The 57671-nt window shown below is 72.2% G+C and carries 31 protein-coding genes (2 of these 31 running past the window's edge); 21 read left to right on the forward strand and 10 right to left on the reverse strand.

The annotated features are described in order from the left end of the window. Together ACIRB7_RS22050 and ACIRB7_RS22055 are read right to left on the reverse strand one after the other, a co-directional pair. Positions 1-724, reverse strand: the start of a protein-coding gene (locus tag ACIRB7_RS22050; protein WP_403601206.1) for an amidase. 728 nt of this gene lie to the left of the window's left edge; 724 of the gene's 1452 nt are visible here — the first part of the coding sequence; the start codon lies at positions 722-724; its stop codon lies off the left edge, out of view. A gap of 153 nt (positions 725-877) precedes the next feature. Next, the gene (locus tag ACIRB7_RS22055) at positions 878-1942 is read right to left on the reverse strand and encodes an Lrp/AsnC family transcriptional regulator (RefSeq protein ID WP_403601209.1); all 1065 of its coding nucleotides are present in this window, start codon (positions 1940-1942) and stop codon (positions 878-880) included. Between the two features lie 119 nt (positions 1943-2061). Here ACIRB7_RS22055 and ACIRB7_RS22060 point away from each other — a divergent pair, with 119 nt between their 5' ends. From ACIRB7_RS22060 to ACIRB7_RS22085, 6 genes are all read left to right on the forward strand, one after another. Further along, on the forward strand, positions 2062-3630 hold the full coding sequence (locus ACIRB7_RS22060; protein WP_403601211.1) for an ABC transporter substrate-binding protein: 1569 nt from the start codon (positions 2062-2064) through the stop codon (positions 3628-3630). Further along, positions 3630-4625, forward strand: coding sequence for an ABC transporter permease (locus ACIRB7_RS22065; protein WP_403601214.1), 996 nt, complete (start codon positions 3630-3632; stop codon positions 4623-4625). The genes ACIRB7_RS22060 and ACIRB7_RS22065 overlap by 1 nt, the downstream gene beginning before the upstream one ends. Beyond that, a complete protein-coding gene (locus ACIRB7_RS22070; RefSeq protein ID WP_403601217.1) occupies positions 4625-6463 on the forward strand; it encodes a dipeptide/oligopeptide/nickel ABC transporter permease/ATP-binding protein in 1839 nt (612 codons plus the stop codon). Before ACIRB7_RS22065 ends, ACIRB7_RS22070 begins: the two co-directional genes overlap by 1 nt. After that, positions 6460-7251: an ATP-binding cassette domain-containing protein gene (locus ACIRB7_RS22075; RefSeq protein ID WP_403601220.1), complete on the forward strand. Its 792-nt coding sequence runs from the start codon at positions 6460-6462 to the stop codon at positions 7249-7251. Before ACIRB7_RS22070 ends, ACIRB7_RS22075 begins: the two co-directional genes overlap by 4 nt. Continuing rightward, complete coding sequence (locus ACIRB7_RS22080; RefSeq protein WP_403601223.1) at positions 7248-8492, forward strand: amidohydrolase; 1245 nt, start codon at positions 7248-7250, stop codon at positions 8490-8492. Before ACIRB7_RS22075 ends, ACIRB7_RS22080 begins: the two co-directional genes overlap by 4 nt. A 93-nt stretch (positions 8493-8585) precedes the next feature. After that, the gene (locus tag ACIRB7_RS22085; RefSeq protein WP_403601226.1) at positions 8586-8882 is read left to right on the forward strand and encodes a hypothetical protein; all 297 of its coding nucleotides are present in this window, start codon (positions 8586-8588) and stop codon (positions 8880-8882) included. 338 nt (positions 8883-9220) lie between these two features. On the opposite strand, the gene ACIRB7_RS22090 is transcribed toward ACIRB7_RS22085, so the two are convergent. From ACIRB7_RS22090 to ACIRB7_RS22105, 4 genes are all read right to left on the reverse strand, one after another. Beyond that, complete coding sequence (locus ACIRB7_RS22090) at positions 9221-9922, reverse strand: SDR family oxidoreductase (RefSeq protein ID WP_403601229.1); 702 nt, start codon at positions 9920-9922, stop codon at positions 9221-9223. 112 nt (positions 9923-10034) lie between these two features. After that, on the reverse strand, positions 10035-10850 hold the full coding sequence (locus ACIRB7_RS22095; RefSeq protein ID WP_403601231.1) for an oxidoreductase: 816 nt from the start codon (positions 10848-10850) through the stop codon (positions 10035-10037). 115 nt (positions 10851-10965) lie between these two features. Beyond that, positions 10966-11535 carry a TetR/AcrR family transcriptional regulator gene (locus tag ACIRB7_RS22100; protein ID WP_403601234.1) on the reverse strand — a complete coding sequence of 190 codons (570 nt, stop codon included), beginning with the start codon at positions 11533-11535 and terminating at the stop codon, positions 10966-10968. Between the two features lie 125 nt (positions 11536-11660). After that, positions 11661-11900, reverse strand: a complete 240-nt coding sequence (locus tag ACIRB7_RS22105) for a hypothetical protein (RefSeq protein WP_403601237.1) — start codon at positions 11898-11900, stop codon at positions 11661-11663. 28 nt (positions 11901-11928) lie between these two features. Here ACIRB7_RS22105 and ACIRB7_RS22110 point away from each other — a divergent pair, with 28 nt between their 5' ends. The 9 genes from ACIRB7_RS22110 to ACIRB7_RS22150 all read left to right on the forward strand — a co-directional run bounded on the left by ACIRB7_RS22110 (position 11929) and on the right by ACIRB7_RS22150 (position 24440). After that, the gene (locus tag ACIRB7_RS22110) at positions 11929-12690 is read left to right on the forward strand and encodes a DUF6193 family natural product biosynthesis protein (RefSeq protein ID WP_403601239.1); all 762 of its coding nucleotides are present in this window, start codon (positions 11929-11931) and stop codon (positions 12688-12690) included. Positions 12691-13046: 356 nt separating this feature from the next. After that, positions 13047-13676 carry an HAD family acid phosphatase gene (locus tag ACIRB7_RS22115; RefSeq protein WP_403601242.1) on the forward strand — a complete coding sequence of 210 codons (630 nt, stop codon included), beginning with the start codon at positions 13047-13049 and terminating at the stop codon, positions 13674-13676. Between the two features lie 235 nt (positions 13677-13911). After that, positions 13912-14667, forward strand: coding sequence for a hypothetical protein (locus ACIRB7_RS22120; protein ID WP_403601244.1), 756 nt, complete (start codon positions 13912-13914; stop codon positions 14665-14667). A gap of 119 nt (positions 14668-14786) precedes the next feature. After that, entirely contained in the window at positions 14787-15776 is a 990-nt protein-coding gene (locus ACIRB7_RS22125; protein ID WP_403601826.1) for an ATP-binding cassette domain-containing protein, read from the forward strand. 142 nt (positions 15777-15918) lie between these two features. Beyond that, positions 15919-16995: a cysteine synthase family protein gene (locus ACIRB7_RS22130; RefSeq protein WP_403601246.1), complete on the forward strand. Its 1077-nt coding sequence runs from the start codon at positions 15919-15921 to the stop codon at positions 16993-16995. After that, positions 16992-18557, forward strand: a complete 1566-nt coding sequence (argH, locus tag ACIRB7_RS22135; protein WP_403601248.1) for an argininosuccinate lyase — start codon at positions 16992-16994, stop codon at positions 18555-18557. Before ACIRB7_RS22130 ends, argH begins: the two co-directional genes overlap by 4 nt. Then, positions 18554-19951, forward strand: coding sequence for an ATP-grasp domain-containing protein (locus ACIRB7_RS22140; RefSeq protein ID WP_403601251.1), 1398 nt, complete (start codon positions 18554-18556; stop codon positions 19949-19951). The genes argH and ACIRB7_RS22140 overlap by 4 nt, the downstream gene beginning before the upstream one ends. Continuing rightward, entirely contained in the window at positions 19948-23307 is a 3360-nt protein-coding gene (locus tag ACIRB7_RS22145) for an amino acid adenylation domain-containing protein (RefSeq protein WP_403601254.1), read from the forward strand. The genes ACIRB7_RS22140 and ACIRB7_RS22145 overlap by 4 nt, the downstream gene beginning before the upstream one ends. Before the next feature lie 11 nt (positions 23308-23318). Further along, positions 23319-24440 (forward strand): kinase, encoded by a 1122-nt coding sequence (locus ACIRB7_RS22150; protein ID WP_403601257.1) that lies wholly within the window; start codon positions 23319-23321, stop codon positions 24438-24440. A 111-nt stretch (positions 24441-24551) separates the two neighbouring features. Here the strand turns inward: ACIRB7_RS22150 and ACIRB7_RS22155 are convergent, their stop codons facing one another. The 4 genes from ACIRB7_RS22155 to ACIRB7_RS22170 all read right to left on the reverse strand — a co-directional run bounded on the left by ACIRB7_RS22155 (position 24552) and on the right by ACIRB7_RS22170 (position 28238). Then, entirely contained in the window at positions 24552-25502 is a 951-nt protein-coding gene (locus ACIRB7_RS22155) for a TauD/TfdA family dioxygenase (protein ID WP_403601260.1), read from the reverse strand. Between the two features lie 65 nt (positions 25503-25567). Next, positions 25568-26395 carry an ABC transporter permease gene (locus ACIRB7_RS22160; RefSeq protein ID WP_403601263.1) on the reverse strand — a complete coding sequence of 276 codons (828 nt, stop codon included), beginning with the start codon at positions 26393-26395 and terminating at the stop codon, positions 25568-25570. After that, the gene (locus ACIRB7_RS22165) at positions 26392-27804 is read right to left on the reverse strand and encodes a methylaspartate mutase (RefSeq protein WP_403601266.1); all 1413 of its coding nucleotides are present in this window, start codon (positions 27802-27804) and stop codon (positions 26392-26394) included. Before ACIRB7_RS22165 ends, ACIRB7_RS22160 begins: the two co-directional genes overlap by 4 nt. Further along, positions 27801-28238, reverse strand: coding sequence for a cobalamin B12-binding domain-containing protein (locus ACIRB7_RS22170; protein ID WP_403601269.1), 438 nt, complete (start codon positions 28236-28238; stop codon positions 27801-27803). The genes ACIRB7_RS22165 and ACIRB7_RS22170 overlap by 4 nt, the downstream gene beginning before the upstream one ends. A 479-nt stretch (positions 28239-28717) precedes the next feature. Here ACIRB7_RS22170 and ACIRB7_RS22175 point away from each other — a divergent pair, with 479 nt between their 5' ends. From ACIRB7_RS22175 to ACIRB7_RS22200, 6 genes are all read left to right on the forward strand, one after another. After that, positions 28718-30499 (forward strand): fatty acyl-AMP ligase, encoded by a 1782-nt coding sequence (locus tag ACIRB7_RS22175; protein ID WP_403601272.1) that lies wholly within the window; start codon positions 28718-28720, stop codon positions 30497-30499. Then, positions 30496-32244, forward strand: a complete 1749-nt coding sequence (locus ACIRB7_RS22180) for an acyl-CoA dehydrogenase family protein (protein WP_403601275.1) — start codon at positions 30496-30498, stop codon at positions 32242-32244. The genes ACIRB7_RS22175 and ACIRB7_RS22180 overlap by 4 nt, the downstream gene beginning before the upstream one ends. Beyond that, entirely contained in the window at positions 32241-33158 is a 918-nt protein-coding gene (locus ACIRB7_RS22185) for an acyl-CoA dehydrogenase family protein (protein ID WP_403601278.1), read from the forward strand. The genes ACIRB7_RS22180 and ACIRB7_RS22185 overlap by 4 nt, the downstream gene beginning before the upstream one ends. A gap of 31 nt (positions 33159-33189) precedes the next feature. Further along, positions 33190-33465 (forward strand): acyl carrier protein, encoded by a 276-nt coding sequence (locus ACIRB7_RS22190; protein ID WP_403601281.1) that lies wholly within the window; start codon positions 33190-33192, stop codon positions 33463-33465. A 114-nt stretch (positions 33466-33579) separates the two neighbouring features. After that, positions 33580-43536, forward strand: a complete 9957-nt coding sequence (locus ACIRB7_RS22195; protein ID WP_403601284.1) for an amino acid adenylation domain-containing protein — start codon at positions 33580-33582, stop codon at positions 43534-43536. Continuing rightward, positions 43533-57671, forward strand: partial view of a non-ribosomal peptide synthase/polyketide synthase gene (locus ACIRB7_RS22200; protein ID WP_403601286.1) — the 5' portion only. It continues 6510 nt past the right edge of the window; only the first 14139 of its 20649 coding nucleotides appear in the window; it begins with the start codon at positions 43533-43535; the stop codon falls past the right edge of the window. The genes ACIRB7_RS22195 and ACIRB7_RS22200 overlap by 4 nt, the downstream gene beginning before the upstream one ends.

Genomic DNA, 57671 nt, shown 5'->3' on the forward strand with positions numbered 1-57671 from the left:
GGCCGGCCAGGACGTTCTGGAAGGCGATGACGTCGTCGACCGTGCGGGCCATGGGCCCGTCGCCGCGGTAGTGGTCGGCCGTGAGTACGCCGAGCCCGGGATTGCGGCCGTAGGGGGCCTTGAAGCCGACGGTTCCGGTGAACGCGGCCGGAATGCGGGTGGAGCCGCCGATGTCGGAGGCCGAGGCGAGCAGGGTCGTGCCGGCGGCGAGGGACGCGCCCGCGCCGCCGGAGGAGCCGCCGGGGGTGAAGTCGGGGTTCCACGGGTTGCGGGTGACGCCCCACATACGGGAGTGGGTGTAGGTGGCGAGGGAGAACTCGGGGGTGGTGGTACGGGCGTGGATGATGCCGCCCGCGTCGAGGACGCGGTCGACGACGGGGGCGTTCTCGGTGGCGACCTGGCCCTTCCTGGTGAGGGAGCCCTCGGTCAGGGTGCGGCCCAGGATGGCGTGCTTCTCCTTGGCCGCGACCGGGATGCCCTCCAGGGGGCGGGGGGTGAGACCGTTCTTGCCGAGATAGCGGTCCTCGGCGTGCCGGGCCTGCTCCAGGGCCTCGTCGAAGAGGCGCTCGGTGAAGGCGTTGATCCGCGGTTCGATCTTCTCGGCGCGTTCGGCGACGGCTCGCATCAGCTCGACGGGGGAGACCTCGCGGTGGGCGAAGAGCCGGAGGGCCTCGGTGGCGCTGAGGTGGACGAGGTCGTCGCCGGCGGGCGGCTTGCTGGGCATGAGTGTGTCCCTCTCGGGTCTTGGGCTGAGGCCGGTCGGCCGTCCGGCGGTGGTGCCTCAGCCTCGGGTACCCGTCCCACTCGCCCTGCGGATTGCACGGATCCGCCAGAGCCAGCAGCCGCGTGCGGGAAACCGCAGCCCGCTGAGAGGGGATCAGACGATCGGGTGCCACAGGTCGATCGGGACGCAGCCGGTGCTGCGGCCGTCGTCTCCGAGCAGGCGGCCCATGCGTTTGACCCAGAGCAGGGTGACCGTGCGGTTCAGCACCCGCAGCGAGGGGATCCGTGCGGCTGCCTGGGCCTCGTAGCGGGCGAGGTCGTCCAGGGAGTGCAGCCACGCGACGCTCAGCAGGTTGGCCTCGGAGGACACCGACGCCGCCATGCGGGTGTTCCGCAGCCGGGTCAACTCCTCTCCGGCCGTCGTGAGCTGCGCGGGCGGCACGGACATCCAGAGCGTCGCCGAACTGCGCCATCCCGCGTGCAGGTGGGCGGTGTCGCAGCGCAGCACCGCTTTGCCGCCGTGGAGCAGCGAGTGCAGCAGCCGCCGTACCGTCGACTCGGGGCGGTCCAACTCGGCGGCGATCGAGGCGACGGAGCGGCGGCCGTCCCCGGCGAGGGCGAGCAGCAGGGCGCGGTCCTCGGGGCTCAGGGTCGCGGTGGCGGTGTGGGAGGCGCTGTCCTCGGTCTCCGCCAGATCGCGCCGCTGGTCGCGGGAGAGCGAGTCCATGCGCCACTCGCTTCCGTCCTGGTGCAGGTGCTGCACCAGGTGGGTGCGGGTGGCGGTCACCGCCTCGTCGCGGCCGAGAGCGAGGACGTAAGCGGTCATCAACGACTTCGTCGCCGTGGCCACCGTCAGCAGCAGGTCGCACGATCCCGCCACGAGTTCCACGCTCGTCGCCTGCGGGTGTCGGGCGAGCCGCCCGGCCAGGGCCTCCCGGGCCTGGGGCACGCACGACACCTCGATCAAGGCGAGAGCGCCGTACGTCACTTGGGAGGGAGCCGCGTGGCAGGTGATCCACGCCTCGCCGGAATCGCGCAGCCGGGCCCAGCGTCGTGAGAGCGTCGCCGCGTCCACGCCGAGGGGGCGGGCCAGCTGCGCCCATGGGGCGCGGGGTGCCAGTTGCAGGGCGTTGACGAGCGCGAGATCGAGTTCATCGAGTGTTCCCCGCGACGGGGTGGTGCCCCCGGCCGGGTCGACGGACGCTGCGGATTCATGCATGCGATCACCTTTCCCGTGCGGATTCTTGCAATTTCGAGGTGGGGAGGGAAGTGGCCTGTTTTGTATCCCGCATCACACCGCAGCACCGCCCTCCCACCCTCAGCCCTGGGGAGTCCTCCATGCACCGTTCGCGGTTCCTCGCCTGCTCCATCACGGTCGCCGCCACGTCCCTCCTGGCCTCCGCCTGCACCACCGGCTCCGCCGACGGGCCGTCGTCGAGCGGCGACACGAGCGGGGGCACCGTCAAGGTCGGCGTCACCTCCGACGTCAGCTCGTTCGACCCGGCGAAGGGCGCGGGCGCGACGGACTACGTGATGACGTCGCTGCTGTACCAGCCGCTGATCGGGCAGGACGACGGAGGCACCTTCGTCGCGGGTCTGGCCGAGACCTGGACGTCCACGCCGACGAAGACGACCCTGACCTTGAAGAAGAGACTGACCTGCTCCGACGGCTCCCCGCTGACCGCCACGCAGGTAGTCGCCTCCCTGCAGCGCTACCGGGCGACCTCGGCCGGAGCCCTGCTCACCTTCGGCGCCGCGAACGCCGGCGAGAAGACCACGATCACGGGCGACGACGCGGCCGGGAGCGTCACCATCACCACCGCCACCCCGTGGGGTGAGGTCTTGAGCGGCCTGTCCAGCACCGGCGCCGGGATCGTCTGCAAGGCCGGTCTCGACGCGGGGGCCGCCGCGCTCGCCCAGGGCGCCGTCAAGGGCGCGGCCTCCGGCCCGTACGAGATGGCGACGGCCCGGCGTGGAGCCTCGTACGAACTGCGGCTGCGCAAGGGCTTCGACGCGTACCCGCGCTACGCCTCGATGCCCGCCGGAAAGCCGGCCGACACGCTGCGGATCCAGATCGCGAAGAACGAGTCGACCCTCGCCAACCAGCTGCAGACCGGCGCCCTCGACCTGGCCCCCATCACCGGCACGGACGCCGCACGGTTCACCGGCAAGACCGGGTACGCGATCAGGTCGACGCCGTTCATCCGCAACTACATCGCCTTCAACCAGCGCCCCGGGCACCCTGGCGCCGACCCCGAGATCCGCAAGGCGGTCGCACAGGCCGTCAGTGCCTCCGCTTTCAACAAGGTCTTCGGCGGCGCCGGACAGACCATGACCTCGTACGTGGACGAGAAGGCCGCCTGCGTCTCCACCGACACCACCCTGCTGACCACGACCGACCCGGCCGCGGCGAAGAAGACCCTCGCAGGGGTGTCCCTCAAGCTGGAGGGGACCAACGGCGTCGCAGGCGGCGCCGGCAACTCCTACGTCGCGGAGGCCCTGCGCGCCGCCGGCGCCGAGGTGAAGCTCACCAACGCCGACAACGCCACCTGGGCCACCGACGTCACCGCGAACCAGGGCGACTGGGATGTCACCGTCTTCCCCCTGATCAGCGGCACCCTCGCGCGCGGCGGCAGCTACTTCCTGGGACCCGAGCCGGCCCAGGGCGGCCAGAACTACGGCGCGGTGAGGAACACGGCGTACGCCGAGAACTACGTCGCGGCCACGTCCACCACCGATCAGGGCGCCAAGTGCGCCGCCTGGCAGAAGGCCCAGGAGGCGCTGCTCAAGGCGAACCACGTGATCCCGCTCGCCACGGTCAACGTGCACTACGTCGCCCGCAAGGGAATCTCCTTCGCGATGCCGGGCGGACTCCTGACCGTCTCCACGCTCAGGGTCGCCCGCTGATGGCGGCGACAATGACCGGCAAACCGGCAGCGGGGGCCGGGCGCGCGACGGCGCTCGGCCCCTGGGGCACCTTCCTCGTCCGGCGTCTTGTCGGGCTCGTCGCCGTCGCGGTCACGCTCGTCGTCGGCACGTTCCTGATGGTGCAGCTCATCCCCGGCGACCCGGCGCGCGTGGTCGCGGGCGCCGACGCGACGCCCGCCGACGTGGAGCTGGCCCGCCACGAACTGGGCCTGGACCGGCCCCTGCCGGCGCAGTTCGGAACGTACGCGAGCGGCCTGCTCCGTGGCGACCTGGGCACGGCCTTCCAGACGAAGGAGCCCGTCGCCGAGATCATCGGCAGCCGCCTGCCCTTCACCGCCGAGATCGCGTTCCTCTCCGTCCTGGTGGTGCTGGTGCTCGCCGTGCCGATCGGCCTCGCCGTCGCCGCACGGGGCAGCCGGCGCACCGATGGCGCGTTCACCTTCGTCACCGGCCTGGTCGGCGCCACACCCGAGTACATCATCGGAACCCTCCTCGTCCTCGGCTTCGCGATCAGACTGGGCTGGCTCCCGGCGGCGGGCGCCGAGACGGTGACGTCGATGGTGCTTCCCATCGCCGCGCTGGTCCTGCCCGGGACCTGCGTCATGGCCCGCATCGTGCGCAGCGAGGCCGCACACGTCCTCGCCCAGGACTACATGCGCACCGCGCGCGGACGCCGCCTGCCCTCGCTGCGCCTGTACGCCCGCCATGCCCTGCCCAATCTGCTGACCGCCACGCTCACCCTCGGCGGGCTGATCCTCGCCGGGCTGCTCGGCGGCACGGTCGTCGTGGAGACGGTCTTCGCCTGGCCCGGCATCGGCCAGCGGGTCGTCGAGGCGCTCCTCGTGCGCGACTACCCCGTGATCCAGGGCTGCGTCCTGGTCCTGGGGCTCCTCGCGGCTCTGCTCAACCTGCTCGTCGACGTCGTCCTCGCGCTGCTCGACCCGCGCACCCTGGCCGGAAAGGGAGGCCGCTGATGCGACGCATACGGTGGAACACGCCTCTGGTGGTGGCCCTCAGCGGCCTCGGACTGATCGCTCTCCTCGGCGTCGCCGCCCCCTTCCTCTGGGAGCAGGAGGCGACCGCGCTGAGCGGAGCCGCCCGCGCGCCCGCGAGCGCCGAGCACTGGCTCGGCACCGACGCCCTCGGCCGCGACGTACTGGCCCGCACCCTGGTCGCCACCCGCCTCACCCTGGAGATGTCCCTCGCCGCGACCGCGATCGCCTCGGTGGCGGGCATCCTGCTCGGCACCGTCGTGTGGGTATCGGGCCGTCGCGTACGGGAGCTGGGGCTGCGCCTGATCGACGTGATGATCTGCTATCCGGCGCTCCTGCTGGCGATGGTGATCGCCACTGTCCTCGGCACGGGGCCCACCGCCTCGATCCTCGCGATCGGCCTGGGCGGCGCACCCGCGTTCGCCCGTCTGACCGCGAACATGGCGGCCTCGGTCGCCCAGCGCGACTTCGTGACGCAGGCCCGCCTGATGGGCGTACCGCCCTCTCGCCTGCTCGCCCGCCACCTGCTGCCCAACATCTCCGGGCCGCTGCTCATCCTGCTCTCGGTGGCCTTCGCGAACGTGCTCGTCGCGCTGTCCGGCCTGTCCTTCCTGGGGGTCGGCGTGCAGTCGCCGGACTACGACTGGGGGTCGCTGCTCAACTCCGGCCTGGAGTCGCTCTACACCAATCCGGCCGAGGCGGTCGGCCCGGTGGCGGCCATCACGCTCACCGGCGTCCTCGCGGGCTTCGTCGGCGACGGCCTCGCCACGGCACTCGACCCGCGCGGCGGTGGTGCGAAAGCCAGGACGAGGCGCACTGCCGCGGTGTCCCCGAGCTCGCTCCGGGCACCCGCGGACGCCCTGCTGAAGGTGGACGGCCTCGTCGTCGCCCTGCCCGACGGCACCCGTCTCGTCGACGGCGTGTCCTTTCACGTCGCGCCCGGCGAGATCGTCGGCCTCGTCGGAGAGTCCGGTTCCGGAAAGTCGTTGACCGCGATGAGCATGGCCCGGCTCCTGCCGGAGGGGCTGTCCGCGCACGCGGCGGAACTGACCCTGGACGACCTCGACCTGGCAGGCCCCGAAGCCGACCCGAGGCGCCTGGCCACCGAGATCGGCATCGTCTACCAGGACCCGTCGGCCTCCTTCAACCCGGCCCTGAAGATGGGCGGTCAGCTGACCGAGACACTCCGCGTGCACCGGCGTGCCGGCAGGGCGGAGGCGTACAAGCGCGCCGTCGACGCCCTTGAACAGGTGCGGATCGAGAACCCGGACCGGGTCGTGAAGCAGTACCCGCACGAGTTGTCCGGCGGCATGCGGCAGCGCGCGATGATTGCCGCCGCCCTCCTGCCCGGTCCACGGCTGATCGTCGCCGACGAACCGACCACCGCCCTCGACGTGACCGTCCAGGCCGACGTCCTCGACCTCCTGAAGGACATCAACCGCACGCACGGCACGAGCATGCTCTTCATCTCCCACGACATCGGCGTGATCGGCACGGTCTGCCACCGCGTCGTGGTGATGTACGCCGGCCGTGTCGTCGAGGAGCTGCCCGCGGCCGACCTGCGGGCCGGCCGTGCCCGGCACCCCTACACCAAGGCCCTGCTGGCTGCGAGTCCGCGCCTCCAGGACACGAGCGCCGAGGAACGCGCACTGCTCGCCACGATCCCGGGCCGACCGCCGGCGCCCGCCGACCGACCGGCCGGCTGCGCGTTCGCCGACCGCTGCCCGGTGGTGCTCGACGGCCTCTGCGCGACCGAACGACCGGACCTCACGGACGCCGTCGCCTGCCATGCCGTACACCAGGAGGTGCAGCCCGTATGACCATGTCCCCCCACAAGCTGGCCGTCGAGGATCTGACCGTCACCTTCGGGCACGGCAGGCGCGCCCGCGACGTACTGCACGGCGTGTCCACCGGCGTCCGGGCCGGGCAGACGCTCGGCCTGGTCGGCGAGTCCGGATCGGGCAAGTCGACGATCGCCAAGGCGATCGTCGGCATCCACCCCGTCCGCGCAGGCCGCATCACCCTCGACGGAGAAGACCTCACCGGCCTCAAGGGGAGGGAGCTCGTCGCCGTGCGCCGCCGGGTACAGCTCGTCTCCCAGGACCCGTACGCCTCGCTCAACCCGCGCATGACCGTCGGTGAGGCCATCGCCGAGGCCGTCGACCCCGTGCGGGCCGACGCCAGGAAACACGCGGCGACGGTCGAACGGTGGCTGGAGACCGTCGCGCTGGACGGCTCGGCAGCCGGCAAGTACCCGCACGAGTTCTCCGGCGGCCAGCGCCAGCGCATCGCCGTGGCCCGGGCCCTGGCCGTGGAACCCGAAGTGGTGATCGCCGACGAGATCACCTCGGCCCTGGACGCCTCCGTGCAGGCCGAGGTTCTCAACCTCCTTGAGGAGCTGCGGCGTTCACTGTCCCTGACGATGGTCTTCATCTCCCACGATCTGGCCGTCGTCCGCCACGTCAGCGACGAGGTCGCCGTCCTGCGCCAGGGCGAACTGGTGGAGCAGGGGCCGGTGCGCGACGTGTACGGCGCACCCCGGCACCCCTACACCCGACGCCTGCTGGCGAGCGTGCCGACATTCGACGACAAGGAGACAGCAGCATGAACGAGTCGAACGCCGCCGCCGTCCGCCTCACTCGGGAGATCACCTCCGGCCTGAAGCCCGCCGCACTGGAGGACTTCTACCGGGACCTGCACCGCCACCCCGAACTCGCCTTCCAGGAACACCGCACCGCCGGGAAGCTCGCCGCCCGTCTGCGCGCGGCCGACTACGACGTGACGGAAGGCGTCGGCCGTACTGGTGTGGTCGGCGTCCTCGCGAACGGCGACGGCCCCGTCGTCTGGCTGCGTGGTGACATGGACGCACTTCCGGTCCAGGAGGCCACTGGACTGGAGTACGCCTCCACCGTCGACGGAGTCATGCACGCCTGCGGCCACGACCTGCATGTCACCTGGCTCGTCGGTGCCGCCGAGGCGCTGGCCGCCGCCCGTGACACCTGGTCCGGCACGCTGGTCGTCATCGGGCAGCCCGCCGAGGAGTCCGGCGGCGGCGCGTCGGCCATGGTCGCCGCCGGGCTGCACACCCGCTTCCCCCGCCCCGACTCCCTGCTCGGCCAGCACGTCACGCCCGGCCTCGCCGGGTTCTACCCGCACACCCCGGGCCTCACCATGTCGGCCTCCGACGACATCGACGTCGTCGTGCACGGCGTAGGCGGCCACGGCTCACGCCCCGAGTCGACGATCGACCCGATCGTCACGGCCGCCTACATCGTCACCCGCCTGCAGACCGTGGTGTCGCGTGAGGTCGCGGCGGCGCACTCGGTGGTGCTGACGGTGGGACAGTTCCACGCCGGTACGAAACACAACATCATCCCCGCCGAGGCCCGGCTCTCCCTCAACCTGCGCACCCAGGACCCGCAGGTGCGCCACCGGGTCATCGGAGCCGTCCGCCGCATCGTCGCGGGCGAGTGCCGCACCGCCGGCTGCCCGGTTCCGCCCGAGGTCACGCTCCGGCCCGGCTACCCGAACACCGTCAACGACGCCGCGCTCGACGGGCAGATCGCGGCCGTGCACCGCGAACTCTTCGGCGCTGAAACGGTGTTCGACTTCGGCCCGGCGATGGGCAGCGAGGACTTCTCCCTCCTGGCACCCGACGGCGTCCCGTACGACTACTGGTACGTCACCTCGACCCCGCCCGACGTGTGGGAGGCGGCCCCCGGCACGGACATCGCCGAGAAGATCGGCGACGTACCGGGCAACCACAGCCCGCTGTTCGCCCCCGACCCGTCGGTACTCGTGCCGGGTGCCCGGACACTGGTGGCGGCGGCGCTGAGCCGCCTGGCGTGAGCGGACTCACGCAGGCACCTACCCGGTCCCTCCGTGGGACCTGACCCGCGCCCGACGCGACCACACGAGCACCGAAGGAAGAAAGGGATCCGCATGACTTCGGCCGTGCCCAGCTGGCAGACCAGAGCGGTCGGCAAGCTCCTGCGGCTGCGCGGAGGCAAGAAGGTGCTCACGTCCGCGGACCACACTCGCGCCCGCGTCGCTCAGCGTGCGCTGCGCCCCGCTCCGTACGCGCCGCCGAAATCGCTGGAGGGCAGGACCGCCCTCACGGTCGACCTCCAGGGCGACTGGCCCCTGTACGACATCGTCCCGGCCACCGAAGGGGCGAGCCGACGGGTGGTGTACCTGCACGGCGGCTGCTACCTCTTCGAGATCCTCCCCGCCCACTGACGATTCGTCGCCCAGCTCGCCCGCCGCGCCCCGGCGCGGGTCACTGTGCCGATCTACCCCTGGCCCCGCGCCGCCACGCCTCCGACCTGGTTCCCGCCACCGCGAGCCTTCTGGCCCGCGTGATCGAGGAGGCCGGGCCGGACAACGTGATCCTTGTCCGGGCGCAGCATCGCCGCGGGCCAGGCGACGGGTGCGCCCGCTCTCCGGCCAGCCGTGCAGCAGCAGGACCAGGGGCCCCTGCCCCTGCTCGGCGATGTGCAGTCTGACTCCGTTCACGTCGATGAAGCGGTGGGTGAGCGAACTTTCCTCAGGGGTTCCTTTTACGTATGGGTGCGCGCTCAGTTCTTCAACTGCGCGTACAGGGCTTCCAGGTCGGCGGACAGCTGCGACTTGACCCAGCGGGTGGTGTCGTCGGCCAGCACCTCGTGGGCCCCCGCCTCGATGCCGTCGAGCGCGGCCACGGCGACGTCGCGGGGGTCGGCCTTGGGCGCGTCGAGGCCCGACGTCATGTCGGTGTCCACGTAAGCCACGTGGAGTCCGGTCACCGCGATGCCGCGCGGCCGCAACTCCAGGCGCAGAGAGTTGGTCTGCGACCACAGGGCGGCCTTGGAAGCGCTGTAGGGCGTGCCGTCGGCCAGCCAGGACAGGGCGGAGTGGACGTTGAGGATGTGGCCACCGCCATTGCGCTCGATGATCGGAGCGAAGGCCCGGGTGATCAGCAGCGGCCCGTAGAAGTTGGTCTCCAGATCCCTGCGCACGTCGTCCATCGGGGAGTCGAGGTACGAGGCGCCGACCGAGGCGCCGGCGTTGTTGATCAGGACGGTGACGTCCTGGGCCCGCTCGGCGGCGGCCCTCACGGATGCGGGGTCGGTGACCTCGAGAGCCAGGGGAACGGCACCCGGGTGCGTCACCGTGCGCGGGTCACGGGCCGTGGCATAGACCTTGCCCGCTCCGCGCCGGTAGAGCTCCTCGACCAGCATCTTGCCTATGCCCCGGCCGCCTCCGGTGACGAGGACGGTGGCGCCTTCGATTGCTGTCACGACTATCTGCAAAGAGTAGGAAACCGATCGGTTTCATCGACTGTAAACCGATCGGTTTCATGACGCAAGCCGGGTCGGGTCCGTTCGGCTCGGCGTCGGACGGGGGCAGGCGTCAGCCGGTCAGGCGGTTGAGCTTGCGGATCTGCTGGTCGAAGACCCCGGCGGGAGCCATGTGGCGCAGCATGCGCGCGCGACCGGCCACGGGGCCGGCGGTGTAGCGCAGCTTCGGCTTCGGGTCGGTCGCCGCCGCGACGATCGCCTTGGCCACGACAGCGGGGTCGTCGCCGGCCTTGATCGCGTCCGCCATCAAGCGGTCGAAGGCGTGCCGCCGCTCGTCGTAGACCGGCAGGGGCGTGTCGGGTCGGGGGCTGTTGGACTCGAATCCGGTGCTGGTGTAGGCGGGTTGGACGAGAAGCGCCCGGACGCCCTGCTCGCGGACCTCGTGGTCCAGGGACTCGGTGTACCCCTCGACGGCGTGCTTGGACGCGGCGTAGACGGCCATGTGCGGCGAGGGGAGGAAGCCGACCACGGAGGACACGTTGATGATGCGTCCACGCCCCCGGGCGCGCATGTGCGGCAGGACCGCCTTCACCATGCGCATCACGCCGAAGACGTTGACGTCGAAGACCGCCTGGGCCTGTGAGACGGAGTTCTCCTCGGCCGCGCCCATCAAACCCGTACCGGCGTTGTTGACCAGGGCATCGATCCGGCCGAACCGGTCGACCACCTGCTGGACCACGGCTGCGGCCGACGCGTCGCCCGCCACGTCGAGGTCGAGGAAGGTGACGCCGTCGAGCGGGGTGACGCGGGAGGTGTCGCGGCTTGTGCCGACCACCTCGAACCCCGCTTCGACCAGCGCGAGCGCGGCGGCCTTCCCGATGCCGGACGACGCACCCGTCACGAGGGCCACCGGCCGATGTGTGCTCATCATGCACTCCCGGACGCAATAGAAAAACCGTTCGGTTTCCTCAACGGTAAACCGATCGGTTTCACAATGCAAGGTCGGGGGCCGGCCGTCGCAGGCCGCTCGGGGAGGCGGCGCGTCAGTGCACGCCTGCCGCGTCGAGAAGGGTTGCCACCGTGGGGGCGATGAGCCCCGTGAGGTGGTCGGCTCCGATCCCCGCGCGGGCACTGGCGCCGTCGAAGACGAGGCTGAGCTGCCGGGCCAGCAGGTCGGGGTCGCCGGCGCCGCCCTGCTCGGCCTCGGTACGGAAGAAGGACGTCAGCCCTCCCTTGACCCGGTGGGCCACTTGGCTCGCCGGATGACTCTGGTCCTTGAGTTCGATCTGCACGGCCAGGTATCGGCAGCCCCGGAACTCGGGTGCGCCCGCCTGTGCTTCCACCTGCTCGAAGACGTGCAGGATCCGCTCGCGCGGCGAACGGTCGTCGTCCGCCGCGGGTAGGAGGGTTGCCACGAAGGCGGAAGCGCGCTCCTCCAGGCTCGCCGCCAGCAGTTCGTCCTTGCTCTCGAACAGCTGATACATGGAGCGCTTCGACACTCCCGCCGCCTTGCACAGCGCCTCGATGCCGATGCCGACACCGTCTCGATAGGTGAGCGTGGCCGCCGCCTCCAGCAGCCGATCTCGGGGGCTTGGCTTCACTTCGGTGCTCATATGGTGAGGTTAACCCGATTCCGACCAAAAGAAAACCGATCGGTTTACGCGCCCGCTGTCATCGGCACACCGTCGGCATCGGGTGAATCAGCCGGTGTCCCCGCGACGCCTCGGTGCATCCGGGCTCAGTGGGTGATCACGGGCTCACCCTCCGACGACGCCAGAGCCCGGTTCGGAATCAGGAGCGCCGAAAGCACCGCGCCGACCACGACAATCCCGGCGCCCCACGCCAGGGTGGCTGTGTAGCCCTCGACCCCGGCCTGCGCCACGGTCAGCGCGCCTGGCTTGTGCGAGGTCAGCGGTGTCCTCGCGCCGGGAGCGGGCGCGGCTACCCGACCCTCGCCCACCTCCTCGCCGAATAGCATGATCAGTCGGACGAGAGGAAGATCATCTGTGAGCGCACAGTCCTCGCACGACGGGCCCAAGCTGGATGTCGCGATCTACCCGGAGCTCAGCCCCGACGCCGGCGACCCGAGCGCTGGGCTGCGGCGCTTCGCAGAAGCGGCCGGAATCACCCTGGCGCGCTTGCGCTTCGCGGAAGGGGCATCGGCGTCTCGCGGGCCAGTCACCCTCGTCGTCGAAAGAGGCCGCGGCAACGTCCATGTCGCCCTGGACCGCAACCGGCACGAGATCCGGGTCGACCTGACGATGCCCTGGCTGGGGGCGGCCCTCTCCGGGGACGCCGAGACGCTGACGGACGCGGCGCAGGCGATCGACGACTGGCAGCGTGGCGAGCCGCTCACCGTGATCGCCGGCCGGCGGCCATGGCTCACCGCCTCCCCGCGCGCAGTGGCACACGAGGAGGGGCGCGCCGTCGAGTACGCGTGGGACATGGCGAGGGCTGCGGCCGCCGGCCAAGGGAATGGCCCTCTCGTGGAGGAGGCGTACAACACTCCGGAGCTTCGCCGGCTCGTCCCGTTCCTCTCCCACGGAAGGCTCGCATTCCACCGCTCTCCCGTGCCGCCCTTCTCCCACGACCTCTTCGAGGTAGGCCCCGACGACGACGACGGCAGCTGGCGGGTCGGTAGCCAACAGGCGCCCCTCGGCACGCACACCGTTGTCACCACCGTCGCCGAAGCGATCGCCCTGGTCGTGGATGCGCTGCCCCCGGACTGCAACCCGGCCATCCAGGCCGGTGACTCCGAACTCGACTAGCGGGACGCTCGATGTCGGGGCGGGCGTAGAGGCGGCGGTCAAGGTGCGCCGGCACCCCCAGGACCTCCCGGCGCACGGCCCGAGCGTCACGCCCGCGGCCGACTGGGCGACGCCGCCCGGCGGATGGGCTGCGCGAGCTGGGCGCCGCACTGTCGGCGGCGGTCCTTTGCCTGGCAATTAGCTGTCAGGGGACGGGCATCCGGGACACATTCGGACACCGGCCCGTGCCATCTCGGCCCCGGGGGCGACGGGCCGTCACCACTTGTGGTCACGGGCGTCGCCGTACCCTCCGCCGTCGTCCTAGCGTCCTGCCGTGACCACGGCCGCCCGGCCGCGGCCCGATACACGGAGGAAGCATGACTGCGGCAACACGGAAGACGCGTCTGGGCACCGTTCTCGCGGCGATGGCGCTGACGGTGCTCGGCGCGACCGGTACGGCGGTCGCCCAGGTTCCGGCGGGGGCGGAGCAGCGTACGGTCAGCACGACCGCCGCCGCCGGCGTCGACTACGCCACCTGGGACGCCGACGTCCGCGCCATCGTCGGCGAGGCCCGCCCCCACATCGAGAACCGCATAGCCCAGGGCGGCCAGAAGCAGGCGATCGTCCTCGACATCGACAACACGTCCCTGGAGACGCACTTCCGGCCCTTCCCGCCGACGACGCCCGTCGCGCCCGTCCTCGACCTCGCGCGCTACGCCCACGACCGCGGCGTCGCCGTCTTCTTCGTCACCGCCCGGCCCGGGTTCATCGAGCTCGTCACCAAGTCGAACCTCACCCACGTCGGCTACCCGGTGACGGGCCTCTACCAGCGCTCGTTCTCCGACCTGTTCGGCAGCACCGGCGCGTACAAGGCGGCCAAGCGGGCCGACATCGAGGCCCAGGGCTACGCGATCATCGCGAACATCGGGAACAACGCCACGGACTTCGAGGGCGGTCACTCCGAGCGCGACGTCAAGCTGCCCAACTACGACGGCCAGCTCTCCTGAGACCGGTGCCGGCGCGTGATCCGCCCCCCGTCCCGCGCCGGCTCCTCCTCCTCTGCGGCTTCCCGCATTTGCTTCGTCCTGCAACTGTTTGACCCGCTCGGAAACCCCCTCCTACCGTGGTCGTCGTTGCGGATGAACTCAAACACCAGGGGGAGCTGTGCCGAGTATTTCTGTCGATGATCCGAAAGCTGTCATTCCCACGCCCGCCGGGCGCCGTGGAAAAGTCGACCGCGGAATGTCGGACGGCGATATAGAACGGATGCTCCTGGAGGCCCGCAGACTCGTCGAGACCGCCGTCGACCGGCACCGCAGCGAAGGCCGGCTGCTGACCGCACTCGGACCCGACGAGGGCACCGAGACCGCCGAGCGCGTCGTCGGCTCCACCGTCCGCTCCCTCGCCGTCGCCCTCTCCGGCCACCACGACGAGGAGACCGTACGCCTCGTCGCCGCCGTCGGCCGGGCCGCCGCCCGCGGCGTCGATGTCAAACTGCTCGCCCGGATCGGCGTCCTCGACAACCGTCTCCTCCTGGAGCGTCTCGACAAGTACGCGCCCGGCGTCGAAGTACGGCTGGTCGGCGCGCCCCTCCAGGACACCGTCCTCTCGGACGGCCTGGTCAGCGTGGTGTGGTCGCGCACCACCGCGTCCGGCCGCGAGGCCGTCCTGATGCGCTCCCCGGCCGTCCTGCGCAATCTGCGCACCCTCTTCACGGCCTCCTGGAACGGCAGCGCCCCACTCGCCGACCACCGCCGCCTGAGCGACCGCACCCGCAGCGACGTCGCCCGCCGCATCCTGCTCGCCCTCAGCTCCGGACGTACCGACGAGGTCGCCGCCCGGGAACTCGGCATGTCCGTGCGCACCTACCGCAGGAACGTCGCCGAGATCACCCGGGAGCTCGGTGCGAACTCGCGCTTCCAGGCGGGCGCCCGCGCCGTCGAGCTCGGCCTGCTGCCGCCCGTGACGGCGGAACGCCCGGCCTGCGCCGCCGGCTGAATGGCAGCTTGCTGTAACGCACCTTGCCGCGCGAAGACCGGGGAATGTAGGAATTCGGAGGCATCTCCATTCCGTATCCAACCGCTCTCTGGGAGGAATCACATCCGGTGAACAGCGTGATGATCGAAGCGATGGAAATCAGCCGGTCCTTTGGCAGCACGCAGGCACTCGGTGGAGTCAGCTTCGGCATAGGAGAAGGGGAGGTGCTCTGTCTTCTCGGGCACAACGGTGCGGGAAAGAGCACCCTGGTGAGCATTCTCGCGACCGCCCTGCCCCCCACCTCGGGCACCGCCCGCGTCGCCGGGCACGACGTGGTCCGCGAGGCCCGCGAGGTACGCCGACGCATCGGCCTCACCGGCCAGTTCGCCGCCGTCGACGAAGGCCTCAACGGCAGGGACAACCTCGTCCTCGTCGCCCGGCTGCTCGGCGCCGACCGGGCCGGGGCCCGCCGCCGCGCCGATGAACTCCTCGACGCGTTCAGCCTCACCGCCGCCGCCGGCCGGCCCGCCGGCACGTACTCCGGGGGCATGCGCCGCCGCCTCGACCTCGCCAGCAGCTTCGTCGGCAACCCCCAGGTCCTCTTCCTCGACGAACCCACCACCGGACTCGACCCGGTCAGCCGCGGCGCCCTCTGGGACCTGGTCCGCGCCCGGGTCGCCGAGGGCACCACTGTCCTCCTCACCACGCAGTACCTGGAGGAGGCCGAACAGCTCGCCGACCGGGTCATCGTGCTCGGGCAGGGCCGGACCATCGCCGACGGCACCGTGACCGAACTCAAGGCGCGGCTCGGCGGCAGCAGCGTCCGCGCCCAGCTCGCCGACCCCGCCCGCACGGACGCGGCCGTCCAGGCGCTGGGCCGGGCCGGGCTCGACTCCCGTCCCGGCGAACCCGACGGCACGGTCGTCGTGCCCGTACGCGCCTCCGCCGCCCTCGCCGAGGTCGTCCGCGCCCTCGACGAGGCGGGCGTCGGCATCACGGAGATCTCCCTCACCGAGCCGACCCTGGACGACGTCTACCTCGCCCTGGCCGACCACACGACGGCACACACGACGGCACGCAGGACGGCCCACACGACGGTCCCCGAGCCCGGCGTCCCGGTCCCCTCCTGACGCCACCACGGTCCGGGAGGCCGACGCCTCATGAACCTCTGGATCCTCTACCAGATCTCCACCCGACCCTCCGGCCCCGTCGGCCCGCCCCCGGATTCCGGACCTGGCACGCCGGCCCGCGCCGAATCCCCTGGGAGCTCCCATGACGACGGTGACCACCGCGACGTACCACTCGATCACCGAGGCGCAGATGATCCCGCGCCTCGTCCGGCTCGGCCCCAACCTCTACGGAGCCGTCTTCACCCTGATGAAGCTGCTCCCGGCCCACTACATCCTCCAGAGCGCCGACCGGCGCGGTGAACTCGGCGACGACACCGTCGTCGTCGAGACCACCTCGGGCACCTTCGGCCTCGCCCTCGCGATGCAGTGCGCCCTCATGGAACGCGAGCTGATCCTGGTCAGCGACCCGGCCATCGACCCCCACCTGTACCGCCGGCTCACCGACCTCGGCGCCCGCGTCGAGATCTGCCACGAGCCCGCGGCCGTCGGCGGCTTCCAGGAGGCGCGGCTGCGCCGCCTCGCCGAGATCCGCGCCGAACTCCCCGACACCTTCTGCCCGGAGCAGTACAGCAACCCAGACAACCCCCGCTCCTACGGGGTCGTCGCCGAGATGCTCCACCGCACCCTCGGGGACGTCGACTGCCTCGTCGGGCCCGTCGGCTCCGGCGGCTCCATGTGCGGCACCGTCCGCGGACTGCGCGAGCACACCCCCGGCACCCGCGCCATCGGCGTCGACAGCCACCGCAGCGTCCTCTTCGGCCAGCCCGACGGCCCCCGCGGCCTGCGCGGTCTCGGCAACAGCCTCTGGCCCGCCAACCTCGACCACGGGGTCTTCGACGAGATCCACTGGTGCTCGGCTGCCGAGGCGTACGCCCAGACCCGCTCGCTGCACGCCCGCCACGCCCTCTTCCAGGGACCGACCAGCGGCGCGTCCCACCTCGTCGCCCAGTGGTGGGCCGACCGGCACCCCGACCGGCTGTGCGTCGTGATGCTGCCGGACGAGGGCTACCGCTACCAGGCCACCGTGTACGACGACGCCTGGCTCGCCGACAACGGCCTGCGCCTCGAAGGCCCGCCCACGGAGCCCGTCACCGTCACCTCGCCCGCCGAGGCCGGCGAGCGCTGGGCCCGGTTCGCCTGGAACCGCCGCGCCTACGACGACGTGGCCGGCGCCGTCCCGCGCACCGGCAGGCCGCTGCCCGAGCGGGCCCTCTCGTGAGCGGCACCGGACGCCTGACCGGCACCCTCGGCCCCCGCACCCGGCGGGTCGTCTACGGCGAGTCCGGACCCGAGGACATCCGCCAGGAACTGGGCGCCACCACCACCGTCGACCTGGCGCACGTGGTGATGCTCACCGAGCGCGGCCTGCTGCCGCGCGAGGCGGCGGCCGCCCTGCTGCGCCGGATCACCGCCCTGCGGGCCGACGGCTTCACCGCCCTGTACGAGCTGCCAGCCCCGCGCGGCCTCTACCTCATGTACGAGGGCCACCTGGTCGCCGAACTCGGTGCCGAGGTCGGCGGGAAGCTGCACACCGCCCGTTCCCGCAACGACATCAAGGCCACCCTCACCGCACTCCGGCTCCGCGCCGAACTCACCGACCTCCTCGGTGAGGTGCTGCGGCTCCAGGCTGTGCTGCTCGCCCGGGCCCGCGCCCACCGCTCCGTCGTCATGCCCGTCTACACCCACTTCCAGCCCGCGATGCCCGTCAGCTACGGCTACTACCTGGCCGGCATCGCCACCGCGCTCGACCGGGACATCGACGCCCTCGGGCACGTCATGGACCACCTCGACCGGTGCCCCCTCGGCGCCGGCGCGGTGGCCGGCACCGACCTGCCCATCGACCCGGCCCGGACCGCCGAACTCCTCGGCTTCCCGCACGGTCCGCTGCACGCCACCGACGCCGTCGCCGCCCGCGACACGATGCTGCGGGCGGTGGCGGCGGCCGCGTCGGTGGCCCTCACGCTCAGCCGGCTCGCGACGGATCTCCAGCTGTGGAGCACACAGGAGTTCGCGTTCCTGGAGTTTCCCGAGCGGCTCGTCGGCGGCAGCTCCGCCATGCCGCAGAAGCGCAACGCCTTCCTCCTGGAGCACGTCAAGGCGAAGGCCGCGCTCGCGGTCGGCGCCTGGACGGCCTCGGCCGCCGCCATGAAGTCGACGCCGTTCACCAACTCCATCGAGGTCGGCACCGAGGCCGTCGGCGCGGGCTGGCCCGCGCTCGCCGCCGTACGGGACTCCGTCCTGCTCACCCAGCCCCTCGTCGGCGGGGCCCGGCCGGTCCCGGCACGCATGGAACAGCGGGCCCGGGAGGGCTTCGTCACTGCCACCGTCATCGCCAACCGGCTCGTGGCCCAGGGGGTGCCGTTCCGCACCGCCCACCACGTCGTGGGCGAGGCCGTACGGGAAGCGGTCGAGGCCGGGGCCACGGAACTCACCGCGATCACCATGCCGGAGGGCACGGAGGGCACGGAGGGCACGGGCGGCTCCGCGGAGGGCGTGGGCGGCTCCGCCGCGGGCCCGTCGGCCACCGAACTGCCCACCCTGCGCGAGGTCGTCGACTCCCACGACCGGGGCGGCGGCCCCGGCGAGTGCGACCAGACCGTCCAGGTCCTCACCGACCGGCTGGCGGCACACGGCCGGCGCCTCGCCGCCCACCGCGACCGGGCGGCCAAGGCGGAGCGCCTCCTCGACGAGGCCGTCGGCGCCCTCATGGCCACGGACGGGGCTCCGGGCGGCGCCGCCGACGTACATGCCGTATCCGAGAGAACGGAGAGTGCGCCGTGAGCGCGACCCGCAGACGGCGGGAAGGCCCCCACGAACAGCCCGCGACCGGGCCGTGGTTCGCCTTCCTGGAGAGCAACACCACCGGCACGGGGCGGGAGTTCTGCGCGGCGGCCCGCGCCCGCGGACTCCGCCCCGTGCTGCTGACCCGCGACCCCGACCGCTACCCCTACGTGGTCGAGGACGCCATCGACACCCAGGTCCTCGACAGCGCCGACCCGGTCGCCGTCCTCGACCGCTGTGCCGAACTCGCCGACAGCGACGCCGGACTCGCGGGCATCGCGTCCAGCTCCGAGTACTTCGTGGCCGCCGCCGCCCGTGTCGCCGCGAAGCTCGGACTGCCCGCCGCCGACGGCGACGCCCTCACCCGCTGCCGCGACAAGGAACGACAGCGCGAGGCCCTCGCCGCCGGCGGTGTGCCCGTGCCTGCCTTCGCCGCCGCCGCCACGACGGAGGAAGCCGTCCGGGCGGCCGAGGCGATCGGCCACCCCGTCGTCCTCAAGCCCGTCAGCGGCTCCGGATCGATCGGCGTACGGCTCTGCCGGGACGCCGCCGAGACCCGGGCCTGGGCGGAGCGGCTCCTGGACCGGGGCGCCGACGAGCGCGGCAATCCCGTCACCGCCCGCCTCCTCGTCGAAGCGGCCGTGCGGGGACCCGAGTTCTCCGTGGAGACCTTCGACGACACCGTGGTGACCGTCGTCGCCAAGCACACCGGACCCGAGCCGTACTTCGTCGAGACGGGACACGACGTACCCGCGCCGGTCCCCGCCGCCGACACGGAGGCGCTGGGCGCCGTCGCGCTGCGCGCCCTGTCCGCCCTCGGCCTCGGCTGGGGCGCCGCCCACACCGAACTGCGCCTCACCGGGGCGGGACCGGTGATCATCGAGGTCAACCCGCGGCTGGCCGGCGGCATGATCCCCGTCGCCGTCCGGGCCGCCCTCGGCACCGACCTCGTCGACGCGGTCGTCGCACGGGCCGCCGGGGCGACGCCCGACATCCGCAAGGACGAAGCCGGAGCCCAGACAGCGGCCGGAGGCACGCCCAGCGGCGGGACGGGCGGCGGCGGTACGGGTGTCGGCGGGCCGGAGGCCGACGGCCCGGGTATCGGCGGGCACGCCGCCATCCGGTTCCTGCCCGCCGCGCGCGAGGGTCTCGTCACCGCGGTCGACGGACTCGCCGACGCCCGGACCGCGCCCGGCGTGGTCGCGGCCACCGTCGCCACCGCCCCGGGGCGGACCGTCGGCATCACGCACTCGTTCCAGGACCGGCTGGCCTGCGTGGTCGCCACCGGAGCGGACGCGGCGCAGGCCGCACAGCGCGCGGCGGCGGCCGCGCGCCTCATCAGGATCGAGCTGGAGGAGCCGGCAGCGCCGGAAGAAGGAGTCGGGGGCCGATGACCGAGCACGCGAACAACCATCAGGCGTACACCAAAGTTCCCCGGTGGACCGCGCCGTCCGCCCGGGAGAAGGGCACCGACGTCCACGGCACGCGGCTCGCGGAGGACCTCACCCGGGGTCTCGAACACCGGGCCGCCGTGCTCGGCACGGACCTGGCGGCCCTGCTGACCGCCGCCCACGCCCGGGTCCTCGCGACGCTGACCGCCGAGCGTGACCTGGTCGTCGGGTACGTCGCGCAGGGCGGCACCGGCGAGGTCCTGCCGCTGCGGCTGCACGTGGCGAACTCCACCTGGGCGGAGCTCGTGGCCCACGCGGCCGCCGCCCCGGAGGCCTCGCGGAACGCGGGCGTCACGGGCCCGGAGCCTGCCCTGCCCGCCGACGGGCGCCCCGAGGTCGTCCTCGACCTCTCCGGGCTGTCCGGTCTCACCGACGGTACGGAGGACGAGGATGCCACGGAGGCCGCGAACGGCGGGGACCGCACCGGCGGCGCGGAGAGGGCCGACCGCACGGCGGGGGCGGAAGACGTCACCGCCGTCCCGGTGCTCGCCGACGGCACCGTCCTCCGGGTCGTCTGGAGCCGCGACGAGTACGGACTCGCCCTGCGGATCCTCCACGACCGGGCCGCACTCGACGAGTACCACGCCCATCGCCTCGCCGGTTACCACCTCGCGGCGCTCCGGCACCTGGCCGACGCCCCCGGCGACCGCCACGACCGGCAGAGCCTGCTCTCCGAGCGCGAGATCGAGAAGCAGCTGTACGGCCTTGCCGGGCCCCGCGCCGAACTGCCCGACCGCACCTTCACCGACCTCTTCGAGGACCGGGTGCGCGCCACCCCCGACGCGCTCGCCGCCGAACACGCCGGAGTGCGCTGGACCTACCGCGAGCTCGACGAGCGCGCCGACCGGGTGGCGCACGCCCTCGTCGAGGCGGGCGCGGTCGCCGAGGACGTCGTCGCCGTCGTCATGGACCGCACCCTCGACTGGATCGCCGCCGCACTCGGCGTGTTCAAGGCCGGCGCCGTCTACCTGCCGGTCCGCCCCGACTTCCCCGCGGAGCGGGTCGCGACCCAGTTCGAGCGCAGCGCCTGCCGTTTCGCGCTCCTCGCGCCCGGCAGCGAGACCCTCGTACGCGAGGCCTCCGACGCCGTACCGGCCGCGCCCCTCGCCCTCTCCGTACCGGACATCCTGAACCGTCCCGGGCCGCCCCCGGGCCCCGTCGCGGTCACCGTGCTCCCCGGGCAGGCGGCGTACATCTACTTCACCTCGGGCTCCACCGGCGCCCCCAAGGGCGCGCTGTGCGAGCACGCCGGCATGGTCAACCACCTCTACATGAAGATCGAGGACCTGGAGATCGCCGCCGGGGAGGTCGTCACCCAGACCGCCTCCCAGTGCTTCGACATCTCCCTGTGGCAGTTCGCCGCGCCCCTGCTCGTCGGCGGGGCCGTGCGGATCGTCGACACCGACACCCAGCTCGACGTCGACGCGTTCCTCGACGAGATCAGCGACGGCGCCGTCGCCGTCGTCCAGGTCGTCCCCTCCTACCTGGAGGTGCTCCTGACCCACCTGGAGCACCACCCCCGACCGCTCGGCGCCCTGCGCACGGTCTCCGTCACCGGCGAGGCGCTCAAGTACGAACTGGTCCAGCGCTGGTTCGCCGTCCACCCCGACATCAAACTCGTCAACGCCTACGGGGCCACCGAGGTCTCCGACGACACCATGCACGAGGTCCTCGACCGGCTGCCCGAGCGGGATTTCGTCACCGTCGGCCGCTCCCTGCGCAACGTCAACACCTACGTCCTCGACGAGAACCTGGCGCTCGTCCCGCTCGGCTCGCCCGGCGAGATCGCCTTCTCCGGCGTCTGCGTCGGACGCGGCTACATCAACGACGAGGAACGCACCCGCCAGGCCTTCGTCGCCGACCCCTTCCGGCCCCACACCCGGATGTACCGCACCGGCGACTTCGGACGCTGGCTCCCCGAAGGCCGCATCGAGTACCTGGGGCGGCGGGACGAGCAGGTCAAGATCCGGGGCTTCCGCATCGAGATCGGGGAGATCGAGAACAAGCTCCTGAGCATGCCCGGCGTCCACGAGGCCGCGGTCGTCATCGACGGCGGCGCGGGCGACCTGCGCAACCTCGTCGCCTTCTTCGCGGGCCAGGAGGACCTGCCGGCCGGCCGCGTCCGGGACTTCCTCGCCACCCTGCTCCCCGACTACATGGTGCCCACCTACTTCCACCAGATGGAGCGGCTGCCGCTCACCGAGAACGGCAAGATCGACAAGAAGTCCCTGGTCCGGCTCGCCGGGACCCTCGGGCACGGCGGCGCCCCCTACACCGCGCCCGTCACCCCGGCGGAGCAGCGGCTCGCCATGCTGTGGGCCGAGGTCCTCGGCGTACCCCTGGAACGCATCGGACGCTCCGACAACTTCTTCGACCTCGGCGGCACCAGCCTCGCCGCCGTACGGCTCCTCGTCCGCCTCGACCGGGCCCTGTCCCTGAAGGACCTCGTCGGCAGGCCCGTCCTCGCCGACCTGGCGGCGGCGCTCGACGAGCGCGGACGCGGCGGCGCCGCCCCGGCGGCCGGCGGACTGCTCCAGCCGCTGTCGGCCGCCCGCGCCCCCCACCACACCCTCGTCTGCTTCCCCTACGCCGGCGGCAACGCGGTCAACTTCCGCTCGCTCGCGGCCGAGTTGGAGCGGGACGGCTTCGCGGTCGAGGCCGTCGAACTCCCCGGCCACGACTTCAGCGGCTCCGGGGAGGAGATGCCGGACATCCCCGAGCTCGCCCGGCGGATCACGCACGAGATCATCGAACGCGTGACCACTCCCGTCCTGATCTGGGGCCACTGCGCGGGCGCCGCCGCGGCCCTGGAGACCGCCCGCCTCCTGGAGCAGGCGGGCCGCAACGTCGAGCGCGTCTTCCTCGGGGCGCTGCTGCTCCCCGAGGCCGACGAACTGCGCGCCGAGATCGCCGAGACCTCGGGGGCCGACACCGCGACGCTGCTCTCCCGGCTGCGCGCCGGCAACGCGTACGTGGAGCTCGACGCCCTCAAGCCGGAGCGCGCCGAGGTCGTCGGCCGCGCCTACCGGCACGACGTCGTCTCCGCCGACCACCACCTGGTCCGCATCCGCGAGGACGGGGAGCGGTACCGGCTCGACGCGCCGGTGGACGTCGTCGTCGCCGCCGACGACCCCACCACCGCCGGGTACGCGGCCACCCACGGCGACTGGAAGACGGTGTCCGACCGGATCACCCTGCGCGAACTCGCCCAGGGCGGCCACTACTTCGTCAGCACCCGGCCGGCCGAGACCGCCGACGTGGTGCGCGGCGCCTGCACGCCGCCCGGGCGACAGGACTAGGAGGGAGCCACGTGACGACGACAATCGACGTACTCACCCCGGCCGTCGGCCCCGCGACGGCCACCACCACCGAGCCCGGCCCCGGGGCGGCGACCACCACCGTGCCCGGCCCCGGGGCGGCGACCACCACCGTGCCCGGCCCCGGGGCGGCCGCCATCACCGAGCCCGGTCCCGGGGCGGCCGCCATCACCGAGCCCGGTCCCGGGGCGGCCGCCCTCACCGAGCCCGGTCCCGGGGCGGTCGTCAGGGAAGACAGCCCCGGGGCGGTCACCACCGGGGTCAGTACGGCCTTCGGCACCTTCGGCGAGCTGCTCCAGGGGGTCCTCCCCGAGGAGAACGGGGACTTCCTCGTCACCCTGCCCGTCGCCCGCTGGGCCATGGCCCGCTTCGAACCCGATCCGGCCACCGACGTCCTCCGGGTCTGGCCGCCGCACAAGAAGAAGGCCCTCGCCCTCACCTCGATGATCATGGAGGACGCGGGCCTGCCCGCCGGCGGCCTGCTGAAGATCCACAGCACCCTGCCCGAGGGCAAGGGACTTGCCAGTTCATCGGCCGACCTCGTGGCCACCGCCCGGGCCGTCGCCAACGCCCTGGGCGAGGTCATGCCGCCGCGCCGCATCGAGGCGTACCTCGCCAGGATCGAACCCACCGACGGGGTCCTGTACGACTCGATCGTCGCCTTCCACCACCGCACCGTGCGGCTGCGGGCCGTCCTCGGCTCGCTGCCGTCCATGGCGGTGGTCAGCGCCGACGAGGGCGGCGCCGTGGACACGGTCGCCTTCAACAGCATCCCCAAGCCGTTCACGGCCGCCGACAAGCGCGAGTACGCCCGGCTCCTCGACCGGATCACCGGCGCGATCGCCCGCCGGGACCTCGCCGAGGCAGGCCGGGTCGCGACCGCCAGCGCCCGGATGAACCAGGTCCTGCGCCACAAGTGGTCCCTGGACGGCATGACGGACATCTGCCGTGAGGTCGGCGGCCTCGGTGTCGTCGTGGGCCACAGCGGCACCACGCTCGGCATCCTGCTCGACACGGCGTCACCGGACTGCCCGGCACAGCTCGCCGAGGCCGCCCAGGCCTGCCAGGAACTGGTGGGCAACGTCACCGTGTACCGCACGCTGAGCTTCGACTGACCGCGGGCTCCGCAGGCACCGTTCACGCGGGAAGGGCCGCACCCGGAGACCGGGTGCGGCCCTTCCCGCTGTCGCGTCCTCCTGTCGTACGCGGTCGGGGGAGGTCCCGCCTCAGGGGCGGAACGGCTCGCCGAGGCCGACGACGATCTCCCGCTCGCCCCGGTACGGCTCACGGCTGTGCGCCGTACGCACGTTGTCGACCACCAGCAGATCGCCCCGCCGCCACGGCTCGCGGACCGTGTGCCGCTCGTACACCTCGTTGACGAGGTCCACCGTCGCCCGGTCCAGCGGGGTGCCGTCGCCGTGGAAGGTGTTGAACGGCAGCCCCTCCGGCCCGAACTCGGCCGTCAGGAACTCCCGTACCTCGGGGGCCATCGTCCACTCGTTGAGGAACGCGATCTGGTTGAACCAGCAGCGCTCGCCCGTCTCGGGGTGGGCGACGACGGCGGGCCGCGTCTGGGTCGTCCGCAGCCCTCCGTCCGCGTCCCAGCGTGTCTCGATGCCGTGCTCGGCGCAGTACCGCTCGACCTCGTCGCGGCCGGCGCCGCCGAACGCGTCCTGCCAGCCGATGCCGACGAACGGGTTGTAGTGCCGGGTCAGCCGCCAGCCGTCCCGCTCGAAGCGCTCCACAAGATCGGCCGGCAGGTCCGCCAGGACGGCGCGGGCGTCCGCGAGCGCGGTCACCCCGCCGGAAGCGGGCGGGGTCACACAGGCGAAGGCGAGGAGGCGCGGGGCACGGGCCGCGTAACTCAGCTCGTGGTGCATGCACATGGGCTGGTCCGCGGGCCAGTGCGAGGACGAGTACACGCCAGGAGGGCCGTACGGGTCGCGCGGGGCGAAGCCCTCGCGTTCCGCCATGCCCTCCTCGCCGAGGACGGCGGCGACGGTCGCGGCGGCCCGCTCGCGCCCGTCCAGGTCCAGGCCCCGGACCAGGACGGAGCCGTGCAGGGCCACCCGCTCCCGTATCGCGGCCCGGTGCGCCGCCACCCAGGCGACGGGGTCGGCGCCGGGCGGGGGCGCCGTGTCCAGGCGGGCGGGGGAGGCCGTGCTCACTTCGGTCATGGTGCTGTCTCCGTTTCGTGAGGGTGGGAGGAGATGACGAACAGGGGGAGGGAAACGGGTGGTGCTCAGGCGACCGGGCGGCGGAACGCCCACACGGCCGCGCTCGACCCGACGACCGCCACCAGCAGGCTCGTGCCGAGCGCCGCCCAGACCTGGGTGCCCAGGGGCAGGTCGAGGGCGAGGGCCCGCGCCGCGTCCATGGCGTACGAGAGCGGGTTGAGCCGCGCGAGCAGCTGGAGCCAGCCCGGCAGCCGGTCCACCGGCACGAACGCGCTGGACGCGAACATCAGCGGGAACGTCACCAGATAGCCGGCGCTCTGCATGGCCTCCGCGTTCCGCAGCCAGGCCGCGAGGGCCAGGAAGATCCACGTCATCGCCCAGACCACCGCGCAGGTCAGCAGCAGTGCCGCCAGCAGACCCAGCGGCCCGCCCGCCGGGTCGGCGTCGAGCAGCACCACGGCCACGACGAGCAGGATCACCAACTGGACCGCCGTACGCAGCAGATCGGCGAAGCTGCGGGCGATGAGCAGCAGCGGGGCGTGGATCGGCAGCGTGCGCAGCCGAGCCACCGCCCCGTTGTCCATGTCCCGCACCAGGCCGATGCCCGAGGCCACCGCGGGACCGATCCCGGTGGTCACCAGCAGCGCCGGCAGCAGATAGTCGATGTAGCCGACGCCCGCCGGGAGATGCCCGCGGTCGACGATGCTGCCGAAGACCTGACTGAGCAGCAGCAGCATGAACACCGGCTGGAGCATGCTGAGCACCATCGCCCGGCGATGGGTGAGATGGGCGCGCACCGAACGGCCGGTGAGGATGAGCAGCTGCGCCGGGGCGCTGCTGCCCTCCCAGAGCGCGCCCGCCGGGCGGTGCGGCAGCGGGGTCGGGACGGTCATCGGATGCCTCCTGGGTCGTAGGTCCTCTGGACACGGGTCAGCGCGGTCAGCAGATCGGCGGAGGTCAGCTTCCGGGCCGCCGCCACGGCCGAGCCGGGCAGCGGCAGCCGCCCGGTGTCCGACCAGCGCAGGCGTCCGGCGGAGTCGATGAAGCTCCGGGCCCGGCCGGCGTTGTCCGGGTGCAGACAGAACGGGATGTCGAGCAGCCCGTGGCGGAACGCGAGCAACAGCGCCTCGCCGATGTCCTCGTGGAGCCCGAGCACGGTGTGCACGAGCGCGTGAGCCTCCGCGTACACCTCGGTGTCGGTGTCGGTGCCGGTCCTGGTGGCGGTCGCGGGCGGCCCCGGCCGGCGGGCCGCCGTCCGGGCCGCGCGGGCCGCCGTCTCCAGGGCCTCCACGTTGTCGGCGATCGTCGGGATACGGTGCGCCTCCGCCGCCGTCTTCACGATGAGCCGCGCCGCGCCCGACTCCACCGCGAGTCGCGCGGCCGCCGCCAGGAGCGACAGGGCCCCGGAACGGCTCGTGGGGTACACGCCCATGTAGGCGTAGACGACCAGATGCCGGTCGACGTCCGGGAGCAGCTCGTCGGAGAGCGCCCGCAGCGCCGCCATCGCCTCCAGGTCCTGGGCAGGGCTGGTCTGCTGGGCGTAACTCAGGGAGACGCTGCGCAGTCCGTGCCGGGCGAAGAAGACGCCCTCCAGGACGCTGATCGCCACCAGCATCGACGGCGGACACAACTGCCCCAGCATGCAGCCGCCGAAGCTCTCCAGGTGCGGCAGCCGCCCCGCCCTTTCGCCGGCCGCCCCCTCGCCGACCGTGGGCTCGCCCGCCGCCGCGAGCATCGCGCAGGCGGTCCGCCAGCTGGAGACCGCCTCGTGGAGCCGCGTACGGCCGTAGGGCAGGCAGTACGAGACGGGCCCGCCCTCGGTCGCGTCGAGCCCCACCGAGAGCAGGGCCGCCACGATGTGCTCGGGCTTCGGTGAACCGTGCCGTACCTGCACGGGGAAGCGGGGGCCGTGCACCCCGTCCAGGAGGTGCCGGGACACGGCGGGGGAGTGGGTGCAGAGGGGGTAGCCGTTGAGGGGCGCTCCCTCCGCGACGGCCCGCCGGGCGGCGGGCAGGTCGTTGACCCGGGTGTAGCTGTCGAGGGTCAGGGTGCCGACGGTCACGGCCTCGGCGGCCCGGGTGCGTTCGAGCCCCTCGCGCATCAGGCCGGGATCACCGAACCCCATCCTCGGCTGCACGACGAGCTCGCCCCGCGCGTACGCCCGGGCGACGAAGGCGCCGAAGCTCGCGGGGGCGCGGTCGAGGAGAGCACCGGAGCCGTCGGCGGCGCGGTCGAGGAGAGCACCGGAGCCGTCGGGGGCGCGGTGGGGCTCGGGCGGCCCGGACGTGGGCGCCGTCGTCACGACACGGCTCGGTACGGCGACCGGGCCGCCATCGCCCGGAAGTCGGCCAGCTCCCCGTCGTCGAAGACCCGGTCGTAGCCGGCCGCGGTCAGCCGGCGCACCATGCCGACGTTGCGCAGGCCGTCGGTGACCAGTTTCCCGCCGATGACGACGGTCGTACCGGCCAGCTCGGGGACGGCCCGCAGCGCGCGGATCAGCCGCAGACCGTCGTGGAAGCCGTGCCCGTTGACGCTGCTCACCACCACGAGTCCGGGCCGCAGTTCGAGGCAGCCGCGCACCACCAGGTCGTCGGGTGGGCAGGGGCCGAGGTTCGTCACGGTGTGGCCGATCTCCTCCAGGACGAGCTGGAGGTAGACCAGATTCCAGGTGTGGGCGTCGGAGGACGTTCCGGTCAGCAGCACCGAAGGCGCCGCACCGGTGTGTGAGAAATTCATGGGGCCAGGTGTGGAATTCATGGGACATCCGGTCTCTGGAACGCCGGCGTATTCCGGCGCCAGGACCGGTACGCCGATCGCTCGGCGGATTGAAGGGAATACGGGAAACGACGGCAGGCCGCCGGGAATTCGACCGCTAAGCGGCCCGCGCGCCCGGTGCCCTGTCCGGCGCGTCAGGCTCGGACAGATCCCCTGGCGGGCCCGGGCAACCCCCCGCCAGACCCCCGCGTGCCGACTCTACTGGCCGCGGCGCAGGCCCAACGGGCAGCGGAGTGGCCGGTACTGGACCCTCCCGGGCGGTCGGGACGCCGCCCCGGGCGGTCATTCCGGTCCCGTCGCGGAGCCACCCGCCCCCGCCGTGCAGTTTGCTGTCAGGCGCCTTCCCCGGGCCTCTCCGGCATCGCTAGAAAGAATCCCGCAGTGCCGGACCGGCGCGGCAGGAATTCGAATCAGCGAACGCGAAGGGCAGGGCATCGAATATGGCGGCAATCGTCACCGCCCCCAGTGTCACGGCAGTTCTCGCCGGGCGGTCGGAGAGCGACCCGGACCGGACCGCCGCGACGTTTGTCACCGATCCGCTCAGCGAGGACGGCGCAACCCGGCTGAGCTATGCGGAGCTCGACGCCGAGGCCCGGAGCATCGCCGTGCGGCTGCGCGCCGCCGGCGTCGGACAGGGCGACCGTGTCGTCCTGCTCTACCCCGCCGGACTCGAATTCCTGACCGCCTTCCTCGGCTGCCTCTACGCCGGCGCCGTCGCCGTCCCCTCGTCCCTGCCGGGCCGGTACCGCCACGAGCGGCACCGGGTGGTGCGCATCGCCGACGACGCGGGCGCGGCGGCGATCCTCACCGACGCCTCCGCCCGCGGTGACGTCGAGAGCTGGATCAAGGAGGAGGGCCTCGACCTTCCCCTGATGGTCACCGACGACGGCGCCGGGCCCGGCCCCGACGGCTGGACGATGCCGGCCACCGACCACGACACCCTGGCCGTCCTCCAGTACACCTCGGGGTCCACGGGGGACCCCAAGGGCGTCGTCATCACCCACGGCAACCTGCTGCACAACAGCCAGAACCTCGTCGGCGTCCTCGGACTCGACGAGCACACGCCGCTCGGCGGCTGGATCCCGCACTTCCACGACATGGGCCTCATGGGCATCATCCTGCCGCCGCTCCTGAGCGGCGCCGGGACCGTCCTGATGAGCCCGTCGACCTTCCTGAAGCGGCCCCATCTGTGGCTGCACATGATCGACCGGTTCGGCATCCACACCTCCGCCGCCCCCGACTTCGCGTACGAACTGTGCACCCGCCGCATCACCGACAAGCAACTGGAGGGCCTCGACCTGTCCCGCTGGCGGTTCGGCGTCGACGGCTCCGAGCCGGTCCGCGCCTCCGTCCTCGACGCCTTCCGGGAGCGCTTCGTCGCGTACGGCCTGCGGCAGGACACCCTCAGCCCCTGCTACGGCATGGCCGAGGCCACCCTCTTCGTCTCCGGCGCCCTCGACGTCCCGCACAGTGCCCGGCGGGTCGACGCAGAGGCCCTCGAACGCAACGAGTTCCGTCCCGTCGCCGACGGCCGGCCGGGCCGCCCCGTCGCCTCCTGCGGTGTCGTCACCGGTGCCGAACTCCGCGTCGTCGACCCCCACACCCACCGCGTCCTGCCGGACGGCGGCGTCGGGGAGATCTGGCTCCGCGGGCCCGTCGTCGGCCACGGCTACTGGAACCGCGAGGCCACCAACGCCGCCGAGTTCGGGGCGATCACCGCCGACGGGGCCGCGGGCTACCTGCGTACCGGGGACCTCGGCACCCTCCACGAGGGCGAGCTCTACATCACCGGCCGCATCAAGGACGTCCTCAACCTCCGCGGCCGCAACCTCTACCCCCAGGACATCGAGCAGGAACTCCGCGCCCAGCAGCCCGAACTGGGCAGTCTCGTCGGCGCCTGCTTCGCCGTCCCCGGCCGGGACGCGGCCCAGGAGGACGTCCTCGTCGTCACCCATGAGATCCGCGGCGTCAAGGAGGAGGAGAACCTCCGCCGGATCGCCGGCGAGATGCGCCTCACCGTCGCCCGCGAGTTCGGCGCCCCCGTCGGCGCCGTCCTGCTGCTGCGCCCCGGCGGCGTGCGCCGCACCACCAGCGGCAAGATCCAGCGCTCCGCGATGCGCGAACTGTTCCGGGCCGGCGCGCTCGACCCCACGTACGCCGACTACCAGGAGAACCTCCTCCGTCCCGCACCGGCCGTCGTCACCGGGCAGGCCGCCGTATGACCACAGCGGCTCCCCCCGGGCGGCTCGGATCCGCCACCGGCTCGGTGGACGCGTTCACCCGGCGTCTTGGCGAACTCACGGGCCCCGCAATGCCGTTCGACGCCGAGGAGCTCGCCGCCCTCGACGCCGCCGACGCGTTCCCCACCGACGCCTGCCGCGCCCTGGACGAGGCCGGCCTGCCCCGCTCGTACGTCCCCGCCGAACACGGCGGCGACCTCGCCGACTTCACCGTCGTGCTGCGGCTGCTCCGCGCCGTCTCGCGCATCGACCTCACCGTCGCCGCCGCACACGGCAAGACCTACCTCGGCGCCGTGTCCACCTGGATCGCCGGGGACGACGGCGCCGCCCGGCGGCTCGGCCGCCGGATCGCCGACGGCGAGGTGGTCTCCTGCGCCCTGACCGAACGCGACCACGGCAGTGACCTGCTCTCCGGCGAGGTCACCGCCCGCCCCGCCCCCGGCGGCGGCTGGGTCCTCGACGGCGAGAAGTGGCTCATCAACAACGTCACCCGGGCCGGGCTCGTCACCGTCCTCGCCCGCACCGACGAGGAGGGCGGCCCGCGCGGCTTCACCCTCTTCCTCGTCGACAAGGCCCGCCTCGCGCCCGGCACCTTCACGCACCTCCCGAAGGTGCCCACGTACGGCATCCGCGGCGCCGACATCAGCGGCATCTCCTTCGACGGGGCCCACCTCCCCGAGGACGCCCTCATCGGCGCCGTCGGACAGGGCGTCGAGATCATCGTCAAGGCCCTCCACATCACCCGCACCTGCTGCGCCGCCATGTCGCTCGGCGCCGGGGACCACGCACTGCGCCTCGCGGCCGACTTCGCCGCGACGCACGGCGCCACCCCGCTCGCCCGGCAGCCGCACATCCGGCGCGAGCTCGGCGAGGCCACCGCGGGGCTCCTCCTCGCCGAGGCCACCGGCCTGATCGCCGTACGCTCCCTGCACGCCCTCACCGGGGAGATGAGCGTCATCTCCGCCGTCGCCAAGGCGTACGTCCCCGCCCAGGTCGACGCGCTCGTCGCCCGGCTCCTCCACCTCCTCGGGCCGCACGGACTCCTCGGCCCCGGCGACCCCCACGGCCACTTCGCCAAGGCCGAACGGGACCACCGCATCATCGGCATCTTCGACGGCAGCAGCCTCGTCAACCGCAACGCCCTGATCGAACAGTTCCCGCGCGTCGCCCGCGGCTACCGCAAGGGCCGCGCCGACATCGAGGCGCTCGCCGAGGCCGCCTCCCCGCACACCCCGCCGCGCCCCTTCCAGCCCGCACAGCTCAACCTCCTCTCCACCGGCGGATGTTCGGTCCTGGCGGGCCTTCCGGCGGCGGTCGCCGCACTGCGGGAGCAGGCCACGGGCACGACGGAGGCCGAGAGCCTCGCCCCCGTCGTCTCCCTCGCCGACCGGCTCCTCGACGCCACCGACCGGCTCCACGAGGCCATGGCGACCGTACGGTTCACCCCCCGAGCCGTACCGGGAGAGGCCTTCGACCTCGCCGAGCGGTACGAACTCTGCTTCGCCGCCGCCGGCGCCCTGCACCTCTGGCTGCACGGCACGACCACCGCCGGCGCCGCCGACACCACCTGGCTGCGCGGCTGCCTCGTCAAGGCCCTCACCGACCTCGGCGAGCCCGTCACCCCGGCCGAGACCGACGTCCTCGACGAGCTGGCCGACCTGCTCCTCGACGGCCCGCCCGGCACCTTCGTCTCGCTGCTCGACCACCTGGAGGCGAACGCCTCGTGATCACCGCCACCCTCGCCGCCACGGTGGAAGAGACGCTCGGCGACCCGTACGACGACACCAACCCGCACGGCTTCCGCGCCCTGCTCGACGCCGCAGAGGGGCGCGGCACGCCGGACAGCTCCGAGGGGCGCGGCCCCGTGGGCGGTGCCGCCACCTGGCGCGTCCCCGACGGCGACCCGGAGTCCGTCCTGCACGCGCTGCGCGCCCTCCACCGTCGCTCGCCGGCCCTCGCACCGGCACCCGCCACCGGGACGACCGCCGCCACCACCGTCGGCGCGAGCGTCGTCACCACCGCAGTCACCACCGCCGGGGCGAGCGTCGGCGCCCTCGACTCCGCCCTCCGGATCACCCTGCGCCACCTGCGGAGCCGTCACCTCTACGGAGCCCCGGCGATCGACCTGCCCGCCCTGCGCACCCTGCTGGCCGGCGCCTACGCCGACCTGCTCCTCTGCGACACCCTCACCACCCTCGCCGTACGCGGCACCGAACCCCCGCCCGGCCGCCCCGGCTCCCTCACCCACGCCGCCGCCGCGCTCGCGCCCCGGGCCCTCCAGGGCGCCATGGACCGCCTCTCGGTCGTGATGGGCTCGCGCTTCTACATCCGCGAGGGCGCCCACGCCTCCTTCCAGCGCCTCCTGTACGAGACCCAGCGCGCACTCTTCGGCGCCGGCTGCCCCGTCCCGGACCCCGCCCCCGTCCCGCTCGCCGCGCTCCTCGCGGCCCCGGCCGTCGCGGAGTTCGCCGACCCCGTCCTCCTCGCGGCTGCCCCCGGCCTCGCCCTCACGGGCAGCTCGCGGCGGGTCCCGCAGCCCGGCGGAGGCGTACAGGAACGCCTGTACGCGGAGCTCGTCGCCCGCTACGAGGCGGGATCGTCCTTCGACCACACGCGCCGGGCCCTCCCCGACCGCCCCTGACCCCCACCCCTTCTGATCCCGAGGAGCACTCATGTCCGACACCGGCATCGACACCCACACCGCCGAAAGCCTCCGCACCTGGCTCGTCGACTGCGTCGCCGCCCACCTGGAGCGGCCGGCCGACACCCTCGACACCGCCGTGAAGCTCTCCGACTACGGCCTCGACTCCCTCTACGTGCTCGCCGTCGCCGCCGAGCTGGAGGACTACCTCGACATCTCCCTCGACCCGACCGTCATGTGGGACAACCCCACGATCGACGCGCTCAGCGAGGCGCTGATCGAGGAACTGGCCGCCCAGGACGCCTGACCGGACCCGCCGGGTCCTCTTCGCACCCCCACCCCGCCCGCAGCCCGCCCCGCCCCGCCCGCACCCGCCGTCCCGTAGCCCGCAGTCCCGCAGACCCGAGAGGACCGCTCGTCCATGTCCGACGACGCCCGTACGCTCCGTCGACCCACCACCGCCGCCCAGCTGGGCATCTGGGTCGCCCAGCAACTGCAGCCGGACAGCCCCCTCTACAACTGCGGCGGCTACTACGAGATCGACGGCCCCGTGGACGTCGACGTCCTCGCCCGAGCGGTGCGCCAGGGCGTCGAGGAGACCGAGGCCCTGCGGTCGTACTTCGCCGAGGACACCGGCCGGGACGCCTCCGACACGCACGACGGCGAGCCGGGGCTCTGGCAGATGGTCACCTCGGCCGAGGACCGGCCGCTGAGCGTGGTCGACCTGCGTGAGGCGGCGGACCCGGAGGCCGAGGCGCACCGCTGGACGGCACGGGAGATGGCCCGGCCCTTCGACCTCTCCCGGGGCCCGCTCAGCGCGCAGACCCTGCTGCTCCTCTCCGACGAGCGCTCCTTCTACGTGCACCGCTACCACCACGCGGTCCTGGACGGCTTCGGGCACACCGTCTACACGGCCAGGGTCGCGGCCCTCTACCGCGCCTTCCTGGCCGACGAGCCCCCGGCTCCCTCGCCGTTCGTCTCCCTCGACCGGCTGGTCGCCGACGAGAGCGCCTACGCGGGCTCGCGGCGCCGGGAACGCGACCGCGCCCACTGGCGGGACGTCTTCCGGGACGTCCCGGAACCACTCTCGCTCGCGGACCGCGCCGCGGGCAGTACCCACAGCAGCCTGCGCCGGATCCGTGCGCTGCCGCAGGACCTGGCCGAGCGGCTCACCGCGCTCGCGGAGCGGCTCGGCGTCCCGTGGCCGGCCCTGGCCATCACGGCCGCCGCCACCTTCTACCACCGCATGACCGGCCGTACCGACGTCACGTTCGCACTGCCCCTGGCGGGCCGCACCGGCCGCACCGGCCTGACCACGCCCAGCGCCCTCGTCAACGTGCTGCCCATCCGCGTCCAGCCGGACCCGGACCGCACGGTCGCGGAGCTGACGGCCGAGGTCTCCCGCTCGCTCGCCGACGTCATCCGCCACCAGCGTTTCCGCGGCGAGGACCTCGTACGGGAACTGGGCCTGTCCGGCGGCCGCCAGGCCCGCCTCGGCCCGACCGTGAACGTGATGGCCTTCGCCGGCGAACTCGCCTTCGGCGACAGCCCGGCCCATGTGCACCCGCTCTCCACGGGTCCCGTGAACGACCTCAAGATCAACTTCTACGGCACCGCCACCTCGCGCGGCGGCATCCGCGTCGAGTTCGACGCCGACCCCGCCCTGTACGACGCCCGCGAGATCGAGGCCCACCAGGACCGCCTGGTGCGCGTCCTGGAGCGCATCGCCGCCGACCCGACCGAACGGGTGGGGGACGTGGACGTACTGGCTCCGGAGGAGCGGGAGCGGGTGTTGGTGGGGTGGAACGGTGAGGTTCGGGATGTTCGGGGTGTGTCGTTGCCGGTGTTGTTCGGGGAGCAGGTGGCGCGGACTCCGGATGCGGTGGCGGTGTCGTGTGACGGCCGGTCGCTGACGTATCGCGAGTTGGACCGTTGGTCGAATCGGGTGGCGCGTTGGCTGATCGGGCGGGGGGTGGGTGCTGAGTCGTTTGTGGGGGTGATGCTGCCGCGTTCGGTTGAGTTGGTGGTGGCGTTGCTGGGTGTGGTGAAGGCGGGGGGTGCGTATGTGCCGGTGGATGTGGAGTATCCGGCGGATCGTGTGGCGCAGATTCTTGGTGATGCGCGTCCGGTGATGGTGATCGATGATGTGTCGGTCCTTTCGGAGGCGGATGGGTTCGCTGATGGTCCGGTTTCGGATGGGGACCGGTTGGTTCCGTTGTCGTTGTCGCATCCGGTGTATGTGATTTTCACGTCGGGGTCGACGGGGCGGCCGAAGGGTGTGGTGGTTGAGCATCGTTCGGCGGGTGCGTATCTGGAGCGTGCTCGTGCGGTGTATGGCGATGCGGGAGGTTCGTCGTTGCTGCATTCGTCGGTGGCGTTCGATCTGACGGTGACAGCTCTTTACACGCCGCTGGTGTCGGGCGGCTGTGTGGTTCTCGCGGATCTGGACGAGAACGCGGGTGTGGTTGGCCGGCCGTCGTTCATGAAGGTGACGCCGTCGCATCTGGGTCTGCTGGAGGTTCTGCCGTCTGTGGTGTCTCCGTCGGGGACGTTGGTGACGGGTGGTGAGGCGCTGGTCGGCGAGGCCCTGGCTTCGTGGCGGGAGGCGCATCCCGATGCCCGGGTGGTGAACGCTTATGGTCCGACCGAGGCGACGGTGAACTGCACGGATTTCTGGATCGAGCCTGGTGCGGTGGTGGGTTCGGGTCCGGTTCCGATCGGTCGTCCGTTCTGGAACACGCGCGCCTATGTCCTCGATGCGCGTCTGCGGCCGGTGGCGCCGGGTGTTTCGGGTGAGCTGTATGTCGCGGGTGTGGTGCTGGCTCGCGGGTATTGGGAGCGTCCCGATTTGACGGGTGAGCGTTTCGTTGCTGATCCGTTTGGTCCGGCGGGTTCCCGGATGTATCGCACGGGTGATGTGGCGCGCTGGAATGCCGATGGGCAGCTGGTGTATGTCGGCCGGGTCGATGACCAGGTGAAGGTGCGGGGTTTCCGTATCGAGCTGGGTGAGATCCAGGCTGTTGTTTCCGCGCACGTGAATGTGTCCCGTGCCGCTGTGGTGGTGCGGGAGGACCGGGCGGGGGATCAGCGTCTGGTCGGCTATGTGGTGGGTTCGGCGGAGGGGCTGCGGGAGTTTGTCGCGGGTCGTCTGCCGGATTACATGGTGCCTTCCGCGTTCGTGGAGCTAGATGAACTGCCGTTGACGTCGAACGGCAAGCTCGACCGCAGGGCGCTGCCCGCGCCGGATTACGGCACCGAGTCCGCCGGCCGCGCCCCCCGTTCTCCGCGTGAGGAGATCCTGGCCGGTCTGTTCGCCGAGATCCTTGGGCTCATGGACGGTCCGGTGTCGATCGATGACGACTTCTTCCAGCTCGGTGGGCACTCCCTCCTTGCCACCAAGCTCGTCAGCCGCATCCGTACCGTCCTCGGTGTCGAGATGGGGGTCCGGCAGCTCTTCGACACCCCCACCGTCGCCGGCCTGACCACCGCCCTCGACCACGCCCACGGCGCGACCAGGGCCGCCCTGACCCCCGTCGACCCCCGGCCTGTCCGCGTACCCCTCTCGTACGCCCAGCAGCGGCTCCGCTTCCTTCAGCTCCTCGACGGCGACAGCACCGCCTACAACGCCCCGGGGGCCCTGCGGCTCAGCGGTCCGCTCGACCGGGAGGCCCTGCGGCTCGCGCTCTCCGACGTGGTCGCCCGGCACGAGAGCCTGCGGACCGTCTTCGCCGAGGACGACGAGGGCTTCGCGCAGCACGTCGTCCCGGCGCGCGAGGCCCCTGTCCGCTTCGAGGTGCGGGACGTCGACGAGGGCCGTCTCAAGGGCGAACTCCTCACCGCCGCCCGGCACCTCTTCGACCTCGCCTCGGAACTCCCGCTCCGTGCCACGCTGTTCGCCCTCTCCGAGGACGAGCACGTCCTGCTGATCCTCCTGCACCACATCGCGGGCGACGGCTGGTCCATGCGCCCCCTGGCCCGTGACCTCGCCGCCGCCTACACCGCGCGGGTCACCACGGGCGAGGCCCCGAACTGGGAGCCGCTGCCCGTCCAGTACGCGGACTACAGCCTCTGGCAGCGCGAGATCCTCGGCTCCGAGGACGACCCGGACAGCGAGATCTCCCGGCAGCTCGCCTACTGGAAGAGCGCCCTCACCGGGCTCCCCGACGAGCTGGCCCTGCCCGTCGACCGGCCTCGGACCGCCGAACTGTCCAGCCAGGGCGGACAGGTGACGTTCCGGATCCCCGCCTCGCTCCATCAGGAGCTGTACGCGCTCAGCGGCCGTACGCGCTCCAGTCTCTTCATGGTGCTCCAGGCCGCGCTCGCCGGTCTCCTCACCCGGCTCGGCGCCGGTACGGACATCCCGATCGGTACGCCGATCGCCGGCCGTACCGACACCGCCGTCGAGGAGCTGGTCGGCTTCTTCGCCAACACGCTGGTCCTGCGGACGGACACCTCCGGCGACCCCGACTTCACCCAGCTCGTCGCCCGGGTCCGTGAGGCGGACCTCGCGGCCTACGCCCACCAGGACCTGCCGTTCGAGCGGCTCGTCGAGGCGCTCAACCCCGAGCGTTCCCTCACCCGCCACCCCCTCTTCCAGGTCGGCCTGACCCTCCACAACGCCGACCCGCGGGCCACCGTCGCCGAGGTCGCCCGGCTGCCGAGGCTCGACGCGAGCCTGGAGCGGCTGCCCATCGAGGACACCAAGTTCGACCTCAACTTCGAGCTCACGGAGAGCTTCGACGAGGCGGGCCGCCCGGCCGGCATCGTCGCCGACCTGGAGTACAGCACCGGGCTCTTCGACGAGCCGTCGGCCCGCTCGACGGCGGACCGGCTGCTGCGGCTGCTCACCGAGGTCGCCGCCGACCCGGCCCGGCCGCTCTCCGCCGTCCCCCTGCTCGACGCGGCCGAGCGCGCCGCCGTGCTGGGGGAGTGGAGCGCCACGGACCGCACCCAGGTGGCCGAGGCCCTGGCCGAGGTCCTGCCCGAGGCGGCGCTGCCCGCCGGTGCGACGGCGACCCGGGCATGGATCCTCGACGACCGACTGCGCCCGGTCCCGCCGGGCGTCTCCGGCGACCTGTACGTGGCGGGCGACGGCCCCACCCCCGCCTCCAGCCCCACCCCCGCCTCCACCCCCACGGACGCGGCCCTCCCCGAGCGCATCACCCCCAGCCCCCTCCCCGGCGCCTCCTGGCTCTTCCGTACCGGCCGTACCGCCCGCTGGACCCACGGCGGCGCCCTCCGGCTCGCCCCGGAGACGGACGCCGGGCCGGCCACCGCCGACGCCGCGAGCGCGCTGAACGGTACCCTCCACGCCGCCCGTTCCCGGGGGCCGCGCAGCCCCCTGGAGCAGATCCTCCGCACCCTGTTCGTCGAGGTCCTCGGTGTCGCCGACGTCGGCATCGACGACGACTTCTTCGACCGGGGCGGCCACTCCCTGTCGGCCGTCCGGCTGCTCAGCCGGGTCCGCTCCGTCCTCGGCGCCGAGATCTCGATCCGTACCTTCTTCGAGAACCCGAGCGTCGCCGGACTCGCCGAGGCCTTCGCCCGCGCCGCCGGGGCGCGTCGCCCGCTCGTGCCCGTCGAGCGTCCGTCGCGGCTTCCCCTCTCGTACGCCCAGCAGCGTCTGTGGTTCCTCCACAACCTGGAGGGCCCGAGCGCCACGTACAACATCCCCGTCACCCTGCGGCTGACCGGCTATCTCGACCGGGCCGCGCTGCGGCAGGCGCTGACCGACGTCGTCGTACGACACGAGAGCCTGCGGACCCTGTTCGCCGAGGACGGCTCCGGCGCCCGTCAGGTGGTGCTGCCCGCCGAGCACGCCCGGCCGCAGCTCACGGAGGAGGAGGTCGCCGTCGAGGAGCTGGACGCCCGGATCCGGACCGCCGCCTCGTACGCCTTCGACCTACGGGCCGAACTCCCGCTCAAGGCTTGGCTGTTCGGCACTCCGACGGGCGAGCGGACACTGACGCTCGTCGTGCACCACATCGCCGGCGACGGCTGGTCGATGGGTCCCCTTGCCCGCGACATCTCCCGCGCCTACGCGGCCCGGGCCCGGGGCGAGGCGCCCGTGTGGGAGGCGCTGCCCGTGCAGTACGCCGACTACACGCTCTGGCAGCGCGAGATCCTCGGCTCCGAGGACGACCCGGAGAGCGAGATCTCCCGGCAGCTCGCCTACTGGAGCACGACGCTCGCCGGGCTCCCGGAGGAACTGGAGCTGCCCACCGACCGGCCCCGCCCGCCGAGCCAGTCGCACCGGGGCGGCCGGGTCGCCTTCGAGGTGCCCGCGAGCCTGCACGCGGCTCTCGCCGACCTCGCCCGCACCACCCGCACCAGCCTCTTCATGGTGATCCAAGCCGCTCTCGCCACCCTCCTGAACCGGCTCGGCGCCGGCACGGACATCCCGATCGGCACCCCCGTCGCCGGCAGGACCGACACCGCCGTCGAAGACCTCGTGGGCTTCTTCGTCAACACCCTCGTGCTGCGCACCGACACCTCCGGCGACCCCGACTTCACCGACCTCCTCTCCCGCGTACGGGAGACCAACCTCGGCGCCTACGCCCACCAGGACCTGCCCTTCGAGCGGCTCGTCGAAATCCTCAGCCCCGCCCGCTCGCTCGCCCGGCACCCCCTCTTCCAGGTGCTGCTCGGCCTCGACAACAACCAGGAGGCCCTGGACGTCCTGCGGCTCCCCGGCCTCACCGTCGACGTGCGGGCGCCCGAGACCGGGCGCGCCAAGTTCGACCTGGCGTTCTTCCTCGACGAGACGTACGGCCCCGACGGCACCCCCACCGGCCTGCACGGCGCCGTCGAGTTCAGCACCGACCTGTTCGACCGGGGCACGGCCACCGCCTTCGCCGAGCGGCTCCTCCGCGTCCTCGGCGCCGTCGCCGACGACCCGCACCGCCCCCTCGGCCGGCTCGACGTCATGACCGACGGCGAGCTCGCCACCCTGGAGGCCCGCAACCGGACCGCGCACGCCACCTCCCCGCGCTTCGTCCCCGAACTCGTCGAAGGGCAGGCCGCCGACGTCCCGCACGCCACGGCCGTCATCTCCGAGGCCGTCACCCTGTCCTACGGGGAGCTCAATGCCCGCGCCAACCGGCTGGCCCACCAGCTCGCCGCCCGGGGCGTCGGCGCCGAGGACATCGTCGTGATCGCCCTGCCCCGCTCCGCCGACATGATCGTCAGCCTGCTCGCCGCCCTCAAGACCGGCGCCGCCTACCTGACCCTCGACGTCAAGGCGCCCGAACAGCGGCTGCGCGCCGTCCTCGACGACTGCCGCCCCGCCGTCGTCCTCACCGACACCGCGCACCACGCCCTCCTGGGCGGGACCCACTCCGCCCGGACCCTCGTCCTCGACGCCGAGGACACCGGCCGGCTCCTCGCCGACGCCCCGGAGACCGACCTGACGGACGCCGACCGGGTCCGCCCCCTGGACCCGCGCCACCCCGCGTACGTCGTCTACACCTCGGGCTCCACCGGCACCCCCAAGGGGGTCGTGATGCCGATGGGCTCCCTGATGAACCTGCTCGCCTGGCACACCGGCACCTACTGCGGCGGCGTCGGCACCCGCACCGCCCAGTTCTGCGCGGTCTCCTTCGACTTCGCCGTCCAGGAGATCCTCCAGGCGCTCGTCGTCGGCAAGACCCTCGTCCTGCCCGAGGAGCAGACCCGGCTCGACGCCTACGAACTGGCCTCGTGGATCGCCCGCTACGGCATCAACGAACTCTTCGCGCCCACCCTCGTCATCGACGCCGTCCTCGCCGCCGCGGCCGACACCGGCGAACGCCTCGACTCGCTCACCGACCTCTTCCAGGGCGGCGAACAGTTCCGGCTCAGCGGCGACCTGCGGGCCTTCTGCTCCACCGGCTGGCGCCGCATGGCCCACAACATCTACGGCCCCGCCGAGGTCGCCGCCATCACCTCCTCGACCCTGCCCGAGGACATCGACGAGTGGCCCGGTTCGGCCCCCATCGGCGAACCCCTCTGGAACGCCACCGCCCACGTCCTCGACGAACGGCTCCGCCCCGTCGCCCCCGGCGTCCGCGGCGAGCTCTACATCGGCGGCGGCCAGATGGCCCGCGGCTACCAGGGCCGGCCCGACCGCACGGCGGAACGGTTCGTCGCCTCACCCTTCGGCCCGGCCGGCTCCCGGATGTACCGCACCGGCGACGTCGTCCGCTGGAACAGCGCCGGAGAGCTGGAGTTCCTCGGCCGCTCCGACCACCAGACCAAGATCGGCGGCTTCCGCGTCGAACCCGGCGAGGTCGAGGCCGTCCTCTCCGAGCACCCCGCCGTCGAGACCGCCGCCGTCCTCACCCGCGAGGACACCCCCGGGACCGTACGCCTCGTCGCCTACGTCGTACCCGAAGGGCCCCGGCAGCCCCAGGCCGACGCCGACCTGGGACGCACCCTGCGCAGTCACATCGCCGGACACCTGCCCCACTACATGGTGCCGTCCGCCGTCGTCGTCCTGCCCGAACTCCCCCTGACCGCGAACGGCAAGCTCGACCGGGCCGCGCTCCCCGCCCCCGGCACTCCCACGGGAGCCACCGGCGACACCGGTTTTGAGGGGCCCCGTACCGACCGTGAGAAGACGCTCTGCGCCCTCTTCGCCGACGTCCTCGGCGTCGCCGACGTCGGCATCGACGACGGGTTCTTCGACCTCGGCGGCGACAGCATCATGTCGATCCAGCTGGTCAGCAAGGCCCGCCGGGCCGGACTCGCACTGACCGTCCGCGACATCTTCGAGCACCGCACCGTCGCCGCCCTCGCCCCCGTCGTCACCGAGTCCACCGGCGTCGCCGCCGAAGAACCCGGAGCCGCCCTCGGCGAGGTCCCGCACACGCCCATCAACCACTGGCTCCTCGACCGCGCCGACGACCTCGACGCCTTCCACATGTCCGCCGTCCTCCAGGCCCCCGCCGGCCTCGACCCCGACCACCTGAACCGCGCCGTCCAGGCCCTCCTCGACCACCACGACGCCCTCCGCTCCCGCCTCACCCCGGGCCCCGACCGCCGCATGGAGATACCGGAACCCGGCACCGTCGACGCCGCCGACGTCATCCGCCACGTCGACGCCACCGGCCACGAAGGGGACGCACTCACCACGCTCCTCCGTACCGAGGGCGAAGCCGCCCGCGACCGGCTCGACCTCGCCGCGGGACGCGTCGTCCAGGCCGTCCGCTTCGACCGCGGGCCCGACACCCCCGGACTGCTCCTCCTCGTCATCCACCACCTCGTCGTCGACGGAGTCTCCTGGCGGATCCTCGTCCCCGACCTCGCCGAGGCCCACGAGGCCGCCGCCGCCGGGCGCACCCCCGAACTCCAGGCCGTCGGCACCTCCCTGCGACGCTGGGCACAGCGCCTCACCGAAGAGGCCGCCAAACCCGCCTGGGCGGCCGACGCCGCCTGGTGGCAGACCGTCCTGCGCACCCCCGACCCGCGCCTCGGCCGACGGGCCCTCGACCCGTCCCGGGACACGTACGCCACCTCGGGACGCGTCGAGACGACCCTCCCCGCGGACCTCACCGAGGCCGTCCTCACCAAGGTCCCCGCCGCGTTCCACGCCGAGGTCAACGACGTCCTGCTCACCGCCTTCACCCTCGCCTGGACGCGCTGGCGCGGCGGCGGCGGACTCCTCCTCGACCTGGAGGGCCACGGCCGCGAGGAGCACCTGGTGGACGGCGCCGACCTGTCCCGTACCGTCGGCTGGTTCACCAACCTCTACCCCGTACGCCTGGACACCGGACCCGCCGACCTCGCCGAGGCCTTCGACGGCGGCCCCGCCGCCGGCACCGCCCTCAAGACGGTCAAGGAACAGCTCAGGGGCGTCCCCGACAAGGGCATGGGCTACGGACTGGTCCGCCGCCTCAACCCCGACACGGCCGCCGGATTCACCGGGCTGCCCGAACCCCAGGTCGCCTTCAACTACCTCGGGCGCTTCGCCACCGGAGGCAGCGGCCCCGTCGCCGACTTCACCCCCCTCAGCGGCATCGACGCCGTCCCCGGCGACCCCGACCGGCTGCCCCTGGCCCACCCCCTCGAACTCAACGCCCGCACCGAGGACGGCCCCGGCGGCTCCCGCCTGGTCGCCTTCTGGACCTGGGCCGAAGGCATCCTCGACGAGACCGACGTCCGCGCCCTCGCCGACCTCTGGTTCCAGGCACTCGAAGCCCTCGTCACCCACGCACGTGACCCCCTCGCCGGCGGCCTCACGCCCTCCGACCTCTCCCTCTCCTCCCTCACCCAGGACGAGATCGACGACTTCGAGGACGAGTTCGACGACCTGTTCGGCGACGTCCCCACCGGCGGCGAAGCGTTCGCCGCACTCGACGACGTACACGCTCCCGAAGACGAGGAAGAGGCCCAGAAGTGAGTCGCACCCCGCGGAAGATCGAGGACATCCTGTCGCTGGCCCCGCTCCAGGAGGGCCTGCTCTTCCACAGCGTCTACGACGAGGAGGGCCTCGACCCCTACGTCGTCCAGATCTCCTTCGACATCGACGGCGCCCTCGACACGGCCGCTCTCCGGACCGCCGCACAGGCACTGCTCGCCCGCCACGCCAACCTGCGCGTCGCGTTCCGGCAGCGCAAGAACGGCGACTGGGCCCAGCTCGTCATGCGCGACGTACCGCTGCCCTGGACCGAGACCGACCTCACCGGCCTCCCCGAGGACGAGCGCGCCGCCGCGGCCGACGCCGCCGTCACCGCCGACCGCACCGCCCGCTTCGACGTCACCCGGCCCCCGCTGCTCCGCTTCACCCTGCTCAAGACCGGGCCGGACCGGCACCGCCTCGTCCTGACCAACCACCACCTCCTCATGGACGGCTGGTCCCTGCCCGTCCTCATGGGTGAACTCTTCGCGCTGTACGACACCGGCGCCGACACCGGCTCCCTGCCCCCGGCCCGCCCCTACCGCGACTACCTCGCCTGGCTGGAGCGCCAGGACAAGGACGCCGCCCGCGCCGCCTGGCGCGAGGCCTACGCGGACCTCGCCGAACCCACCCACGTGGCCCCCGACGCCGGCCGGGCCGCCGTCGCCGGCGCCGAGGTGCAGACCGTCCTCGACAGCGACGCCACCACCGCCCTCGGCGAGATCGCCCGCGGCCGCGGCCTCACCCTCAACAGCGTCGTCCAGGCCGCCTGGGCCATCGCCCTCAGCACCCACACCGGCCGCGACGACATCGTCTTCGGCACCACCGTCAACGGCCGCCCCCCGGAGATCGACGGCGTCGAGCGCATGGTCGGCCTCTTCATCAACACCCTGCCGACCCGCGTCCGCCTCCACCCCGCCGAGCCCCTCGCCGCGCTCGTCAGCCGCGTCCAGGACGAACAGGCCCGCCTCACCCCGCACCAGCACCTCGGCCTCGCCGAGGTCCAGCGTGCCGTCGGCCACGGCGAACTCTTCGACACCTCCATGGTGTTCCAGAACTACCCGGTCAGCCGCACCGGCACCGCCGGCACCGGCATCGGCGCCGCCATCAGCCTCGTACCCGGCAAGAGTCGCGAGGCCACCCACTACCCGCTGCTGCTCATCGCCTCCGCCCGCGACACGATGCGCTTCCGCCTCAACTACCGGCCCGACGTCTTCGACGCCGCCACCGCGCAGCGGGTCCTCGACCGTTTCGTCCGCGTCCTGCGCGGCCTCGTCGCCGCCCCCGGCCAGCCCGTCGGCCGGCTCGCCCTCCTCGGCGACGACGAGCGCCACGACGCCCTGCTGCGCTGGAACGACACCGCGCGCGACGTCCCCGAGGACACCACCGTCCTCGACCTCCTCCGCGAGCAGACCGCCCGCACCCCCCACGCCCCCGCCGTCACCGGCACCGACGGCACCCTCGACTACGCCGAACTCGACGCCCGCTCCAGCCGCCTCGCGCACCTCCTCATCGCCCGCGGCGCGGCCCCCGAGCGGTTCGTCGCCATCGCACTGCCCCGCACCACCGAGATGGTCGTCGCGCTCCTCGCCGTCCTCAAGGCCGGCGCCGCCTACCTGCCCGTCGACCCCGACTACCCTGCCGAACGCATCGAGTTCATGCTCGACGACACCCGGCCCGCCCTCCTCGTCACCACCCGCGACCTCGCCGGAGCCCTCCCCGACACCGGCACCCCGCGCCTCCTCCTCGACGCCCCGGACCTCGCCGACGCGCTGACGGCCCTTGCCGGGGACGAGCCGAGCGACGCCGACCGCCACAGCCCCCTGCGGCCCGCCCACCCCGCCTACGTCATCTACACCTCGGGCTCGACCGGCCGCCCCAAGGGCGTCGTCATCGAACACCGCTCCCTCGGCGCCTATCTGCAGTGGGGCCGCGACGCCTACCCGGCGATGACCGGCACCTCCCTGCTCCACTCGCCGATCTCCTTCGACCTCACCGTCACCGCCCTCTACACGACCCTCGTCTCCGGCGGCCTCGTCCGCGTCGCCGAACTCGACGAGACCACCGCCGAAGGCGCCACCCCCACCTTCCTCAAGGGCACCCCCAGCGTCCTCGCCCTCCTCGAAGCCCTGCCCGCCGACGTCTCCCCGAGCGGTCTCGTCATGCTCGGCGGCGAACTCCTCCTCGGCGAGGTCATCGACCGCTGGCGGGCCCGCCGCCCCCAGGCCGACGTCCTGAACGTGTACGGAGCCACCGAGGCGACCGTCAACAGCGTCCAGTACCTCATCCCCGCCGGCGCCCCCTCCCCGACCGGCCCGGTCCCCGTCGGCCGCCCGTTCTGGAGCACCCAGGTGTACGTCCTCGACAGCGCCCTGCGGCCCGTCCCCGCCGGCGTCCCCGGCGAGGCGTACATCGCCGGCACCGGCCTCGCCCGCGGCTACTGGCACCGCGCCGGCCTCACCTCGGAGCGCTTCGTCGCCAACCCGTACGGCCCGCCCGGCTCCCGCATGTACCGCACCGGCGACGTCCTGCGCTGGAACCACGACGGACTCCTCGAGTTCGTCGGCCGCGGCGACGGCCAGGTCAAGCTCCGCGGCTACCGCATCGAACTCGGCGAGATCGAAGCCGTCCTCGCCGCCCACGGCCACGTCACCCAGGCCGCCGTCCTCCTCCGCGAGGACCAGCCCGGCGACAAGCGCCTCGTCGCCTACGCCGCCACCGGGGGCCGCACCGTCACCCCGGAGGACCTGCGGGCGCTGGCGGCCGAGCAGCTGCCGGAGTACATGGTGCCGTCGGCGTTCGTGACGCTCGACGCGTTCCCGCTCACCCCGAACGGGAAGCTGGACCGGCGGGCCCTTCCCACGCCGGAGTACGGGACGGAGTCGGCCGGCCGCGCGCCGCGCTCGCCGCGCGAGGAGATCCTGGCCGGGCTGTTCGCCGAGACCCTCGGCCTGCCCGGTGCGGTGTCGATCGACGACGACTTCTTCCAGCTCGGCGGGCATTCCCTCCTCGCGACGAAGCTCGTCAGCCGCGTCCGGAGCGTTCTCGGGGCCGAGATGGCCATCCGCCAGCTCTTCGACACCCCGACCGTCGCCGGCCTCTCCGGCGCCCTCGACACCGGCAACGGCAGCGCACGTCTCCCGCTCACGGCAGCGGTCCCACGACCGGACCGCATCCCCCTGTCGTACGCCCAGCAGCGCCTCTGGTTCCTCAACCGGTTCGAGGGCCCCAGCGCCGCCTACAACTCCCCGGTGGCGCTCCGGCTGACCGGCACCCTGGACCGCGACGCCCTGCGGGCCGCGATCGGGGACCTCGTGGGCCGGCACGAGACCCTGCGCACGGTCTTCGCCGAGGACGGGGAAGGCTCGGCGTACCAGGTGGTCCTGGACGCCGCCGTACACGGTGGGGACGGTGGGGAAGAGGCGCTCGGTCTCACCCCGGAGAAGGTGGACGAGGCCGGTCTCCGGAACGCCCTCCTGGCCGCCGCGAGCCACACCTTCGACCTCACCCGCGACACCCCCCTCCGCGTCCGCCTCTTCGAGCTCGCCGCCGACGAACACGTCCTGCTCCTCCTCACCCACCACGTCGCCACCGACGCCTGGTCCCGCGCCCCGCTCGCCCGCGACCTCACGGCCGCCTACGCGGCGCGGGTCTCCGGCGAGGCCCCGGCGTGGCAGCCGCTGCCGGTGCAGTACGCGGACTACAGCCTCTGGCAGCGCGAACTCATGGGAACGGGCGACGGTACGGACGGCGCGGACGGGGAACTCGCCCGTCAGCTGACGTACTGGAAGAAGACCCTGGCGGACCTCCCCGAGGAACTCCCCCTCCCCTTCGACCGGCCGCGCCCGGCCACCGCCTCCCACGACGGCGACACGATCACCTTCGAACTGTCGCCGGAACTCCACGAGCGGCTGGGGCGGACGGCCCGCGAGCACCGGGCGAGTGTGTTCATGGTGCTCCAGGCGGGTCTGGCGACGCTGCTCAGCCGGTTGGGCGCGGGGGAGGACATTCCGCTGGGGACGCCGATCGCGGGTCGTACGGATGATGCTCTGGACGATCTGGTCGGGTTCTTCGTGAACACGCTGGTGCTGCGGACGGATGTGTCGGGTGATCCGACGTTCGCGGAGCTGATCGAGCGGGTGCGGGTGGCGGATCTGGAGGCGTACGCGCATCAGGACCTGCCGTTCGAGCGGCTGGTGGAGGCGGTGAACCCGGAGCGGTCCCTCGCTCGGCACCCCCTCTTCCAGACCATGCTCAACCTGAACAACGCGGGACCGGTCGAAGCGCTGGACGAGATAGCCAAGCTCCCGGGACTGACGGTCCGCCACGAGCCCCTGGAGACCAACCGCGTCAAGTTCGACCTCGGCTTCTCCTTCGCCGAATCCCACAGCACCACCGGAACACCCGGCGGCCTCCGCGGCGCCCTCCAGTACCGCACCGATCTCTTCGACCGGGTGACGGCGCAGGGGATCGCGGATCGTTTCGTTCGGGTGCTTGGGGAGTTGTGTGCGGAGCCGAGCCGGCCTGTGGGCGATGTCGAGGTGCTCGATGTCGTGGAGCGGGAGCGGGTGTTGGTGGGGTGGAACGGTGAGGTGCGGGATGTTCGGGGTGTGTCGTTGCCGGTGTTGTTCGCGGAGCAGGTGGCGCGGACTCCGAATGCCGTGGCGGTGTCCTGTGACGGAAAGTCGCTGACGTATGGGGAGTTGGACCGTTGGTCGAATCGGGTGGCGCGTTGGTTGGTCGGTCGGGGGGTGGGGGCTGAGTCGTTTGTGGGGGTGATGTTGCCGCGTTCGGTTGAGCTGGTGGTGGCGTTGCTGGGTGTGGTGAAGGCGGGGGGTGCGTATGTGCCGGTGGATGTGGAGTATCCGGCGGATCGTGTGGCGCAGATTCTTGGTGATGCGCGTCCGGTGATGGTGATCGATGATGTGTCGGTTCTTTCGGAGGCGGATGGGTTTTCGGATGGTCCGGTTTCGGATGCCGATCGGTTGGTTCCTGTGTCGCTTTCGCATCCGGTGTATGTGATTTTCACGTCGGGGTCGACGGGGCGCCCGAAGGGTGTGGTGGTCGAGCATCGTTCGGTGGGCGCTTATCTGGAGCGTGCTCGTGCGGTGTACGGCGATGCGGGTGGTTCGTCGTTGCTGCATTCGTCGGTGGCGTTCGATCTGACGGTGACGGCGTTGTATACGCCGCTGGTTTCCGGTGGTTCGGTCGTGCTTGCGGAACTCGACGAGAACGCTGGTACGGGCATGGTGGGCCGGCCGTCGTTCATGAAGGTGACGCCGTCGCATCTGGGTCTGCTGGAGGTTCTGCCGTCTGTGGCGTCTCCGTCGGGGACGCTGGTGACCGGTGGTGAGGCGCTGGTCGGCGAGGCCCTGGCTTCGTGGCGGGAGGCGCATCCGGATGTGCGGGTGGTGAACGCTTATGGTCCGACCGAGGCGACGGTGAACTGCACGGATTTCTGGATCGAGCCCGGTGCGGTGGTGGGTTCGGGTCCGGTTCCGATCGGTCGTCCGTTCTGGAACACGCGCGCCTATGTCCTCGATGCGCGTCTGCGGCCGGTGGCGCCGGGTGTTTCGGGTGAGCTGTATGTCGCGGGTGTGGTGCTGGCCCGGGGATATTGGGAGCGTCCCGATTTGACGGGTGAGCGTTTCGTTGCTGATCCGTTTGGTCCGGCGGGTTCCCGGATGTATCGCACGGGTGATGTGGCGCGGTGGAATGCCGATGGGCAGCTGGTGTATGTCGGTCGTGTCGATGATCAGGTGAAGGTGCGGGGTTTCCGTATCGAGCTGGGTGAGATTCAGGCTGTTGTTTCCGCGCACGCACATGTGTCCCGTGCTGCCGTGGTCGTACGGGAGGACCGGGCGGGGGATCAGCGTCTGGTCGCTTATGTCGTCGGTTCCGCTGATGGTCTGCGGGAGTTTGTCGCGGGTCGTCTGCCGGATTACATGGTGCCTTCCGCGTTCGTGGAGCTGGATGAACTGCCGTTGACGTCGAACGGCAAGCTCGACCGCAGGGCTCTCCCCGCCCCGGATTACGGCACCGAGTCCGTCGGCCGCGCTCCCCGTTCTCCGCGTGAGGAGATCCTGGCCGGCCTGTTCGCCGAGATCCTTGGGCTCACGGCTGGTCCGGTGTCGATCGATGACGACTTCTTCCAGCTCGGTGGGCACTCCCTCCTTGCCACCAAGCTCGTCAGCCGCATCCGTACCGTCCTCGGTGTCGAACTCCCCATTCGGCAGCTCTTCGAGACGCCCACCGTCGCCGGCCTGGCCGACGCCCTGGAGCAGCTGAGCGGCGATGTCCGACGCGGAGTCGTGGCCGTTGTGCCCCGGCCCGAACGGATCCCGCTCTCGTACGCACAGCAGCGTCTGTGGTTCCTCAACCAGTTCGAGGGGCCCAGCGCTACGTACAACGCCCCGGTCGCGCTACGGCTCACCGGCTCGCTCGACCGGGAGGCCCTGCGGCTCGCGCTCTCCGACGTGGTCACCCGCCACGAGAGCCTGAGGACCGTCTTCGCCGAGGACGCCGACGGTGCGCACCAGAGGGTGCTGTCCGTCGACTCCGCCGACATCCCCCTGCCTGTCGGTTCGCTCGACGAGGAGCAGCTGACCGAGGCCCTGGCTGTCGCCGCGGCCCGGCCCTTCGACCTCTCGCGGGAGCTTCCCTTCCGCGCCGAGCTGTTCGCCCTCGCACAGGACGACCACGTCCTGCTGCTCGTCACCCACCACATCGTGAGTGACGCGTGGTCGCGCGGGCCGCTGGCGCGCGATCTGACGACGGCGTACGCGACGCGCGTCGCGGGTGACGTGCCGGTGGGGGAGCCGCTGCCGGTGCAGTACGCGGACTACAGCCTGTGGCAGCGCGATGTCCTCGGTTCGGAGGAGGACCCGGAGAGCGAGATCTCGCGCCAGCTCACGTACTGGAAGGACGCCCTCGCCGGACTCCCCGACGAGCTGGAGCTGCCGTTCGACCGGTCGCGCCCGGCTGCGGCCTCGTACCAGGGCGACCGGCTCACCTTCCGTCTGCCCGAGGAGCTCGCAGCCGCGATCGCGCGCACGGCGCGCGGCGCGCAGGCGAGCCCGTTCATGGTGCTCCAGGCGGCACTGGCGGCGCTCCTCACCCGGCTGGGTGCGGGGGAGGACATCCCGATCGGTACGCCGATCGCCGGCCGTACCGACGACGCCCTCGACGACCTCATCGGCGTTTTCCTGAACACGCTGGTCCTGCGTACGGACACGGCGGGGAACCCGACCTTCGGCGAACTCGTCGCCCGGGTACGCGAGACCAGTCTGCGCGCCTACGCGCACCAGGACCTGCCCTTCGAGCGGCTCGTCGAAGCGGTGAACCCCGAGCGCTCACTGGCCCGGCACCCGCTGTTCCAGATCCTGCTGACCTTCAACAACACCGACTACCAGGGCGCCCTCGACACCCTCGACGAGCTGCCCGGCCTCACCGTCGCGCGTCAGACGGTCGAGACTTCCGCGGCCAAGTTCGACCTCGCGTTCGGCTTCTCGGAGCGGGCCGGCGGCCTCGACGGCGTACTGGAGTTCAGCACCGACCTGTTCGACCGGGACACGGCCGGTTCGCTCGTCGACCGGCTCCTGCGCCTCCTCTCGGCGGCCGTCGCCGCGCCCGCGACCCCCATCGGTTCCCTCGAACTCCTCGATGAGGTGGAGGAGGGTCTGGTGGTGTCGGGGTGGAACGAGACGGTGTGTGAGGTGCCGGGTCGTTCGGTGGTGGAGTTGTTCGCCGAGCGGGTGGTGTCGTCGCCGGGTGCGGTGGCGGTGGTGGCCGGTGGTGTGTCGGTGTCGTACGCGGAGTTGGACGTGCGTGCGGAGCGGCTTGCGCGGTTGTTGGTGGCGCGTGGTGTGGTGGCTGAGCGGTTCGTGGCGGTGGCGTTGCCGAGGTCGGTGGATCTGGTGGTGGCGTTGCTGGCGGTGTGGAAGGCGGGGGGTGCGTATCTGCCGTTGGACACGGAGTATCCGGCGGATCGGCTGGCGTACATGCTCGCCGACGCCGACCCCGCGCTCGTCCTGACGAACAGCCAGATGCTGGCTGAACTGCCCGACTTCACCATGCCTGCCCTGCTTCTGGACGCGCAGGACACCGAAGCGGCACTCACGGCCCCCCTGCCGGCCGACGCCGAGCCCCTGACTCCGCCCACTTCCTCCCGGTCGGCGTACGTGATCTATACGTCGGGGTCGACGGGTCGGCCGAAGGGTGTGGTGGTTCCGCAGGGTGCGTTCGTGAACTTCCTCGCTTCGATGGGTGACCGGTTCGGTCTGGCAGCGGGTGACCGGCTGCTTGCGGTGACGACGGTCGGTTTCGACATTGCGGGTCTTGAGCTGTTCGTGCCGTTGCTGAGTGGTGCTGCTGTGGTGGTGGCCGCTCGGGATGTGGTGCGGGACCCGGCGGGTCTGTGCCGCCTCGCGGTCGAGGCGGAAGCGACGGTGATGCAGGCGACGCCTTCGTTGTGGCGTGCGGTTCTGGCGGAGGATCCGTCGGTCGTGGAGCGGCTGCGGGTGTTGGTCGGTGGTGAGGCGTTGCCGTCGGACCTCGCGGTCGGTCTGGCTGAGCGCGCTGTGTCGGTGACGAACCTGTACGGGCCGACGGAGACGACGGTGTGGTCGACGGCGTGGGAGGTGACGAAGGGCAACGCGAGGGCTCCGAGGATCGGTCGTCCGATCGCGAACACGCAGGTGTTCGTGCTGGACGGTGGTCTGCGGCCGGTGCCGGTGGGTGTTCCGGGTGAGCTGTACATCGCGGGCGAGGGTGTTGTGCGCGGTTATCACGGCCGGCCGGGCCTGACGGCGGAACGTTTTGTCGCGGACCCGTTCGGTTCGGCGGGGTCGCGGATGTATCGCACGGGCGACCTGGTGCGGTGGACCAAGGATGGGGAGCTGGAATACCTGTCCCGGGTCGATGACCAGGTCAAGCTGCGTGGTTTCCGTATCGAGCTGGGTGAGATCGAGGCTGTGCTGGCCTCGCACGAGAGCGTCGCTCAGGCAGCGGTGCTCGTGCGGGAGGACCGCCCCGGTGACAAGCGCCTCGCCGCGTATGTGGTGGCGACGTCCGACAGCGAGGGGCCGGTGATCGCCGACCTGCGTGCGCTGGCGGCCGAGCAGCTGCCGGAGTACATGGTGCCGTCGGCGTTCGTGACGCTCGACGCGTTCCCGCTCACCCCGAACGGGAAGCTGGACCGGCGGGCGCTGCCCGCACCCGAGTACGGGGTGGAGTCGGCCGGGCGTGCTCCGCGCTCGCCGCGTGAGGAGATCCTCGCCGGGCTGTTCGCCGAGACGCTGGGTCTGACCCACGCCGTCTCCATCGACGACGACTTCTTCCAGCTGGGCGGGCACTCCCTGCTCGCCACGAAGCTCGTCAGCCGCATCCGCAGCGTCCTGGACGTCGAACTCGCCGTCCGGCAGATCTTCGAAGCGCCCACCGTCGCCGCACTCGCCACGAGGCTGGACGAGTCCGCGAGCGCCCGTGCCAGGGTCAAGGCCGTGGCCCGGCGTCCCGAGCGGCTCCCGCTCTCGCTCTCCCAGCAGCGGCTGTGGTTCCTCCACCAGTTCGAGGGGCCGAGCTCCACGTACAACATCCCGGTGGCCCTGCGGCTGTCGGGCCCGCTCGACGAAGAGGCCCTGGGACGCGCCCTGACCGAGGTCGTGATCCGGCACGAGAGCCTGCGGACCGTCTTCGCCGAGGACGCCGACGGCTCCGCCCACCAGGTCGTCCTCGACGCCGCTCGCGCCGCCGAGGTCGAGCTGCGTGCGACGGACGTCGCGGCCGACGCGCTCGACGACGCACTCCGCGCCGAGATACGCACGCCGTTCGACCTGACGCGGGATCTCCCCCTGCGCGCCCGGTTGTTCAGGCTGGGCGACGACGAGTACGTCCTGCTGGCGGTCGTCCACCACATCGCGGGCGACGCCTGGTCGATGGGCCCGCTGGCCCGCGACCTCGCCACCGCCTACGCGGCCCACACGCTGGGCACGGCTCCGGCCTGGCAGCCGCTGCCGGTGCAGTACGCGGACTACAGCCTCTGGCAGCGTGAGCTGCTCGGGTCGGAGGAGGACGCGCAGAGCGAGCTCTCGCGTCAGCTGTCCTACTGGCGGGAGACCCTGACGGGTCTGCCGGAGGAGCTGGTCCTGCCCTTCGACCGGCCGCGGCCGGCGACCGCCTCGTACGAGGGCGACCGGGTCACCTTCGCCTTCCCCGAGGGACTCCACGAGCGGCTCATCGAAGTCGCCCGCGACCACCGGGCCAGCTTCTTCATGGTCCTCCAGGCCGGTCTGGCGACGTTGCTCTCCCGTCTCGGGGCGGGGGAGGACATCCCCCTGGGCACCCCGATCGCGGGCCGTACGGACGACGCTCTGGACGACCTGGTCGGGTTCTTCGTGAACACGCTGGTGCTGCGGACGGATGTGTCGGGTGATCCGACGTTCGCGGAGCTGATCGAGCGGGTGCGGGTGGCGGATCTGGAGGCGTACGCGCATCAGGACCTGCCGTTCGAGCGGCTGGTGGAGGCGGTGAACCCCGAGCGGTCTCTCGCCCGGCACCCTCTCTTCCAGACCATGCTCGTCCTCAACAACACCGAATCCGATGCCGCTTCGGCCGTCGCCTCCCTGCCGGGCCTCGACGTGACGAGCCAGCCCGTCGGAGCGGGCGCAGCCAAGTTCGACCTCTCCTTCCGCCTCTCGGAGCACGGAGGCGCTCTGGACTTCAGCACCGATCTCTTCGACCGGGTGACGGCGCAGGGGATCGTGGATCGTTTCGTGCGGGTGCTGGGTGAGCTGTCTGCCGATCCTTCCCGTCCTGTGGGCGATGTCGAGGTGCTCGATGTCGTGGAGCGGGAGCGGGTGTTGGTGGAGTGGAACGGTGAGGTGCGGGATGTGCGGGGTGTGTCGTTGCCGGGGTTGTTCGCGGAGCAGGTGGCGCGGACGCCGGATGCGGTGGCGGTGGTGTGCGACGGGCGGTCTTTGACGTACGGAGAGTTGGACCGTTGGTCGAATCGGGTGGCGCGGTGGCTGATCGGGCGGGGGGTGGGGGCTGAGTCGTTCGTGGGGGTGATGCTGCCGCGTTCGGTGGAGTTGGTGGTGGCGTTGCTGGGTGTGGTGAAGGCGGGTGGTGCGTATGTGCCGGTGGATGTGGAGTATCCGGCGGATCGTGTGGCGCAGATTCTTGGTGATGCGCGTCCGGTGATGGTGATCGACGATGTGTCGGTCCTGTCGGAGGCGGAGGGTTTCGCCGAGGACCCGGTGCCGGTTGCCGTGTCGTTGTCGCATCCGGTGTATGTGATCTTCACGTCGGGGTCGACGGGCCGGCCGAAGGGTGTGGTGGTCGAGCATCGTTCGGTGGGCGCGTATCTGGAGCGTGCTCGCGCGGTCTACGGCGATGCAGGTGGTTCTTCCCTTCTGCATTCGTCGGTGGCGTTCGACCTGACGGTGACGGCGCTCTATACGCCGTTGGTATCGGGCGGCTGTGTGGTCCTGGGCGATCTGGACGAGAACGCGGGTACGGGTTTCACCGGTCGACCGTCGTTCATGAAGGTGACGCCGTCGCATCTGGGTCTGCTGGAGGTTCTGCCGTCTGTGGTGTCTCCGTCGGGGACGTTGGTGACGGGTGGTGAGGCGCTGGTCGGCGAGGCCCTGGCTTCGTGGCGGGAGGCGCATCCGGATGTGCGGGTGGTGAACGCTTATGGTCCGACCGAGGCGACGGTGAACTGCACGGATTTCTGGATCGAGCCTGGTGCGGTGGTGGGTTCGGGTCCGGTTCCGATCGGTCGTCCGTTCTGGAACACGCGCGCCTATGTCCTCGATGCGCGTCTGCGGCCGGTGGCGCCGGGTGTTTCGGGTGAGCTGTATGTCGCGGGTGTGGTGCTGGCCCGGGGATATTGGGAGCGTCCCGATTTGACGGGTGAGCGTTTCGTTGCTGATCCGTTTGGTCCGGCGGGTTCCCGGATGTATCGCACGGGTGATGTGGCGCGCTGGAATGCCGATGGGCAGCTGGTGTATGTCGGTCGTGTCGATGACCAGGTGAAGGTACGGGGTTTCCGTATCGAGCTGGGTGAGATCCAGGCGGTGGTGAGCGCCTTCCCGTCGATTTCCCGTGCCGCTGTGGTGGTGCGGGAGGACCGGGCGGGGGATCAGCGTCTGGTCGGCTATGTGGTGGGTTCGGCGGAGGGTCTGCGGGAGTTCGTGGCGGGTCGTCTGCCGGATTACATGGTGCCGTCCGCGTTCGTGGAGCTGGATGAACTGCCGTTGACGTCGAACGGCAAGCTCGACCGCAGGGCTCTCCCCGCGCCGGATTACGGCACCGAGTCGGTCGGCCGCGCCCCCCGCTCGCCGCGTGAGGAGATCCTGGCCGGCCTGTTCGCCGAGATCCTCGGGCTCATGGACGGTCCGGTGTCGATCGATGACGACTTCTTCCAGCTCGGTGGGCACTCCCTCCTTGCCACCAAGCTCGTCAGCCGCATCCGTACCGTCCTCGGTGTCGAGATGGGGGTCCGGCAGCTCTTCGACACCCCCACCGTCGCCGGCCTGACCACCGCCCTCGACCACGCCCACAGTGCCCGCTCCGCCCTCCGGGCGGTCACGCCCAGGCCGGAGCGCGTACCTCTGTCCTACGCCCAGCAGCGTCTCTGGTTCCTCAACCGGTTCGAGGGCCCCAGCGCCACCTACAACATCCCCGTGGCCCTCCGCCTCGGCGGTCCGCTCGACCGGGAGGCCCTGCGTCTCGCGCTCTCCGACGTGGTCACGCGCCACGAGAGCCTGCGGACCGTCTTCGCCGAGGACGCCGACGGCGCGTACCAGATCGTCCGGAGCGCGGACGACGTCCGGTTCGAGCTGCCCGTCGTGGCGGTGGCGCCGGAGGAGGCGGAGGCGCGGCTGAAGGAGGCCGTGCGCCGGGGGTTCGATCTCTCCTCCGAACTCCCGCTCCGCGCCACGCTCTTCGCGGTCTCCGAGGACGAGCACGTCCTGCTGATCCTCCTGCACCACATCGTGAGCGACGCGTGGTCGCGCGGGCCGCTGGCCCGGGATCTGACGGCCGCGTACGCCCACCGGGTCGCGGGCGAGGCCCCCGACTGGCAGCCGCTGCCGGTGCAGTACGCGGACTACAGCCTGTGGCAGCGCGAGGTGCTCGGTTCCGAGGACGACGCGGACAGCGAGATCTCGCGCCAGCTCACGTACTGGAAGGGCGCCCTCGCCGGGCTGCCGGACCAACTGGAGCTGCCGTTCGACCGGTCGCGTCCTGCTGTGGCCTCGTACCGCGGCGAGAGGATCCCGTTCGAGATCCCGGCCGTGCTCTACCGGCGGGTGACGGAGCTGGCACGGGAGGCTCAGGCGAGCCCGTTCATGGTGCTCCAGGCGGCGCTGGCGGCGCTTCTCACCCGGCTGGGTGCGGGGGAGGACATCCCGATCGGTACGCCGATCGCCGGCCGTACCGACGACGCACTCGACGACCTCATCGGCGTCTTCATCAACACGCTCGTCCTGCGCACGGACACCTCCGGCCGGCCCTCCGCCCGCTCGCTCGTGGAGCGCGTACGGAAGCAGAACCTGGCCGCGTACGCGCACCAGGACCTGCCCTTCGAGCGGCTCGTCGAGGTCGTGAACCCCGAGCGGTCGCTGGCGCGGCACCCGCTGTTCCAGGTGCTGCTCGCGCTCAACAACACCGACACGGCCACGACCGAGCAGGCCGCACGACAGCTGCCCGGGCTCACCGTGTCCCGGGCCGCGGCCGAGACGGGGGCGGGCAAGTTCGACCTGTCCTTCGCCTTCGCCGATCACCCTGGCGCGGCCGGCGGTCTCGACGGCGTACTGGAGTTCAGCACCGACCTGTTCGACGCGTCCACCGTCGAGGAGCTCGGCCGGCGTTATCTGCGGCTGCTCCAGGGCATGGTCGACGCCCCCGACGCTCCACTCGACCGCATCGGACTTCTCGATGAGGTGGAGGAGGGTCTGGTGGTGTCGGGGTGGAACGAGACGGCGTGTGAGGTGCCGGGTCGTTCGGTGGTGGAGTTGTTCGCCGAGCGGGTGGTGTCGTCGCCGGATGCGGTGGCGGTGGTGGCCGGTGGTGTGTCGGTGTCGTACGCGGAGTTGGACGTGCGTGCGGAGCGCCTCGCGCGGTTGTTGGTGGCG

This window comes from Streptomyces sp. NPDC093795 (genome assembly GCF_044764665.1).
Taxonomy (GTDB): domain Bacteria; phylum Actinomycetota; class Actinomycetes; order Streptomycetales; family Streptomycetaceae; genus Streptomyces.

Excerpts from the sequence above, each read along its gene's own strand:
- ACIRB7_RS22195 (WP_403601284.1), top strand. The coding sequence starts at position 33,580 with ATGTCCGACGACGCCCGTACGCTCCGTCGACCCACCACCGCCGCCCAG.
- ACIRB7_RS22180 (WP_403601275.1), top strand. The coding sequence starts at position 30,496 with ATGACCACAGCGGCTCCCCCCGGGCGGCTCGGATCCGCCACCGGCTCG.
- ACIRB7_RS22170 (WP_403601269.1), bottom strand. The coding sequence starts at position 28,238 with ATGAATTTCTCACACACCGGTGCGGCGCCTTCGGTGCTGCTGACCGGA.
- ACIRB7_RS22080 (WP_403601223.1), top strand. The coding sequence starts at position 7,248 with ATGAACGAGTCGAACGCCGCCGCCGTCCGCCTCACTCGGGAGATCACC.
- ACIRB7_RS22060 (WP_403601211.1), top strand. The coding sequence starts at position 2,062 with ATGCACCGTTCGCGGTTCCTCGCCTGCTCCATCACGGTCGCCGCCACG.
- ACIRB7_RS22190 (WP_403601281.1), top strand. The coding sequence starts at position 33,190 with ATGTCCGACACCGGCATCGACACCCACACCGCCGAAAGCCTCCGCACC.
- ACIRB7_RS22155 (WP_403601260.1), bottom strand. The coding sequence starts at position 25,502 with ATGACCGAAGTGAGCACGGCCTCCCCCGCCCGCCTGGACACGGCGCCC.
- ACIRB7_RS22065 (WP_403601214.1), top strand. The coding sequence starts at position 3,630 with ATGGCGGCGACAATGACCGGCAAACCGGCAGCGGGGGCCGGGCGCGCG.
- ACIRB7_RS22075 (WP_403601220.1), top strand. The coding sequence starts at position 6,460 with ATGACCATGTCCCCCCACAAGCTGGCCGTCGAGGATCTGACCGTCACC.
- ACIRB7_RS22130 (WP_403601246.1), top strand. The coding sequence starts at position 15,919 with ATGACGACGGTGACCACCGCGACGTACCACTCGATCACCGAGGCGCAG.
- ACIRB7_RS22125 (WP_403601826.1), top strand. The coding sequence starts at position 14,787 with ATGATCGAAGCGATGGAAATCAGCCGGTCCTTTGGCAGCACGCAGGCA.
- ACIRB7_RS22115 (WP_403601242.1), top strand. The coding sequence starts at position 13,047 with ATGACTGCGGCAACACGGAAGACGCGTCTGGGCACCGTTCTCGCGGCG.
- ACIRB7_RS22105 (WP_403601237.1), bottom strand. The coding sequence starts at position 11,900 with ATGCTATTCGGCGAGGAGGTGGGCGAGGGTCGGGTAGCCGCGCCCGCT.
- ACIRB7_RS22120 (WP_403601244.1), top strand. The coding sequence starts at position 13,912 with ATGTCGGACGGCGATATAGAACGGATGCTCCTGGAGGCCCGCAGACTC.
- ACIRB7_RS22145 (WP_403601254.1), top strand. The coding sequence starts at position 19,948 with ATGACCGAGCACGCGAACAACCATCAGGCGTACACCAAAGTTCCCCGG.
- ACIRB7_RS22100 (WP_403601234.1), bottom strand. The coding sequence starts at position 11,535 with ATGAGCACCGAAGTGAAGCCAAGCCCCCGAGATCGGCTGCTGGAGGCG.
- ACIRB7_RS22055 (WP_403601209.1), bottom strand. The coding sequence starts at position 1,942 with ATGCATGAATCCGCAGCGTCCGTCGACCCGGCCGGGGGCACCACCCCG.
- ACIRB7_RS22175 (WP_403601272.1), top strand. The coding sequence starts at position 28,718 with ATGGCGGCAATCGTCACCGCCCCCAGTGTCACGGCAGTTCTCGCCGGG.
- ACIRB7_RS22070 (WP_403601217.1), top strand. The coding sequence starts at position 4,625 with ATGCGACGCATACGGTGGAACACGCCTCTGGTGGTGGCCCTCAGCGGC.
- ACIRB7_RS22095 (WP_403601231.1), bottom strand. The coding sequence starts at position 10,850 with ATGAGCACACATCGGCCGGTGGCCCTCGTGACGGGTGCGTCGTCCGGC.
- ACIRB7_RS22085 (WP_403601226.1), top strand. The coding sequence starts at position 8,586 with ATGACTTCGGCCGTGCCCAGCTGGCAGACCAGAGCGGTCGGCAAGCTC.
- ACIRB7_RS22160 (WP_403601263.1), bottom strand. The coding sequence starts at position 26,395 with ATGACCGTCCCGACCCCGCTGCCGCACCGCCCGGCGGGCGCGCTCTGG.